The sequence below is a fragment of the Akkermansia sp. UBA7090 genome (assembly GCF_002493465.1).
GTDB lineage: Bacteria > Verrucomicrobiota > Verrucomicrobiia > Verrucomicrobiales > Akkermansiaceae > Akkermansia > Akkermansia muciniphila_A.
The window spans coordinates 1-57671 of sequence record NZ_DKYW01000022.1 but is presented as its reverse complement, the minus strand read 5'-3'; the positions used below and the strand labels follow the sequence as shown (position 1 = coordinate 57671).

Here is a 57671-nt window from a genome sequence, read left to right as displayed (position 1 = left end):
CTGACCATGTGTATTCCGTTTCGGAATCTGCGTAAAAAAGGACGCGCTTTTCTGCGCGATTTCCTGTCCGACTACGACCGGAACGCCCGCCGAAGCATGCGCGCATGGCGCAGGCATGCAGTAGCCGGCCGCACAATCCTTATTCTGGAGCCCAACTATTGCCACGGAGAAGTCCTCCCCGGTTTTTGCCGTCATCTGCTTGACATGGGATACCGCGTTGATGTCCTGATGCATCACAGCCTGGCCGGGCAATCGCCTCTGTGTTGTTTCAAGGAAAACGAGATCCAGATCTTCACAGCCATGTGCACTTCATGGAAGCGCCTGGCCAAAGCTCCCGTCCTCAACCGGTACGAAGCCATTTTGGTATCAACATCCGCCTTTTATGACATTCCGGGATGGGCAGGGTTCCTTCACATGACGGGGCTTGACAGACTCACCAATCTTCTGGCCGTCGAACATGAATTAAATGACATCCCCCGGTTCGGGGAAGAAGAACTTGAACGGCAGGGACGTCTGCTGACGCTGAGCTACTTTCCCAAAGGGACGATGGTTAATCCGCACTTTTTCGGGAAAATCCCGCCTGCGCCCCGGAACCGTGAACCCGTATTCATCACCGTAGGTTCCCTTTCCGCACAGAGAAAAAACCACAAACTCCTGATTGAAGCGCTGCAAACCATCTACAATGAAGGATACAGGAACTTTTCCGTCATCATCGTAGGGGAAGGAGAGCTGGGAGAAATTCCCGGCCACCTGCGCCCTTTCCTGCATGTGACCGGAAGGCTTGATTTTCCTTCCATGTACGCGGCCATGGAGCGGGCGGACTATTTCCTGCCTCTCCTTGATCCCGGCAATCCGGCGCACGACCGCTACATTACCACCGGCATCACCGGCTCCGCCCTGCTTATTTACGGATTCGCGAAGATTCCGGTCATCCATGAAAAATTCGCTTCCTTCTACGGCTTCAATGACCGGAACGCACTTCTTTACGGGGAAGAAACGCTTGGCGGCGCCATGCTCCGCGCCATCAGGCAAACGGAGGAGGAATACGCGGAAATGCAGCAGGCGCTTCTCCAATTGGGCAGGGATATTGACAGGGAATCCCGCTCCAACCTGAAGCGGGCTCTTGCCGCATGCTCCCCCTCCAAACCTCAACAGTCCCGCCAATGACCCGATCCTGCCCGCCACAGCCCCAGGTTTCCGTCATTGTTCCCGTTTACAACCAGGAACGATATCTTGAAGAGTGCATCAACAGCATACGCCGGCAAACCCTTGCGGAGTGGGAATGCCTCATCATTAACGACGGGTCCTCCGACTCGTCGGGGGAAATCGCCCGGCGTTTTTCAGAGGCGGACTCAAGAATCCGTTATTTCGAACAGGAAAACGGAGGCGTTTCCTCCGCCCGCAATCTGGGCATGCGGCACGCTTCCGGGCGCTATTTGTGTTTCGTTGACGGCGACGATTTTATTGACGAAGCCTTTCTCAAACATCTTCTGGACGCCTCAGACCGCGGAGCAAGCGATTTGACCGTAGCGGGAAAACTGTTCTGCGACAGGTTTCCGCCGGATAAAATCCCCGCCCTGCCCACCTGCGGCATATTTCTGCGCCGGGAGTTCCCCTTAAAAAACAATCTGGAATTCCCGGAAGGCATTCACCCCTGTGAAGACGGCCTCTTCTCGCATTTCGCGCTCGCGCTGGCAGAAAAAATCTCCTTCTGCCCGGAGGCCGTTTACCATTACCGCCAGCATGAACAGGGCAACCACCACCAGATAAGAAAAAGAACCGCCGATATTTTGGACATGATCCCCCGGTGGCTTTCCCTGATTGAAGAGTTTTATGAACAACGCCGGCTCTGGACAAGAAAAGCCGGCCATCTTGTCCGCTTTGTAGAGCATGAACCATTTGAACTGAGACTGCTTGACATGCCTTTCTCTCCCGGGGAGCAGGAAATGCTTTACGGCATCATCCGGGACTTCCTGAACGCCCATTGCACGAACGCCGAGTGCCGGAGAGAGTCTCTTCATCTTCCTTTCCGCCTGTTGTTGAAATCCACCAGCTTTTCAGACTTCGGAAGAAGGCTCCGGAAGGCCGGCAGGAACACCGGAATCCTCTGGAAGCTTCTTCCTTTCTGCCCTGTTCCTTCATGGAGAAGGAATGGCCGGGTACGGCTGCGGCAAATACGCGGACAACTGGAGGGCATACGCGGGAATATTCCGTTTTAACCCCTTTTCCCTGCTTGAACATGGCAAAGAAAAAAGAATTGGTCATGCGCCTTTTCGGAGGGCTGGGAAACCAGCTGTTCCAATACGCCTTTCTCTTCGCGCTCTCCCGGCAAGGGGAAAAAGCAAGGCTGGAAGCCTCATCATATGAACATGATGACAAGAGGGTCTGCGAACTCCATCACTTCCACATTTCCCTTCCCATTGAAGGGGGCCCTCCCTCCTGGGCTTTCCGCAAGTCCCGCATTCCCGCCTGCCTGCGTTCCCTGTTCTCCGCCCCCAAATATCCTCATTTCCGGGAGGAAAAACGGCACGGGTTCGATCCCGGCCTCACGGCCCCACCCCGCTGCCATACCTATTTCAAGGGATATTTTCAAACGGAACAATACTTCCTCCACTGCCGGGAACAGCTTTGCAGGGAATTCCGTCTAAAAACTCCCCTGACTCCGGAAAACGCCCGCATTCTTGAAGATATCCGTTCCTGCTGCTCCATTTCCCTGCACATCAGGAGAACGGATTACCTCTCCAACCCCTACCTTTCTCCGCCGCCGCTGGAATACTATCTCCGGAGCATGGCTGAAATGGAAGGAAGACTGAGGGCGGCAGGCGTTCCGCAGGAATCCCTGCGTTATTTCATCTTCTCGGACGACACAGCGTGGGCACGGGAACACCTGAGGCCCGCCCTGCCCCATGTCCATGTGGATATCAACGACGGCGGCGCCGGCTACTTCGATCTGGAGCTGATGCGAAACTGCCGCCACCACATCATCGCCAACAGCACGTTCTCCTGGTGGGCGGCCTGGCTCAACGAACACGCGGAGAAAATCGTCATCGCGCCGCGCATCTGGTTCAACAGGAATGAAAACGACCGGTACCATACGGACGACGCGCTCATCCCCGGCTCATGGCTCCGGATATAACCCCGTTTCCTTACGCAGCAGCCCATGTCCTCTCCCCTCATTTCCGTCATCGTCCCCATCTACAACATGGGACCCCTTCTTCCGCGCTGTCTGGACAGCCTGGCGGCACAAACCCTCCGCGACCTGGAAATCATCTGCGTGGACGACGGTTCGACAGACGGGTCCGGAGACATCGTCCGGAAATATGCTTCCGGAGACAGCCGTTTCCGCCTGATTACACAGGAAAATTCCGGCAGGGCGGAAGCCCGCAACGCGGGAATCAGGGCAGCCGCGGCGCCCTATCTGGGTTTTGCGGATCCGGATGACTACGTTGAGCCGGACATGTATGAACGGCTCTACCGGCTGGCGGAAGAAAGCGGGGCGGACATGGTCCAATGTTCCTATTCCCCCTTCCTTCCGGCTGAAAGCGGAGAATCATGCGGAATGGCTGAGGAAAAGCTCCTTCATATAGAACATACCGCCTGCGACGGCGTCTTTGCGGAGAAAGGCGAAATATTCCGGCTCTTTCTGGAAGACAGGATCACCGGCGTGGTCTGGAGCAAATTGTTCAGGAGAATCCTCCCCGGTTGTTCCGCCCCCCTGGAAGTGCGTCTGCCATCTTCCTTCACCAGCGGGGAAGACACCCTGTACGTTTCCCGGGCCATCGCCCGCTGCCGCCGCATCGCCCTTACCTCTGAAAAACTTTATCACTACGGGCTGGGCGGCCCCCAATCCGTTTCTTCGCGCAACCGGAAAGCGGAAACCCGGCCCGCAAGTTATTACGCCGTATTCGAGATGCTCACCAGGGAAAAACTCCGGGAAGGGGTTCTGGAGAGCAACCGCACGGCCTACATGAATTATATCGTCCCCCTGCTTTTTCCGGACAATAAAATGCCGGCCCGGCAGCTCAGGCATTGGGCGGAACTCTGGCGGGAAGCGGACATCACTTCCGAACACGTTCGCGGGATTCCCAGGGAACAGCGGACCTACCTTGAAGCAGCCCTGGCCGGACGGTGGATTTACCTGCGCCTCCTTCAATGCTTCTGGAAGTTCAAAACCGCCAGAAGGCACATGTTCCGGCTGAGGTTTTCCAAAAACGGAATAGACACCCTCCAAATCCTCGGATGCACTCTTTACTCCGCCAAGAGAAACTCCCGCTCATCCCTGTAACCGTTGTTTCTGCCGTGTTCATCTATTCCTATCAGCAACACGACCATCTCCTGCTCGGCAATGACAGAATGCTGGTGATCGGCAATTCCGCCCTGGCAAAAAACCATGTCCATCTGAAATCGTCCAGACTGGTCGCCGACACGCTCATCTTCAATTTCCCGCTCAACCATCCCTGCCTGTGGCGGCAAATGGAGCACTGCCTTTCCGGTGCCCGCTACAGCGTTATTCTTTTCATGTGGCCGCCCCTGCACCTTTCCCTCGCCAACGGCAGGCTCATGGGAAAGCCCCTCCGGGAAGGAGAGCCCATGGAAAGCGCCGAAGATATGCTTTGCAGGCTTTTCGCCTTTCTGCGGAAACGAACGCGCCGCCTGATCCTCCTGTCATCCCCGCCCTCCGACTACGGCAGCGCCCGGCATCCCTACGCAGAAGAACCGGGCGTTCTTGAAGCCTGGAACGCTCTTCTTCGCACGCTGGCAGACAGGCAGAACCTTCCATTCATTGATTTTTGCGTCGGCATGCTGCAATGCCGCCCCCTGCCCGGTTCCGGGGAAGAAGATTTCCCGGAAGCTTACCGGAATCTGGGAAAACAGGTTCTCCGCCGGCTGCCTTTCGGCCGGACATGGGTGAGAAGGCGTTCCGGGAAAATACACCGCCTGCTGGAGAAAAGAAGAAAACGCAAAAAGGAACGCATGCTTGTCTGCTGGAGGGCATTGGCGGCCCCGACCCATTACCGTGAGGAAACCGACTGGATCACGGCCATTCATCCGGAAAAAGGGCAGGCGCGCATACTGCTCATTGGCGGTTCCGTCATGCGGCATTTGTGGCGCCCCCTTTCCTCAGAACTTCAGGAGGACATCGATTTGTTCTCCTCCACGCTGATTCCCGGTGATCCGGACTACCTCCCCGCTCTTGCAGGATATTTTCCCTCCGCCGGGTACGAGGCCATCATCTTTTCCTTCGGTTCCCACGTCACCAATAAAGTCTCCGCCATTTCCGTGGACGACTTCCGCAAAAATTACATGGCATTCGTCTCCCAGCTCAGCAAACGCTGCCGTTTCCTCATCCTGGCGACCAGCACGTCCATCATGGATGGGCCGGACGGCACGCTGAATGAAGAAAAAGAGAAAACCCTCGCCGCCTTTAATGCCATTGTCCGTGAAGCGGCCTCTGCCCTGCCCGGCGCGGTTCTTTCAGACCACCATGACTTCATGCAGGGGGCGAGATATATAGATCCCTTCCATTTCTCCCCTCCGGACCGCGCGTACCAGGCCGGAAAAACAGCCGGACTGCTCCTGCCCCTTCTCGCCGCCCGGCAGGAACCGCCAACAGAACAGGAACGCCCCAAAAACCACCCCGAACCATGAAATTCCCTGACGTCATGACAATCCCTCCCGTTCCTGCACCCCCGGAACAATCATGCATCCCCGTCATGTTTTCCGCCACCGGCGGCTGGGGCCTGCCCCTGAGCGTAGCCATTCACACCCTTTGCCTTCACGCCGGTTCCGGACGCTTTTATGACATTCACATCGTCCACGACGGAATGGACGCGCGAATAATACAGGAGCTGAACCGGGTCGCCGCCCCCTTTCCGCAGGTTTCCCTTTCTTTCCTGCAGCTTCCGGAACAATTCCGCCAGCTCTTCCAAAACGGCAACAAGAACCGCTACTCCCCTCTCGCGTATGCCCGTCTGATGGCCGGCAGTTTGTTCCCGCAGTACGGCAGGATCGTTTATCTGGACGCGGATACCCTGCTGGCCGGAGACGTAGCCGAGCTTTATTTTTCCGATTTGCGGGGAGCTCCCGCGGCGGCGGCCGGAGACGGCCTGGCCCTCTGGAGCATTGAGGAAGGAACGATGCACCCTCATCTGGAATATATGGGCGGCTATCTTTCCTCCCCCCTTTCCTACTGCAATTCCGGCGTTCTGGTGCTGGACCTGGACCAGATGCGCCGCCGCAACCTGGAACATCGGCTGCTCCAACAGCTCCGAAGCCGCCCGGAACCCTTCCCCTATCCGGACCAGGACATCCTGAATATCGCCCTGCATGGAGACATAACGCCGCTGCCTCCGGAATGGAACTTCCAGTTCCTGTCCTGGACGTGGGATGAAGAAAGAATACAGCGCCTGCGCGGAACCGAATTTGAAAACGTTCCGTCCATATCCTGCGGGCATGCATGGAAACTGCTGCATATGGTCGGCCCGGAAAAACCATGGCGGCTTCCTGACGCCCCCGGAACCATAGGGCAATTCCACTGGATCCTGTACGCCTTTTTCTGGTGGCAGGAAGCAAAGAAGCTTCCCGCGTTCCGGAAAGAACTGGATGCGATTTCCCGGGGGCTGGCTCCGCTTATCCGGCGCCATATCCGCAGCCAGCAATGGAAACTGTTCTTCTCCCGGGGCCATATTTTCCGGAGACGCCGGGACAGGATCAGATGGCTGAAGAAAGTGCTGTCCATTCTTGACGGCAGAAAACCGTAAGCAGCTTTCCTACTCTCCGGAAAACCGGGTACTCCGGAGACTGTTCCTTGCGAACCTCCAAACGCCCGTAACGAACGTCTTTAATGCGGCGTGTGCGGTTCCAGCATCTGCTGACGTTCCCGTTCCTTGTCCTTGGCCAGGCGACGCGCCTCCTTGGTCAGGTACTGTTGCAAACGGAAGGCTTTCTGGCCTTTTTTCCGGACGACATGTTCGGAAGTGCCGTCCGGCAGAATATTACACGCCTGAACATTGTCCCTGAAACAGGCGTCCAGAATGGATTTCAGGCGACGCGCCAGCTTCCCGTTGGTGACGGGCACCATGAGTTCCACCCTTTTATCCAGATTCCGGGTCATCCAGTCCGCGCTGGCGATGAAAAGCTGGTGGTTGCCGCCGTGGTGGAAGAAGAAAATGCGCGCGTGCTCCAGATACCTGTCCACAATGCTGACTACGCGGATTACCTTGCCGTTGGGCCGGGGGCCCGTTTTCAGGCAGCAAATGCCGCGCACGTTCAGTTCAATGTCCACCCCGGCGTCCGCGGCCCTGTACAGGGCGTCAATAATTTCCACGTCCTGAAGGCTGTTCATCTTGGCGGAGATGCGGGCGGGTTCCCCCTGCCGCGCGCGTTCCGCCTCCCCTTCAATAAGTTCAATAAGGCGCGCCTTCATCAACACCGGGGAGGGATACAGCTTGCGGAAGCGCATGAGCTTGGTGCGCCCCGTCACGGAATTGAAGAATTGGGAAGCGTCCGCTCCCAGCTGGTCGTCGCAGGTAAGGTAGGAAATATCCGTGTAAATCTTGGCGGTGGTTTCATTGTAATTGCCCGTGCCGAAATGGCAGTAACGCCGCAGCATGCCCTGTTCCCGGCGCACCACCAGGCAAATCTTGGCATGGGTCTTCAACCCCTTGACGCCGTAAACAACCTGCACGCCAGAACGCTGAAGCTCTTCCGCCTTCTCCAGATTGCGGGCTTCGTCAAAACGGGCTTTCAGCTCCACCAGCGCCGTCACCTGCTTGCCGCTCTCCGCCGCCTTTTTCAGGGCGGCCACGATGCGGGAGTTCCTGGCGGTGCGGTACAGCACCTGCTTGATGGCGATGACATCCGGATCTTCCGCGGCCTCCTCCACCAGGCGCAGGACGGGTTCAAAACTTTCATAAGGATGGTTGAGCAGAATATCCCCGCCGGCAATATTTTCAAAAATGCTGACGGCCGGATTCACGGAAGGGGACGGCTGCGGAGACCACTGCTCCACCTTCAACTGGTCATTGCCGGGTGCAAAGGCCATTTCCATGAAGTCGGAAAGCATCAGGGGCCCCTTGAGGTCATAAGTCTCTTCCTTCCCGGCGCCTACAATCCGCATGATCTTGTCATGCAGGGGGGCGGGCGCGGAGGACTCTACTTCCAGCCTCACGCATTCGGAAAATTTCCGGGCTACGAGCACTTCCTCCATCTCATCCGCCAAATCCAGGGCGTCTTCCTCCTGCACGGCAATATCCCCATTGCGCGTGACGCGGAACACCGCTGCGGAAAGAACGGTTTCACCGGGAAAAACGGTGCCGATGCACTCCCGGACCAGGTCCTCCAGCATCACGTAGCGTTCCGCCTCCGCGGAAGGGACGGGAACGCGCCGCGGCAGGCCGTCCGGAAGGGCCACCACGGCGGAGCGCACCTCCCCGGTCTCATTGTCGCGCAGTTCCACGCCCATCAGCAGTTTAAGGGACGGCAGCGCGGGAGCCTCCGGAGCATCCATGTCCAGCGGCGTCAGAAGCGGGAATATCTGGTTGTTGAAATACTGCTCCAGCGTCAGTTTCTGGGAGGTGCTGAGATCCTCCACTGCCAGAGGATTAATCCCGTTGATTTCCATCCACGGCAGGATTTCCTCATGGAACAGGCGGTATTGGTCCTCAATCATGCGGCCCACGCGGGAGCGGATGGCTTTCAGCTGGCGGGTGGGAGTCAGCCCGGAAATGTCCTTCACGCGGGAACCGGAATGCCGCAGCATCTGAAGGCCGCCCACGCGCACCATGAAAAACTCATCCAGGTTGGAGGCGGTAATAGCCAGAAATTTCAGGCGTTCCAGGAGGGGAAGATCCGTTCTTACGGCCTGGTCAAGCACACGCTGGTTGAATTCCAGCCAGGAAAGTTCTCTGTTGATATATTCATCAGACATGGGAAAAATGGAAAATGGAAGTTTTTTAAATCAGCCTACCGCTGGGGCGCCAACACGACGTCATAACCGAAAATATCCGCAAACAGGTCTCCCTTCAGCCGCAGGGCCAGGTCTTCCACGGCGGTTTCTCGCACGCCCTGAAGCTCCAGCTCCAGCATACGCCCGCGGATGTGCGCCCGGACGCCGTTCACGCGCTGGGCATGGCCGCGTTCCAGGGCATCCGCCACGCGCAGGATGGCGGCCATCTTGGCTACGCGCATGCGGTCCCTCAGCTCCAGCTCCCCGTACATGGGATCGGAATTGGCGGGAACCTCATGCCGGTGGTAGCGGGCCAGCAGGGCGATCGTTTCCACATCATCCCGGGAAAGGCCGAAGATTTCACTGTTGAGAATGATATACTGGGAATGGAGCTGGTGGTTCTGCTGGTTGATGAAAGACCCAACCTCATGCAGGATGGAGGCCACTTCCAGCAGCAGCCGGTCATGCTCGGAAAGGCGGTGCAGGTCCTGAAGCTGGTCAAACATTTCCATGCACAGGCGCGCCACATGCTCGCGGTGCCCTTTGTCTGCCTTGTACCTGTCCGCCAGAATCCCGGCGAAATGGAGGACCTCCGCCTCCAGGTCCCCCGGATGCTGTTCCGCGCGTATCAGGCTGCTTGAAAACTCCTCGTCATAACCGCTCGCGGGAATGATGACGTCATTCAGGTTCAGGCTGCGGGCAATCATTTCCGTCATCAAAACGGCGGGCAGCAGGGAGTCCACCCCGGCGAAATCCGCCCCGTAAACGTTCATGCGCTGTTCCAGAGTGGTGCGGGACATCCGCTCCGCCTCCGCCGCCAGGGAGGAGCACGCCACCTTGCCTTCCGGCGTGGGGGCCAGGCGGTCCCGGAGCTGCTGCATTTCCTGACCGATGACGATCAGGCCCGCCAGGCCCTTCACGCCCCCGTAATCCAGGCAAATCTGGTCCACCTGCCCGCGCATGTGCTCCCGCAGAATGGAAAGCTCCGCCACATCGTCTCCGTACTCGATTTCCCCGACGGCCTCCCCCGTACGATGCGTTCCCAGCCTGTAGCAGGAATAACGCACGATGCGCCCCTTCTGGAACAGGAGCACGCGGGTATTGCCCGGCCCCGTATGGACCACAAGCACCTTTTTCTTGCTGAATCCCGGATACTGGGCCAGAGCCTCCTGCACCTTCACGTAAATGAGGCGCGTCATCTTGCCGTCGTCAATGCGGCGTCCACGCAGGCCGTGGGCCACGTGCATGCGGTTCACGAACACATCCACATTATCCGCCTCGGAAATGATGTTGGAAATCATGAACCGGACGGAAAGCTTGCTGCCGGCTCCGTATTCCTTGAGAATTTCCAGATAGTCGCCGATGATTTGCACGCAGCGGTCCATGGTATGCCGGGAAATGCGGTGGAACCGGAAAATGTCACGCGCCATCGGGACGGGCTGCTGAAGGAAATCCAGCAGGCGAATCCTGTCCCGGACTGCCTCAGCCACCATCAGGCTCATGGAGCTCGGGCCCAGATAGATCACCGCCTGAGTTGATAATTCCGAATCCTGAACCAGCTCGCCTTGAATCATTGCCATACCATGTATTGTTTCCCGGCCGTGGAGCAAGAACGGCAACGTGACAAAAAAGCCGTTTCCACCCCTTTCAGCAAAGGAAAGAATAAGGGATTTGCCTTTTGACGGCAAGAGATAAGCGCGGCTCCCTTCCCGTCCCGGCGGAAGGGTTCTTCAAGACGGCTATTTCCCATAGGCCCCCAGCAGGGGAACCAGCCGCGGGGCAAATCTTTTCATGAAGAAAAAAAACCCCGCCAGCACGGCGAAAATGACCGGGACCAGACAGAGCCAGAGCATGTCCCACGCTTCCCCCTTCCATGTAATCCAGCCGCTTCCACGCAGCAGGATGATGACGATGTAATGCGTCCCGAAAATGAAAAAACACGCCGGAGCCAGCCCCGCCACCCATCTGGCCGCGCGCGGAAACCATTCCGTGAACAGAATGGCCAGGGACATCAGCCCCAGCATGCCCAGGGCGATGAGCATGGAGTTGTGCTGGTCCCGGTGGCCTGCCAGCCACCAGGTAAGCGCAAGCGTGGCAGCCAGAAAAGGCACTGCGTACCGGCGCACGGCTTCCGTCAGGAACGGCAGAGAATACCGGGAAACATACATTCCCAGCAGGAAAAATCCCAGGCTGTTGGCGATGGGATAATCATGATCCGCCAGATCCAGCGCAAAATAGTTCAGGGACAGCATGATAATCCCCACCCAAAGCAGATAGTCCCCCAAGCGGTAAAGAAGGGGAGCCGCAGCGGTATAAATAATAATATCGCGCAGGAACCACATAGGCGCGTCCACGGGATGCCCGGCAATGCCCAGGCAGCGTCCGAACGCCGCGAGAGCGGGCCAGAACCCGGCGCCCTCCCCCCCTTCCAGCCATTCATACATAGGCCGGTAGGACGCATAATATTCATGCAGGGGAGACCAGCCGATCAGGACGGCCGCAACCAGCCCCCACACCAGATACGGACGGAGAAGAAACCAGCTCCGCCTCCAGAGAAAAAGGCTTCCTCCATCCAGAGGGCCGAACGAACCTCTCCCCACAAAGTAGCCCGCCGCCAGCAGAAAAAAGGGCGTGCGCGCCGCCAGGAACTCCGCCCATATCCACCGGTACAGCTCCGCCGAATAGAAGGCCATGTGATTCGCAATAATCAGGATGCAGGCGACCACGCGGGCCACATCCACCCACACCATGCGGCGGGCGGCGGTCTTCTCCAGAATCACGGGAATGGAGGCTTCCGGCGGCGTCATTCCCAGGAAGTGCTGAAGTTACAAAGGAGCAATGCCGAGCTGCTCCGGCAACGCGATGCGGGGGCGGTCCGTCACAATCAGGGGCGCACCGTCCGTTACGATAACCGTGTGCTCAAAGTGGGCGGAAGGCTTGCCGTCCGCCGTGACGACCGTCCAGCCGTCATCCAGAATTTTAACGGAAGGCCTGCCCGCGTTCACCATCGGCTCAATGGCCAGGGCCATTCCCTTTTTCAGGCGCGGAAGCTTGTAATGAGGGCGGTAGTTGGGAATCTGGGGTTCTTCATGCAGGTGGCGGCCTATGCCGTGCCCCACAAAATCCCGAACCACGGTAAAACCGCGGGGACGCACGAAGCCCTCCACCGCCGCGCAGACGTCCGCCAGCAAGGCGCCCGGCCTTACCAGTTCAATGGCGCGGAACAGGGATTCCTCCGTCACGGCCAGCAGCCGCAGTTTTTCCGGATCCACCATGCCCACCGGCACGGTCATGGCGTTGTCTCCATGCCAGCCGTCCACAACGGCGCCCACGTCCAAGCTCACAATGTCCCCGTTCTGGATGCGGCGGGGACCAGCGCTGCCGTGCACCACCTCCTCATTAATGGAAATGCAGAGCTGGCCGGGAAACCCGCGGTATTGGTAAAAGGAATTGCCTACCTTGTGCTTTTTAAAGATTTCACGCGCAATATCATCTATTTCCCGCGTGGTGCGTCCCACCTGGACTTCGGCCCCGATCTCCATCAAGATTTCCGCCGTTACAGCCCCGGCCTTCTGCATCTTGGCCACCTCGCCGGGAGACTTGATATGGATTCGTTCTGCCATGGGATTATTCTTTTTATTGCCGGTACTCTTCCAGCTTGCGGGCCAGATCCCGGGAAACCTCGGCAGGTTCCCGTTCTTCGGACACCGTCATTTTAACGACCAGGCCGCGGGCTTCGTAGTACCTGGCTACGGGCAGCGTCATGGCTTCAAAATCTTTCCAGCGGCGGGCGAAAGCTTCCATGTTGTCATCCTTGCGGGAAACCATTTTCCCTCCGCACTTGGAACATTCCTCTTCCGGAGTCTGCACCACGTAACCGCATGTGGAACATTCCCGGCGGCGCATGATGCGCTGTTCAATGAGTTCTCTGGACACATCCATCCAGACGACCACGTCCACGGACGTTCCCCGCTGATTCAGAAAATGATCCAGCGCTTCCGCCTGCGCAACCGTGCGGGGATAGCCGTCCAGCAGCCACGCGCCATGATCCATCTCCGACAGCCAGCCGCGCACCATGTCGTTGACAATCTCGTCCGGAACCAGCATGGCCCTGTCCATATAGCTCAAGGCTTTCCGGCCCAGTTCCGTGCAGGATTCCACTTCCCTCCGCAACAGGGAGCCGGTGCTCAGGGAATGGAGGCCGAAGGTATCAGCCAGAAACCGGCCCTGGGTCCCTTTGCCGGATGCGGGAGCCCCAACCAGAATGAAATGCTTGAGTTCCTTCATATCTTTACTTTCAGTAAAAAAGGGGGGGAGGGCTTACTGCATGGCGTTGTAGGCGATGGCTCCGGCCAGCACAAGCAGGGCGATCACAATCCACATGACGGTAACGGTGCGGCTGCCCGCGGCGGCGCCGGTACCCTGGATGTGCCCGTATTTGCCCTTGAGCTTGCCTTTCTTCAGGAAGCCGTCGTAATTGCGGGAAAGAAGAGTCGTTTCCACCTGGCGCATCATGTCAAGCAGTACGCCCACCAGAATGAGAAGGCTGGTGCCTCCGAAGAACTGGGTGACCAGGTAGGGGATATTGCCCCCAATATTCAGCAGGGAAGGCAGGAAGTAAATGAGGGTCAGGAATGCGGAACCGGCAAAGGTCAGCCTTTGCATGGTCTGGTCCAGAAAAAGGGCAGTGGGGGGGCCGGGACGGATGCCGGGAATATAGCCGCCGTTGCGCTTCAGGTCTTCCGCGATCTGGGAGGGCTGGAACATTGTCGCCACCCAGAAGTAGGAGAAGAAGAAGATCATGAGTCCGGAAATAATGTAATAACCGGAAGAAGCGGGATTCAGCCAGTCATTCATCTTGGTCGCGATCCACTGCAGCGTAGTGTTGTAGTGGGCGATCTGGGAGAAGAGAACCTGCGGAAGGGAAAGGATGGCCGTAGCGAAAATGACGGGCATCACGCCGGAGTAGTTAAGCTTGAGAGGCAGGTACTGCGTGGCGCCGTTGAACATTTTGTTGCCCATGACCCGTTTGGCGTACTGCACGGGAATGCGCCGCTGGGCCTGCGTCACCGTCACGACGAGCGCCACCACGACAATCAGGAAGGCAATCAGGGCCACGAGCAGCATGGCTCCCATGGGAACAACCGCGCCGTCCTTGTACACCAGGGTTTTCCAGGCCAGGGTGACTGCCCCCGGAAGGGCGTGAATAATGTTGACGGAAATGATGAGGGAAACGCCGTTGCCGACGCCGCGTTCCGTAATCTGGTCGCCTATCCACATCAGGAACATGGTGCCCGCCACCATAATGAGCACCGTCATGAGGGCGAACTGGATGCCGGGGTCAATGACAAGCTGGCAGTCCGCAGGAATGTTGAGGCCCACGGCCTGCAGGCGTTCCGGATGTTCCAGCGTGCCGACCAGGAACCAGCCCTGCACAAGGGCAATGACGATGGCGATGGCGCGCGTCCACTTGGTCATTTTCTGGCGGCCGCCTTCTTCCCGCACCATCTTGGCCCACTGGGGAACCACCGCGGAAAGGAGCTGGGTCATAATGGAAGCGGAAATGTAGGGCATGATGCCCAGAGCAAAAATGCCGCACTGCTGGAGGCCGCCGCCGGAGAAAATGGTCAGCACGGTAGCCAGACCCGCTCCGGGGCCGCTGGCGTTCGTGGAGGCTTCAATCACTTTCTGCAGCTCCATGACATCAATGCCCGGCAGGGGAATCTGTACCCCCAGGCGGACGACGACAATCATCGCCAGTGTGAACAAAATCCGGCGCCTGAGCTCCGGTACTTTCATGGAGTTTGCAAATGCGGATATCATGGTCCTGTAATATAAAAGTTGGCGCGCAGCTTGGCTTGCATGTCGCGGCGGTTTGCACCCGGGGCATCCATGGGAACCGCAACAGTAAACACAATGATGCGAACCGGGTCAAGCTGCATGACCCGGTTCGCCAAATGTGATTAGGCTTCGCTAAGCACGGTGACGGTGCCACCGGCCTGGGTCACCTTCTCGCGGGCGCTGGCGCTCACGAAGTCCACGACTACGTTCAGGTTCTTGGTCAGGGTGCCGTTGCCGAGAAGCTTCACGGCGTCGCAGGGACCTTGGACGAGCTTGGCTGCACGCAGGGTGTTTTCATCAACCGTAGCGCCGGCTTCAAACACGCGTTCAAGCTGGGAGAGGTTGACGATGAGGATTTTATCCTGGAAGCGGGTGTTGTTGAACCCCTTCTTGGGCAGACGGCGGTGAAGGGGCATCTGGCCGCCTTCAAAGCCCGGCCGGATCGTGCCGCCGGAACGGGCCTTCTGGCCTTTGTTGCCTTTGCCGCAGGTCTTGCCGAGACCGGAGCTTTCCCCGTTGCCGAGGCGCTTCTTGCGGTGCTTGGCTCCGGGATTGGGCTTAATCGTATGAAGCTGTAACATGTTATTTACAATGGTTGGATTTCGTGGAGGCGGCGGCGCCGGGCCGCCGCCTCCTGATCAGATTAGATGGCCTTTTCCTTCTTCTTGCCGCGGTCGGCAAGAACCTGGTCGCTCGTGCGCAGGGAAGCGAGAGCCTGCAGGGTTGCCTTCACCACGTTGGCGTGGTTGGAAGAACCGAGGGATTTGGCAACAATGTCACGCACGCCCGCTGCTTCCAGCACGGCACGGATGGTGTTGCCGGCAATCAGGCCGGTACCGGGGGAGGCGGGCTTCAGAAGCACCTTGCCGCCGCCGAATTCGGAGTAGACTTCATGCGGAATCGTGCCGTTGGCGATGGAGACCGGGCGAAGCTGGCGCTTGGCGGCTTCCGTAGCCTTGCGGATGGCGTCTGCCACTTCATTGGCCTTGCCGAAGCCGAAGCCTACGCGACCTTCCATGTCTCCGCTCACGACGAGGGCGGAGAAGGAGAAGCGGCGGCCGCCCTTGACGACCTTGGCGCAACGGTTGATGAACACAACCTTTTCAGCGAGCTGGGGGCCTTCTTCCACGGGAGCTTCAGCCTGAGGGCCACGGCGTCCGTCACGACGGGGTCCGCGGGGTCCGCGGCCATTCTGGCCATCACGGCGGGGTCCGCGGGGTCCGCGGCCGCCCGTTGCGGGTTGCTGCGCTTGAGCGGGAGCGGCGGCTTCCGTAGCAGGAGCAGTGTTTTCCGTTTCGTTATTCATTTAGGGAATCTTTCAATTAGAATTTCAAACCGGTTTCGCGGGCGGCATCGGCCAGGGCCTTCACCTTACCGCAGAACTTGAATCCACCGCGGTCGAAAACGACTTCAGTGACATTGGCAGCCTTCGCGCGTTCGCCGATCAGATTGCCCACCTTGGTAGCGGTAGCGCAGTTGGCGAGTTTGGAAGGATCGGCGATGGAAGCATCGGCCGTGGAAGCGGAGCAGATAGTCTTGCCCACCGTATCGTCGATGATCTGGGCATAGACGTGGCGGTTGGAGAAATAGACAGCCAGGCGGGGGCGGGAAGCCGTTCCGGAAACCTTTCTGCGGATGCGGCGGCGAACCTTGGCGCGGATGGCTTTGCGATTGATAGTACTCATCGTGTGTAAATATGTTGTAATAGTTATTACCTGAATTACTTACCGACGCTCTTGCCTTCCTTGCGGCGGATAACTTCACCGACGAAACGCACACCCTTGCCCTTGTAGGGTTCCGGGGGATAGTACGCACGGACTTCAGCGGCAAACTGGCCCACGACCTGCTTGTCGATGCCTTCGACCGTCACTTTCGTGTTTTCGGTCACGGTTACCTTGAGGCCTTCCGGGATTACCTGGTTGATCGGATGGGATTTGCCCAGGTTCAGATCCAGGATGTTGCCCTTGACGGCGGCGCGGAAACCGACGCCGACGATTTCAAGGTTCTTGACGAAGCCTTCGGACACGCCGATGACCATGTTGTTCAACAGGGAACGGTTCGTACCGTGCAGGGCGCGAAGCTGACGGCTTTCGCCGGCGCGGTCAACGGAGAGCTGATTGCCTTCAACGGTAGCGGTGATGCCTTCCGGAAGCGTCCAGGAAAGCTTTCCTTTGGGGCCTTCCACCTGAACGGAAGAGCCGTTAACCTTTACCGTTACCTTGTCCGGCAATGTGATGGATTTTTTACCAACTCGGGACATATGTTTAGGAAATGTTAATGGTTACCATACAAGGGCGAGAAGTTCGCCGCCAATGCTCTGCTTGCGCGCCTGCGCACCGGTCATCACACCGCGGGAGGTGGAGACGATGGCAATGCCAAGCCCGCTGAGAACGCGGGGAATGTCCTCGGAAGAAACGTACTGGCGGCGGCCCGGCTTGGAGCTGCGCTTCACATCGGTAACGACCGGCTTGCCCTGCGGGGTAAACTTGATCTTCACCTTGATTTGCTTCTTGGAGCCTTCTCCGGTCACTTCATAGTTCCAGATGTAGCCTTCTTCCTGCAGAATCCGGGCGATTTCCACCTTGATGTTGGAGCAGGGAGCGGTAAATTCCTCGTTGCCGGCCAGGCTGGCGTTTTTCAGGCGGGTGAGGAAGTCGGAAATGGGATCACTTAATACGGCCATGGTAAGAAATAGTTAGGCGTTGGCGGTTTGGGTTTCTTCGGCCTTCTTCGGTTCGCGCATGGGGACGCCCAGGGCGCGAAGCAGGTCGCGGCCTTCATCGTCCGTAGGAGCGGAAGTCACGAAAATGATATCGAAGCCGATCTGACGCTTGATCTGGTCAAGTTCGATTTCGGGGAAGATGGACTGGTCGGAGATGCCGACGGCATAGTTCCCGTTGCCGTCAAAGGACTTGTAGGGAAGACCGCGGAAGTCGCGAATGTTCGGAGCCGTAATATTGATGAAGCGGTCCAGGAATTCCCACATGCGGGCGCCGCGCAGCGTTACGCGGGCTCCCAGAGGTTCGCCTTCACGCACCTTGAAATTGGCCACGCTCTTGCGGGCATAGGTGACGGAGGGTTTTTGTCCGGTGATTTTGGCGATTTCATTAACGGCATCTTCCACGGCCTGCTTGCGGTCCGGGTGCTTGCCCATGCAGGAGGTGACAACAATCTTCTCCAGGCGGGGAATCTGATGCACGTTCTTGTATGCATGCTTCGCTTGAAGGCCGGGAACGACCTTTTCACGGTAGTATGTTTGCAGTGTTGGTGTACTCATTGTTTTAGCGGGTCAGCTCTTTATTAATGATTGATATGGCTTAAGCGCAGGGTCAGACCGGATGGCCTAGCCTACTTTTTTCACGTTGGAGATGTGAATCGGGCCGTTGATTTCCTGAATGCCGCCTTCCGGGTTCTGTTCGGTCGGGCGCACAGCCTTTTTCAGGGTGCGGGCGCCTTCTACGATGACAGTACCTTTGGAAGCATTCACGGCGAGAACGGTGCCGCGCTTGCCCTTGTGGTTACGTCCGGCGATGATTTCCACTTCATCACCTTTTTTCACGTGGGTCTTCATATATGACTATTTCTTACGCGTTTATGCGATTAAGATCTGCCACCCCCTTGGTGGCAGGGCAGGAAGAGTATGATAGGATAGGCCTTTTCGTCAAGCCCGCATCCTAAAAAAATCGTTTTACCGCCCCTGCGCCAATGCGGAACGATGAACGAAGGACTGTTCCCGGATGCGGGAATTCCGCAGGGGGGAACAGCCCGCCGGGAGCCGGGCTTCCGCGACGGTCTATTCATCATCGGAAGGGATCTCCGCCCCCTGCCAGCGCAGCTTGGCCCTCAGCAGGGCGCCGAAATTCTGCTTCCGGAGATGAACCAGGGAAAGCGTTTCCGGCGCCTTCCGGATTACCAGGCTTTCTCCCACTTCAATGGGATAGGCGGAACGGCCGTCCAGGGAATAGACCATGGAGTCAAAGCGGCCGCGGCGCTCGCGGGGCCGCAGGCGTATGGTCATGGTGTCAGGAAGCACCACGGAACGATTGGTCAGGCTGTGCGGGCAGATGGGGGTGACGCATACGACACGGGACATGGGCCAGACCAGAGGCCCCCCGGCGGAAAGGGAGTATGCCGTGGAGCCGGTGGGAGTGGAAACCAGAACGCCGTCCGCATGGTAGCGGTTCAGCAATTCCCCGTCTATCTCCGCATCCAGGTCCACCATCTTGCCGGACTGGGCGCGGATCAGGGAAACTTCATTCAAGGCCAGCTTGCGGGGAGGAGCCGCAACGCCGTCTTCCCCTGCCCGTACTACTTCAAGCATGGAACGTTCATCCGTCAGGTAGGAACCTTCCTGAAGGGCATACGCCAGAAGCGGCAGTTCCTGCACGGAACAGGTGGTCATGAATCCCAGCCGGCCCAGGTTCACTCCCGCCAGGGGAACGCGGTGCATGGCCGCTAGGGAAGAGACGGTCAGCATGGTGCCGTCCCCTCCGAAGGTCACCAGCATGCCGCACCGCCCGATAGCCCGTTCCAGGGCATCCGGCGTTTCAATGACGCAGGAGCCCAGCCCGTGGCGGGAAAGTTCCCGGCGCATGATGCGCAACGCTTCCCCCAGTCCCGGTTTTTCCGCCAGCGCGACCAGGCCGATTACCTTGGAAGAATTCATGCGGGAGATCATACTGCATTTTTCCGGGCCGCTCAACTGGTAAACCGCGGCCGGGAAAAGATTGTTCCGCCCTTATTCTATTCCTTAAATTTCAATTCCTGTTCCTTTTTTGTTATACAGGATTATAAATATGTGTTAAATGTAGAAAGCGTGAAATGGCTCCTCTTCGTTCCGCTGCTTTTTCTGATGCCGGGCTGCTCCACCATGGAGAAGCGCCCTCAGAAAACGGAGCCGTCCGTTCAGGCGGCAGAGGCGCATGTTAAAAATGCGCCCTATCGGGTGCGGGGAAAAAGATATATTCCCATGAGCGTGGCGGATGCCCTGCAATATCATGAAACCGGCTATGCCTCCTGGTACGGCGGCAAAGCGCGCCGCCTGAAGACATCTTCCGGAGAGTACATCAATCCCCGGCGTTCCATGACGGCAGCCCATAAAACCCTGCCCATGCCGTGCAAGGTAAAAGTCACCTGCCTGGAAACCGGCAAGTCAATCGTCGTCAGGATCAACAACCGCGGGCCCTTTCACAGCAATCGCCTGATAGACCTCACCACCTCTGCTGCAAGCCGCATCGGCCTGCATAAACGCGGCGTGTCCAGGGTTCGTCTGGAAGTCATCTCCGTGGGCGACGGCCCGTATGAGGTTTTCGCCCGTTAATCCCATTTCATTACCTTCCCCTGCATGATTCCGCCCCGCATTGTTCTTGCCGTCCTGGCATGCCTGTGCCCGTTCTCTCTGGCCCAGGAGTTTGAATCGGATCCCAATAAAACGCTGATTATCATTTCTACCAGTGATATTCACGGCAATCTGGACAATTTCCCAAAACTGGCCACGCTGGTAAAACAATACCGCGCCAAGTATCCGCACGTGCTGCTGGTGGATTCAGGAGATTATTTCGTGGGTAATCCCTATGTGGACGACTGCGAAAAACGGGGCAAGCCCCTTACCATCCTGATGAATAAACTGGGGTATGACGTAGTGACCATCGGAAACCATGACCTGGACTACGGGCAGGAGGCCCTGCGCGACCATATTGAGGGAATGCCTTCCACCAAATTTGTCATTACCAACGCCAATCTTTCCCCTACTCTGGAAAACTGTTTCTCTCCGTATGTCAGCATCCCGATTGAAGGCACGTCCGTTTCCGTAGGGTTCATAGGTCTGGCGGACCTTCAAACCACGGATGTGAGGAAGATGGCCGGCATCTCATGGACGCTGCCGGATGAAGAAGATTACAAGGGCATCACGGACAGGTTCCGGCTTCACCACAACACCATTAACGTCATCCTCAGCCATCTGGGATACGGTAAGGATCTGAAAATGATGAAATATTCTCCGAATATCGACGTCATTCTCGGAGGCCATACCCATGTCATGCTTCCCAGCGGTCATCTCAGAACAGGCACGCTGCTCAGCCACACGGGACATAGTTTGAGCCACGTAGGAGTTACGGAAATCATCTTCTCCACGGAAAAACCCGTTTCCGTCCTTTCCAAATCAACCAGGGCCGTTTCTTTGGACGCAGACATTCCCAACGATCCGGAAGCAGAGAAAATCGTCCGGGAATTTACCGTTAATCCGTCTTTCAACCATCAGGTAGGCGTCGCCGAAGAAGATATCACGCACGTCACCATAGGCACCCTTTTCTGCAAAGCCATTCAACAGGCTTCCCGTTCGGACATCGCCATTTATAACCGTAACGGCGTACGAACCAAAAACCATCTCGCCAAGGGACCCATTACCATCAGGAACGTTTACGAACTGGAACCCTTCCGGGAAAAGATCGTCACCTGCTCCATGAGCAAGGCGGACGTTGAACAACTGATCCTGTCCAAATTCATATCTCCGACCGATGACGAAGGAGGCATTCTGGAAGTTTACTGCTCCGGATTTTCCTACCAGATCATGGACGGTGTTACGCCCAGCATTACCAGCACGCTGAAAAACGGGGTCATTTACACTGTCGCCATGGGAGACTACCTGTGCAGCAATTTCATCTTTCCCCAACGGGGAAACGGCAAACCGACGGGGATAGATGTCCGTAAAGCCCTGATTGATTACCTGAAACAAACCAAAAAGCTGCTCAATCCGCCGCCGTCCAAGCTGCCTATCATCAGAGATAAAACGTTCGCCCTTTGAACTACGGCCGCAAGCTCACGCTACATTCCCGCCAGCCATGCAGCCGGATCCCTATGATGCAGTACCGGAAGAGAAACGGAATATCAATGGTTTCCGCATCCTTCCCTCCGGCGCTCCGGTGACGGACACGCCGCCCTTCGACCGCCTGTTTGAAGAAGGAACCGGAAACGGACTGTATGCACTGGCCGTATCCAACTGGGAAACCGCCCCGGATCCGGGCGCGTTCTTTATCAAGAACATGGCGCGCCAGGCGCTTACCCGCATGGCGCACGCTGCCGCAGAAAGGCCGGATGAGGTAGATGCTGTTCTGGACCATCTTCTGGCCTCCGCCGCGGAAAAAGCCTCTTTGGCGGAACAATTCCCCCCCATACCGGGCGCGGAATATGCCACGCCAGCTATCATTGCCGGATGGCTTGAAGACTTGCGAAAGGCAATAGCAAAGGAAATCCGCGCCCGAGGCATCACCCCCGCCGAATGGCTGAACGGCCTGGGCGCTCCCTGGAATCAGATAGGCAAGGTATTTTTCCACCTTGCGGAAAATCGGGATGACGCCACAGGAGCCCGCCCCTTTGCTTTCATGGCCACCTTTGCGCATCAAAGCGCTGCGGACAACCAGGTGCGCCACCTTCCCCTCTCCACCGCCCTGAAACTCCATGAAGGAAATCACACCGCCCTGCTGGCTGTGCTCCAGCCCTTAAAAGAAGCGGCACGGGAAAGTTCCCTGCTGAGGCGGCTGCTGGATAACGGGAAAATTTATACGCCGATGGCCTGGAGCGCTCCGGAAGCCCGGGACTTTCTGCAGGATACGCCGACCTATGAACGCGCAGGCATCATTGTGCGCATGGTGAATCTATGGAAAAAGAACCCTCCCAAACTGCAGGTAAAAGTCACGGCGGATGCATCCGGAAGCGAAAAGACAGCCCATTCCTCCGGGCTTTCCGTCCGCAGTTTGCTGAATTTCTCCGTATCCGCCATTCTGGGAGGCAAAGACCTGACCCCGGAGGAACTGGGGGAACTGCTCAGCAACGGAGACGGCCTGATCCGCTTCAAGGGGGAATGGGTTCGCGTAGACGCCCGGAAAGTCCGGGATTTAATGGACCGGTGGACTAAAGCGGCACGCATGATGAGCTCCCTCGGCATCCCTCTGGTCCAGGGCCTGAGAATGCTGGTTAATGGCCCTTCCAGCCAACTTGTACAGATTCCGGAACCGGATGAAGACTGCGTCATGGAACCGGGACAAAACCTCCGGCAGGCCCTGGACATCCTGACGGGGGAAACCCCTGCCCCCGTACCGGAGCTTCCTCCCCGGCTGGACGCACTGATGCGCCCTTACCAGAAAGAAGGGTTTTCTTTCCTTTACCGGATTACGGAACGGGGTTTCGGCGCATGCCTGGCGGATGATATGGGACTGGGGAAAACCCTTCAGGCTATCGCGTGGCTGGACGTCCTGCGGAGAAAAGGCCGGCTGGAGAACCTGCCGGCTCTGATTGTAGTTCCGGCCTCCCTCCTGTCCAACTGGAAGGAAGAAGCGCAACGCTTCGCTCCGGAACTTATGCTGCGCATCATGCACCCTTCCTCCCCGGACCCGTGGCAGCCGGAAAATACCCCGCGCCGGAAAGACTGCCACGCCGTCATCACCACGTATGGCATGGCCGCGCGCACGTCCGCGCTGGCCGACCTGCATTTTCCGGCCATCATTCTGGATGAAGCACAGGCTATTAAAAACGCAGGCTCCGCCCGTTCCCGCGCCATCCGTTCCCTGCATGGGGAGCGACGCATAGCCCTGTCCGGCACACCGGTGGAAAACAACCTGAATGAACTCTGGAGCCTGATGGAATTTCTGAATCCGGGGCTGCTGGGCAGCAGAAAAAGCTTTGAATCCTTCACCCGTTCCCTGGAACACGGCTATGCCCCGTTGCGGCGCCTGGTACGCCCCTTCATCCTGCGCAGAATGAAAACGGACCCGGCGCTGGTTCCCGATCTGCCGGACAAAACGGAAATACCGGCCTATTGTTCCCTCACGCCGGAACAGGCCGCCCTTTACCAAACACAGATAGACATGCTGCATGCCGTACTGGACGAACCGGACCCGGCTGCCCGCCTGATGCTGATTTTACCCATTCTGGCACGCCTCAAGCAGATATGCAACCACCCCGCCCAGTTCCAGGGCACGGACGACTACGCGCCGGAACGTTCCGGAAAGTTCCGGCGTCTTCAGGAACTGTGCGCTTCCATTGCCGCCCGGCAGGAAAAAACCATTCTCTTTACCCAGTTCCGCTCCATCATTCCTCACCTGCACGATCTCTTGTCCGGAGTCTTCGGCCGTTCCGGGCTTACCCTGCACGGGGGGACGCCCATTCCGGAACGCCAGAACATCGTCACCGCCTTTCAAAAGGAATCCGGGCCTCCCTTCTGCATCCTGTCTCTGAAAGCCGCCGGCACCGGCCTGACGCTGACCCAGGCCTCCCACGTCATCCACGTGGACCGCTGGTGGAACCCCGCTGTGGAAAACCAGGCCACGGACCGGGCCTACCGCATCGGGCAGCACCGGAACGTACTTGTGCACCGCCTGATCTGCCGGGGCACTATTGAGGAACGCATTGACGCCATGCTGAAGAACAAGAGCCGCATGGCGGACGACCTGTTCTCCGGAGGCCCCGAACAATGGCTCCTGAAGATGAGCGCGGAAGAATTAAACGATTTGTTTTCCGGCAGTCCTTGTTGAGCTCTCTGCGGAAGAACGGATTCCTTCCCGAACTTCCCGGAAGAGGACAATGCCCCTTCATCCCCGGCGCTATTCATGAAACCACGGACAGAGGCGCGGTGGTTTTCCAGTCTCCGCGGGTGAAATCCGGAAATTCCACGGGGAGGCCGCCCTGGGCGATAGAACGGGCTGTCAACGGCAGCAGGGAAGACCAGGCGGCTCCTTCGTAAACGTTCTGATCCATCGGCTTTCCATTCCGGAGGCATTCCACGATGCGGAAAAGCATCACGAAGTCCATGCCTCCGTGGCCGCCCATTTTCGTGGCCAGCTCCCCGATGCGTTTCCAGAGGGGATGGTCGTATTTTTCGTAAATAGCGGCCAGTTTTTCCCTGCCTTCAATCCATTCATGATAATTGCCGTTGTCCAGCTTTTCGCCCGCTACGCGGGTTGGGAAGCCGGCCAGCGTGCCCTCCGTTCCCTGAATCAGATTGGCGCGGGAGTAAGGCCGGGGAGACGTCTCATCCAGCTGGACAAGAATGGTCCGCCCCAGCTGCGTCTTGACGACGGCCGTATTCATGTCGCCGCAGATGAATGGGGTATTGTTCCAGCGGTGATCGGCGGGAAGATGCTTTTTAGCGTAGGCATTGCGCCCGAGAGCAGGAGAAGCGAACGCCGCCACACGGCAGAAACGGTCCTCTCTACGCTCCAAATTCATATATTGAGCCACCGGCCCCAACCCGTGGGTGGGGTACAGGTTGCCATTGATTCTGGTATGATATTCCGGCCGCCAGGCCCCTTCCCCGCGCGTGTCCCCCAGCTGCGTCACCAGGCAATGGATATACGCGGCCTCCCCGTGGAGCAGGTCGCCGATGACGCCCTGCCGGACCATGTTCAGGAACATGAGTTCATCACGCCCATAGTTGACGTTTTCCATCATCATGCAATGCTTCCTGGTGGCCTCGCTGGTATCCACCAGATTCCAGAGTTCCTCCAGAGAGACGGCCAGCGGAACTTCCACAAAGGCGTGGGCGCCGTGCTTCATGCTGTCGCAGGCGATTCTGGCGTGCGAGCTCCAATCCGTACTGATAATGACGGCATCCGGTTGCAGCTCCTTCAGCATGGTCAGGTATTCCTTGTCGCCGCCGGAATAACCCAGAGGGCTTTTCCCCATTCTGGAAAGCACGCGGTCCATTCCGCGTCTCGTCAACTCTTCCTTCAAATCGCATATGCCCACGATTTCCACTCCATCCATCACGCACATTTGCGTCAGATGGGAGAACCCGCGCCCGCCCACGCCGATGAAAGCCAGCCTGATGCGATCCAGCCGGGGAGCCTTGAATCCACCCATGTATGTGGAACCGGAAGGCCTCGGGACCGCCGGAAAAGCCGATTTCCAGAGATGGTCTCCGGCAGGGATTTCCACAGCCTGCCCGGGGAGGGCATTTCCGGCGGCAGCCGCTCCGGCCGCAAGCCCCAGGGATTTGAGAAACTGTCTGCGTGATGGGAAAATAGACATGGCTTGAAAGTATGGCTTCAAGGAAAACTACGCCCCCTCCGGAGTGGATTTATCATCATTCTCCCTATTGAGGGAAAAAGCTCCGGATGGCTGATTTTAGGATTTGCAAAATCCGGCGGAACTCTCACTATGAGATTTGCTTCTGACTCTACCCTCCTTTCATTTATGCGTTACCTCCTTCTCATCCTGTTGCTCGCCGGGGGATACTACGGCTGGAATTATTATCAAAACGGCATCGCACCCAAGCATGAAGCTCTCAAAGCCATGGAGCAGGAACCGTGCCCGGAGCTGGATGCGGCCCAAGCCCGTTTTGATGAAGCCGCGGAACTTCACGAACAGCAGGCGGCGCGCCTCCAAAAAGCCATTCAACGGAAGGAAGAAGCCGTACGCAAGTACTGGGATTCCCGAACCAAGCAGACCGACCAGGGAAAAGACGGGAAAAAGGCGCCCTCCCCCGTGAACGGGAGGCCCAATGCCCGAAGCGCGGAAGCCCGAATAGCCTATCTGCTGGAACAATATGACCGCCGCGTTGCGGAAGTGGAAGAACTCAAAAGCAGGCGGAACGCCACCAGACAACAATTGGACAACGCCCGAAACCGGATTCAGGAACAAATACGTCAGGTGGAAACCCGTCTGGACATCAACCGCATCCAGCGCGCGGAGGCATCCAACAAGAAAAGCGGGGATTTTAAAGTGACGGAGAACCGGGCGGATCTGCTCCAACTTCAGGCCAGCCTTCCGCAGGAACTGGAGCGCATTACCAACCAGGGGGAAGCCGCTCTGCGAGACCAGACGGAAGCCTACGAAAAGGCCAAAAGGGAGCTGGGCCTGTTCCAAAACAACGTGGACAGACAAATCGCCAGCCTTCGGGACTCCATGAATTCCCCCCTGGCGGAAGATTATGATGAAACGGAAATACTTTCGGAAGACCCCGAATTCCGCGCGATGATCGCTCCTTACGACCAGGCCGTCAACCATGAGGAAACGATTGTCATGCGAACGGAGGCGGATGTAGAGGAACAGACCAAAGCCCTGCACGGGCTGCAACGCGTCAGAGACGCGAAAATCGAAGAAGAGCGCAGCCGGCTCAGACAGGAAGAAGAGATTTTTTTCACGGCGGCGGCCGTCATCGGCGTAATGTTGCTGATCTCCATTCTGCTCTCTTTCGCCAGAAGGAGATGATGTCTTTGAAGGTTGACACTGCACTGCAAACCTAGTTTACTGGGTGGGCCGTCGGGAACCCCGTGGAGGCACGACTGGCAAACCCCGCCAGGACCGAGAGGTAGCAACGGTAGCTTGTTCGTGTTTGCCGCGTCTGTTCCCGGCGGTATTTTATGGCTCTCCCCGCCATACCGGAGTTGAACGGGAGTTTTCCCGTGGTAAAATACCGCCCATGAACGTATCCGCCGCCCTTGACTGGCTCTTCTCCACCCAATTTTTCGGGATCAAGCTGGGGCTTGACAACACAGAAAAACTGTTGGCGGCAGCCGGGGCGGACCATATCAACGCCACCGTGGTCCATGTGGCCGGCACCAATGGCAAAGGCTCCACCTGCGCCATGATTGAGGCCCTGGCCAGGGCGCAGGGTTATGTAACGGGCCTGTTCACATCCCCCCATCTGGTAGATTTTTCTGAACGCATCCGCGTCAATGGGAACATGATTGCTCCGGACGCTCTGGCGGAGGAAATTTCCTTCCTGAAACAACTGGCGGAAGGCTGGGAACAGCCGCCCACCTTTTTTGAGCTGGCTCTGGCCGTCGCCCTGCGCCACTTCCGTAAAAACAGCGTGAACTTCATCATTCTGGAAACAGGGCTGGGCGGAAGGCTGGACGCTACTAACGCCGTGCCCAAGGACATTGCCGTACTGGCCCCCATCGGTCTGGACCACCAGCAGTATCTGGGAGACACCCTGGAAGAGATTGCCGCGGAAAAAGCGGCCATCATCGCCCCCGGCAAACCGTCCGTAACCGCCGTGCAGCACCCGGACGTCATGGCCGTCATTGAACGGACGGCGCGGAACCGCCGTTCTCCCCTCACGATTGCCCGGGCGAACCGGAACACGCCCCGCCCATCCCTGCCCGGAACCCATCAGCGGGAAAACGCAGCCTTGGCGCTGGAAACCATGAGGCAACTCCATGCTCTTCCCTCCCCTGCCGCAGCCGCCGCTGCCCTGGCCAAGGTACAGTGGCCCGGACGGTTCGAACGCCTTGAGACGCCCCCTCTGGTACTGGACGGCGCTCATAACGAACATGCGGCGCGCGTGCTAGCAGCCACGTGGAAAAAGGAATTCCCGGGACGGAAGGCGGCTCTGGTTTTTGCCGCATCCGCAGACAAGCATATCCGGGAAATGATTCCGGTTTTGCGGGAAATTGCCGGAGAATGGCACCTGGTTCCCTGCACTTCCCCCCGCATCATGCCGGCGGAAGAAATGGCTGCCCTGCTGGCCGGGCAGGAAACCGGCCCCGTTTTCATTCATTCCACGCTTCCGGACGGGCTGCAGGCGGCGCTGGCTTCCCCGTTCCCCGCTCTGGCGGCAGGTTCCCTGTTCCTTCTGGGAGATTTGAAAGCATTGCTCCGCCATGCGGAAAAACGCAGCACCGCCCAATAACCCCGACAGCCTCTTTGCCTTTCCCCGTGACTTCCGACGACATGACCCTTTCCGCCCTCCGGCCCGGAGACCTGCGTCCCGAACTGCTTGCCCCCGCCGGGGACATGGACTGCGCCCGCGCCGCCGTAGCCAATGGCGCAGACGCCATTTATTTCGGTCTGGACCGTTTCAACGCCCGTCTGCGCGCAAACAACTTCACGCTGGATTCCCTTCCGGAACTGATGCGTTTCCTTCACGCGCACGGCGTGAGGGGGTACGTGACCATGAATACGCTCATTTTCACCTCCGAGCTGGCGGACGCCCTCTCCTACCTGGGCCACCTGAATGCCGCCGGCGCGGACGGAGTCATCGTACAGGACATTGGACTTGCCCGCTGCCTGACGGAATGGGGAAGGCAGGTTCCCGACATGAAGCTGGAACTGCACGCCTCCACCCAGATGACGCTTTCCTCTCCGGACGGGCTGGAATTCGCCTCCGGATTCCTGGACCTGAAGCAGGCCGTCCTGGCCCGGGAACTGAGCCTGAAGGAAATCGGGCAATGCGTACGGCATACGGACATACCCCTGGAAGTATTTGTTCACGGGGCGCTCTGCGTGGCCTACTCCGGCCAGTGCCTTACATCGGAAAGCCTGGGCCAGCGCAGCGCCAACAGGGGGGAATGCGCGCAGGCCTGCCGCCTGCCCTATTCCCTGGTTGTAGACGGCAAAGCCGTTCCCCTGGGAGAACGGCGCTACCTGCTCAGCCCCCAGGACCTGTGCGCCATTGACCGCATCCCGGACCTGGTCCGCATGGGCGTAAAAAGCTATAAGATAGAGGGTCGCCTGAAAAGCCCGGAATACGTTGCGGCGGTGACGGCGGCCTATAGAAAAGCCCTGGACGCCGCCTGCGCTGGAATACCTGTGGATGAAATGGTGACCATACGCGACCGCTACGCACTGCAAATGGTATTTTCACGCGGCTTCTCCACAGGCTGGCTGGACGGAACGGACCACCCGCGTCTGACCCACGGCCGCTACGGTAAAAAGAGGGGCGCTTATGCAGGCGTCATCATGAACAGCGGTCAGGGCTGGCTGGATATCAGACCGGAAGGAGGCATTCCGCTCGCGCCCGGTGACGGCTTCGTCATTGATGCAGGGGAAGACCGCAATGAAGAACAGGGCGGTCGTATCTGGAAAGTGCAGAGAAACCGCCTTTTCTTCCATGGAAAAGCATCCCGCATTGACTGGAGCAGGGTCAGGCCGGGGCAGAAGCTCTGGAAAACGGATGATCCGGCTCTGAACGCGGAGTTGAAAAAAATGCGGGAACACCTGCCGGAAGCCTCCGTACCCCTCCATTTGACATGTACCGGATCCGCCGGGGAGCCTCTAACGGTTTCCTGCCCGGAATACGGGTGTTCCGTGCAGTCCGCACAGCCCCTGCAAACGGCGGAAAAACGCCCGCTGACTCCTGAAGCGCTGAAACAGCAGCTCGGCAGACTGGGAGGAACGGGGTTCCGCCTGGCTTCCTGCGAATGCCGGCTGCCGAACGGGTTGATGCTCCCGCTCAGCATCCTCAACCAGGCAAGGCGCGCCCTCGTGGAACAAATTCAAACGGTCCGGCAGGAGAGGGAAGCCCCCGTTCCCTCCCGTCTTTCCGCGGCTTTCACCCCTGCCGCGCTTCCGGCGGGGGCGGCAGCTCCGGACGCGCCGCCGTACCTGTCTGTGCTGTGCCGCAGACCGGAACAGATACCTTCCGTTCTGGATGCCGGGGCGGATGCCGTTTATCTGGACTTTGAAGACCTCCGGGACTATGCGGCGGGAGTGAAAGCGGTTCGGCAGCACGCGGACAGCATCCCCGTCTTTCTGGCGACGCCCCGCATCCAGAAGCCGTCTGAAACCGGTTACTTTAAGCTCATGGAACGGGCGGAGCCGGACGGCATCCTCATCCGCAACCTGGGCGCGGCGCAATACTTCCGCCATTCCCCCCTGCGCCGCATTGGGGATTTTTCCCTGAATGTCGCCAATCCGTATAGCGCGGCTATCCTGAAAGAACGGGGGAGGCTGGAATATCTCACCCTCTCTTACGACCTGAACGCGAAACAGGTGGCGGACCTGCTCCGCGCCGCGCCGCCGGAATGGTTTGAACTGACTCTGCATCAGCATATGCCCATGTTTCACATGGAGCATTGCGTGTTCTGCACCTTCCTGTCGGACGGCACCAGTTATAAGAATTGCGGACGCCCCTGCGAACGGCATCATGTGCAGCTGCGTGACCGCGTAGGCCAGCTTCATCCCCTGCTGGCGGACGCCGGGTGCCGGAACACGCTGTTCAACGGACGCGCTCAGACGGGAGCCGGCTTCCTCCGGGGCTTCCGCCGCCTGGGTCTTTCCCGCCTCCGTCTGGAACTGCTGGATGATCCCCCGGAAAAAATACGCCTTCTGGTGTCCCGCTACCGGGAATTGCTGGACGGCTCCTGCACGGCGGCCCGGCTCATCCGGGAACTGGATGTCGCGGAACAGCTCGGCACCACGGAAGGCACGCTCCGGCCCAGATAATGTCCCTTTGAACAATGGTCAATCCCTATTCGGATTCCCGGTTTTGACCATACATGTTCAATATTTTATCATTCTTTAAAAGGATACCCATTTTTCTACCCATGCCGGCCATCTCCTTTTTCACCTGGTCGCTGGTAATGCCTTTTAAATGGTCCTGCACAAATTCATGCGCCTGCATCATATATTTCTCATCATTCCACATGATGAGAAACCGGCGGTAGCTTTTCATCATTTTAATGAAAGTTTTTTCCTTGCCGGTCAAAGCCAGCAACGCCTGTTGAAAAGCCCTGCTGGTTTTGCTCTTCATTTTGGAATTCCATTTGACATTTTTTGATTTCTCCAGCCACAAATTTAAGAAATTACCGGTAGTCCCTTCCTTGTAAATAGCATGGAGTTTAACCTCAGGGCAGTCGGCAATCAGCTTTTTCCAAAATTGCCGGATGAAAAGTTCTTCTGCTTCGGGCGTACTGTCCGGGCTGACCCCGCAGGCGTACAATTCATAGGGATTCACCTTTTCAGGGTTAATCTTCAAAACATGACCCGCCACGTAATCAATCAGGTTATGTTCACGGGGCATCGCCTTGCTGAACTGAATGAGGTACTCCAGCTTCTTCTTATCGGCCGCACCTCCCGCCTTGATGCCCAAATAACGCACCCAGGCCGGATAATTGTAAGGATTGGCCCGGCACGCCTCCTGAAGCAGCAGTTCCACATGCTGCGGATTCCGGGAATAAAAAGATAAATCGTACATCAAGGAAGATTCACGGGCCTGGGGGCCCTGCCAGAAAGCGCAGAGGGCGGCGATAATCTGCACGGGGCCTTTCCACGGCAGTCTATTTCCACCGTTGGCCCAGTTCCATCCTCCAATGTTGTTGCCGATCAGCCATTGCCCTTTGGGGTGTTTCCAAATAAAAGCGCAATGCCCCGGCTGCCCGATGGGGTACGCCGGGACGCCTTTGGCTCTTAAAAAACCCGCGGCCCCCTTGGAAACAGCTCCGCACACGCCTCCATATTCCGTATAAAGCTGAAGAGTGATGGGCTTGTTATCGTAAAACGCGGCCCCGGCATGGACGCTGATTCCTCTGTGATTCTTTTTACGGTAGGGAATAAATCCGGTAAATTTACCCCCTGCCTGCTCGGGTTTGATGTTTTTCCCTTCAATAAATTGCTGGGCCCATGCCAGATCTTCCAGACTCTCTTTTCCTCTCAGAACTACGGCCCACTCCCACGGTTCAAGGCTGTCGGCCTGCGGATAACACCTGCCATGATGATGGGAATCATGGTAAAATCCATACTTGGCTATACATTCCTCTGCCGTGAAAACATCGGCGATGAGACAGGCCCCCAGGGCGATGTTAAGGTCAACTCCGCACAAGTCCCTGTCTGCGCTATTCCACAGACGGTAAAGAATAGCCAGACTGTTCTGCTGAGCATACCCAGCATGGGCCAGTTTCCGGAAAACTTCCGGATGGGAGACAAGCCACCTGGTAAACGTCCGGTCCCGGAGCTCTTTTGTTGGAAACGTCTTTTCCTGGCTGGCATAACGGAAAAATTGTCCGATATGGCACAGTTGCTCCAATTCCGGATGATGTACTATCCGCCGGATTTTTTCCGGTGAAAGAGTACCAGAATCAAGCTGTTTCCGGAGTTGATTCCGTACGCCGTCAATGATGACTGAAGAATAATCCGCTCTCAGCAAACTCTCCACGGCGGCGACATCCCGGGCCCGGGAAACACCAGATACCAGTAACAGGGCGCAGCACAACAGCGTTCTCAGCAGGGCGTTCGCGGTCATGGCTGGTTAATCCTCTTTCCCGAGTTTTCTGTGTTCCCGGAGCATCCCGGGAGAGTACAGGAATTGAACTCTCTTTCTCATGCCGCCGGTCCTCTCCAGAAACTCCACCAGCTCCCGGTCCGTCTTGTAGCCGCATTCCCTCAGCCTTTCCAGCGCACGGCTCCGGTTCCCGGGGTGAAGCTTCAGAACGATATTCAACAGGACACCCTCCCTGTGTTTAATATACCAGCGGAAGGACTGCCGGAGGCGGACCAGTCCGTCCACATTCCGCTCGTACAGGGCCTTCCTGCGCCGTTCCTCTTCCGCACCGCAGGCGGCGAGGTTTTTCGTCTCCCGGTAACGCCAGTAGGGCAGCGTGTCGACCGGCCTCACGGGATGGAACTTCCCGTGCTCCGCCTCCAGCCCGGCGATGTAGCGGTAAACGGCGGCGCCCTGAAGCATCATCCGCCTGATATATTCGAACTCCGCCTCCAGGCAGAACCTCGCGAGATCCTTCCCTTGCCTGAGCCTCTTGTTCTCCCGTACATATTTTTTAATTTTGGAAAGATTTCCATACGCTTTAAACTTAGCACGCAAATCACCTTCGTTAATACAGGTGGAAAAGTTGTCCAACCGGTAGTCCTGATAGGGGGCCTTGACGACCATGTTGTTGATGAACAGGGCGTTTCCCAGCTCTTCCGGGGTCATTCCGCCGTCCTCGTCAAACAGCTCCCTGTTGAGCACGGGCAGCGCCTGCTGGTAAAAATCGCCCAGCTTCCCCTGGTCCAGCAGGTCCTTCAGATGCCGCGCGTCCCCGCTCAGCCTTTCGGGCCGGATGTTCATGAAGGAAGGAAGGTCGCCGTACGCGGCTTCATCCGCGCGGCTCCCGACGGAAAAGAAAAGAAACACGGAAAGACAGAGGGAAAGGTAATAGTTCATAAAGAAAATCAGTTGCTTGTTGCGGTGACGATGCCCGGGTCATTTTTGTTCAATCCCTTGAACTTCTGGATCCGGTAGTGCACCGTTCCCGTATCGGGATCGCGCCTGATGGAGAAAACCTGATCCGTGTTGAAATCCCAGAGCACTTTTTCTTTCGTGTACCTGCCTCCTTGGGGGTCATCCGTACATCCGAATATCTGCCAGCGGCACTTCTACGTCCAGCCGATGGACCCCGAGAACGCGTCAATGAGCGCCGGCGGATACAGGCAGTTGGTGCTGTCATAGACTTCATTGGTGACGGAAACCCGTGCGGGATCCGGCGAAGGCGCATGCTCGCTGACCAGGGGATGGTTCGGAAGAGAGTCGGGCTCATAACCGACATGCTGCTCCAGGGAGTAAAGATTGGTGAAGCTGACGCTCAAGGGGTACACGCGCAGGATGCGGAGGGCGCTCAGCCCCGCGGTGCATCCCACCTTGGCCGCTTCTTCCTCCGCCTGCCGGAAAGGACTCTCCGCCCCCGCGTACATCAGCCCCTGGGGCGGGATGAGGGTGAATTCCACCACCTGCTCCCCCCCGTCCACCTCCGCCTTCACCTTGAGCGTCTGCCGCGTTTTGGCCAGGGTATTGATGTTGACAGTTACTTGCCCCGGTTTTTCATCTACATCGTCAACTTCGATTTTAAAATATTCCCCTCCTTCCACGGCGGACCAGTCGCACCGGGTGCCTTCGGGGAGCTCTTTGCCGTCCAGCGTGGCGGTCAGGGTGATGTATTCCCGGAGGGTGACGGTCGTTCTTTCCCTGTTGCTTTTGTCTATCTCCTCCTGGGGAGGGTTGCGATCGGGATACCTGAAATATACTTCCGCCGCGCAGAACTGGGTTTCATGCCGTATTTCAACGCCCTTGGACGCCAGCGCGTTGAACGCCAGGAAACAGCAGGCCAAAAACGGAAAAATAAATGTTTTCATAAAAAACGACCAAACATCGTTAAATCCAAAAAACAGATCATTGTCAATCCATACGCCACATAATTAAAAAAATCCCTAGACGGACTGCGGTCCCGCACAACGGCATGCCCGGCAGCAGGCCAAAAACCGCTGACGAACGCGGCATGCACCGCCCGCGCCTTGAAGCGGCGCGCAAACCGCCCTATGATGGTTTCCATGGGAATGGGAGACACCTTTTCCCGGAACTTCCGCAAAATGAATCATTCCCTTAAAGACCGCCTGATCCGTCACATGGAAGACGGACGTTACGAACCCCAGAGCAAATCCGAACTGGCCCGCGCCCTGAACGTGGATTCCCGGCAGAAGCTGGATTTCCGCGCCCTGGTGGACCAGATGGAGGAGGAAGGAAAACTCGTGCGGCTACAAAAGGGCAGATACGCTTTAAAGCGGGAACGCCGGAACCTGGTGCATGGCATGATCCGCATCCTGCGCTCCGGCAAGATTCTTTTTCTCCCCAGAAAAGGGGACCCCGCCGCTGCGGCCCTGGGATGGGACACGGAAGCCATTCCGGAGCTGGAACTTAAACCCAACCGTCTGGGCACTGCCCTGGACGGGGACCGGGTGGCCGTGCGCGTGGAACGCAAGACGGCCAAGGGCCGGAGGAATATCTGCAGGGACCGCTTTTCTTCCCCGGATGCCGGCATGAAAGCCCGCGTGGAGGAAGTGACGGAACGCGCGCGCTCCCGCTGGCTTGGCGTCTTCCGCACCGGAAAGAACAAGCCGGGCCGCGTGCTGGGGGACGGCGTAAGCTCTCCGTCATCCATTGAACTGGCGGAAAAACCCGCCATGGAGGTGCTTCCCGGCCAACTGGTTTCCGTGGAGCCCGTACCCTGCGGTGAGGAAAAGAAAGCCCCGCGCGGGAAAATCGTGGAGGTGCTCGGCTATCCGGACGAACCCCACGTGGACATGGAAGCCGTTATCAGAAAATATGGCCTTTCCGCGGAATTCCCCGCCTCCGTGCTCCGGGAGCTGGAAACGCTGCCTCAAAACCCTTCCCCCGGGGAACTCGCCCGCCGGGAAGACTGGACGGACCGTACCGTCATCACCATTGACCCGGCAAGCGCCAGGGATTTTGACGACGCCATTTCCATCACGGCCACTCCGTCCGGCTGGACGCTGGCCGTTCACATTGCGGACGTCTCCCATTTCGTCAGGCCCGGCGGCGCGTTGGATGGGGAAGCCCTGCGCCGCGGCAATTCCACGTACCTGCCGGACCGCGTCCTTCCAATGCTCCCGCCCCGCCTTTCCGACGATTTGTGCAGCCTGCGGCCGGATGTCGTGCGCCTGACAAAAGTATGCGAAATGAAATTTGATCAAAAGGGGAAGATGCTCCGTGCACGCTTTGCGGACGCTTTCATCCGCAGCAAGGCGCGCCTGACCTACCAGGAGGCTTTCGCCATGCTGAAAGGAAACGACAAGGGGGAAGTTCCCTCCACGGTGCGGGAAGCCTGGAATCTGGCCTCCATCCTGCGCCGCAACCGCTACGCCAAGGGAGCCCTGGATCTGGACTTTCCGGAAGTGAGAGCCGTTATGGACAAGGACGGCCGTGTGACGGGCATCATCACGGAAGAATACGATGAAAGCCATCAGCTTATTGAGGAGTGCATGCTGGCCGCCAACGAGGCCGTGGCCCTGGCTCTGAAAAACGGGAACCGTCCCACCATCTACCGTGTTCACGAAGAACCGGATTCCTCCAAACTGTTTGAATTCGGCCAGCTGTGCAAACTGTACGGGCATCCCATCCACGATATCGGACAACGCCAGTACCTGAATGAACTAATGAAGTCCATCAAGGATTCCCCAGACGAGCAATTGCTTAAACTGGCGCTCCTGAAAAGCCTGATGAGGGCCAGGTACGACACGGAACCCCTGGGCCACTACGGCCTGGCCACTCCCAATTACTGCCATTTTACCAGCCCCATCCGCCGTTACGCGGACCTGGTGGTTCACCGCTCCCTGAATCCCCTGCTGTCCAATCCTCCCAAAGGAGCCAAAGGAGCAGGCAGTGCAGGCAGGCTGGAGGAAGACGCGGAACACATTTCAGAGACGGAACGAATTTCCGCCAGCGCGGAAAAGGACGCGAACCGGATGAAACTCTTCGAATGGCTGGAAGGTCAGTGCTACACGGATCATCCGGAAGTGCACGAAGCTCTGGTTACGGAAACGCGCCACTTCGGCGTGCTGCTGGAAATCCCGCGCCTCCAGATTAAGGGGCTGGTCAAGCCGGACAAACTTCCCGGCGGCCGCTGGGTGTATGAGGCGTTTGCCAGCCGCTGGAAAAACGACCATGGTTCCGTGCTGTGCGCGGGGCTGCGCGTTCCCGTCATTCCCGTGAAAGTGGACAGGGAGCAGCAGTGGGCGGATTTCGCCATCGTCTCACGGGAGAAACCGCGGCAAACGGAAAAAACGGCCTTCCCCGCCAAACAGGAGAAGCGCACATCCGGCCGCGGGCGGCGGAACCGCTGACGGCAGATGCCCGCATTTGGAAACAACCTCATACGGATGCTGAATCCGAACTTTCCTGCAGAAATTCTCTTGAAGTAAATTGTATTTTTCATATATAGAAAAATTGTTGTTTACTTGTGAACTCGACCTCACGCCTATGAATTCAGGACGCTGACTCCGTAAGTAAGCACCATATGAATGCTGAATGCCAAGGTCCGCTCCCGGGTCTGGAGCGGACCTTTTTCCCGGAAGCCTGTCATGGAGAAACGGGAAGAGCCAACAAGGATGTCCAATTTGTATGACATCCATTCAGCGCCTCCCCGAACGCACGCCCTTCAATTACGCCGATCTGACCGATTACCGCGAAGGGCAAATCACCAGTCTGGCCCTTGTACGCTCCAAAGGGGTCAACATGACTATTCTGGCCTTTGACAGCGAACAGCTCCTTCCCACTCACCAGACGCCCGGTCCTGCGCTGATACAGATTCTGGACGGGACGGCGTACTTCACCGTGGGCAATGAAGAAGTTATTCTGCCCCAGGGAAAAAGCCTCCTGATTCCCGCCGGAGTGCCTCACTCCGTCATTGCCCGGGAACGGTTCAAAATGCTGGTTACTTCCATCCTGCCGCTGGATTGACCGGGAAGCTCCCCCCCGGAGATAACGAAGAACAATTCCGGGGGCTTTACCCTCCGGACATGGAGCTGCGGCAAAACCATTCTTTCCGGGCTTCTCCCGACACGGGAATCACGCAGATACGCAACATGCCGGAACAGGAGGACGGGCGGAAACGGCCTGCTCAGGCCTGGGCCTTTTCTCCTGCGGCCAGCGCCTCAAAACGGGCCAGCACCCAGCAAAGATCGGAAAGGCGATTCAGGAACAGGGCCGTGTTCACGTTGCTCAGGGCATGATCCAGCCTCAACGCCACCACACGGCGTTCCGCACGGCGGCAGATGGAACGGGCCAGGTCCAAATACGCGGAGCCCAGCGATCCTTCCTTGCCCGGGCGGGCCCAGCCTTTGAAACGGATGTCGCATTCCTTTTCCAGCAAATGGGCCTGTTCCTCCAGCCATGCCACATCTTCCGCCGTAATGCGGGCGTACCCCTTGGCGTCATATTTGGGCAAATCTTCCTCCATCGTGGCCAGTTCCCCCATGGCTCCCACCAGGCGCGCCTGGACGCCGTCCAGCATCTCCACCGTCCGGGAGCTTACCCCGGAATGGCGCACCACGCCAATCAGGGAATTTAATTCATCCACCGTTCCGTAAGCTTCAATGCGCGGCGCTGTCTTGGGACTCCGCCTGCCGAACATCAGGTCCGTTTCGCCGCTGTCTCCACGTTTGGTGATTACGCTCATACCATGTACCCTACCATGCCCGCGCCGTCCTGCACGCAAAAAAGAAGGCATATTCCGGAGCGGGAGCCAGCGTCATCTTTCCCGGTGCATACCGCACTCTCTATTCTTTTGACATGCAATAGAAATTATATAAGAAGAATGAATAAATGCTTCTGTTTCGTCTTCTTGCCGTTTTCCTCCCTCTCTTCATCAGCTTCCTTTTTGAGGCATGCTCTAAAAAGGAAAGCGACCTGCTGCCCGGAGAAATAATCGTGAACGCATCGGAACTGCCCGGCCCCATACAGGAATGGAAGACGGATTCAGCCTGCGAAAGATGCCTGACCATCAATCTGGACAATCCGTCCCTTCCCTGGTTCCGCGTCGCTGAAGGCATATCGGAGGCTTATGCGCATGGCGTAAATAATCTCCGTTTGAAAAGAGGGGATGCCATCGCGTCCGCCTTTGGAAATGGAATTTGCTGGGATCTTCCCGTCTCCACGGATATGGCCCCGGAATCTGATCCGGAATCTGAAAAAGATATGAACCCGGACACTCCCTGCCTTTCCGACGATGCCGTTCTGGAACATCCTTTCCGTGAAAATGACTTTCTTGTTTTCAACAAAACACTTTCCCGGGAACCCGTTTATCCCGTCGTGAAATTCATCCGGTCCCCTTACCCGGAAAGAGGGAACTACCAGCTTGTTTACTGGCGTATCCAGAAAAAACCATCCGGTCAATCCCGGAAAAACGACCTTCAGGCTTTCTCCAATATGGCAAATGAACATATCAACCAGCGCAGAGCATTCATTTTCCTCATTGAGAACGAAACACCCTGCGGAGAAGTATTCGACTATCTGAATGCCATTGACGGGAGAAACACGCTGGTGGGCGTAACCTTTTCCCGTGAAAATGAATAACGTCTCCCAACAAGGATTCATCAGGGCTTTCCTTCCCCGCTCCTCATCATCATGACACGTCAGGCCGTTTGAAACTTTTCCCAACGGCTGTACAACCCCTGCATGACCCGGACCAGAGATGAATTGGCGGCGGGAACCGCACCATCCGTCAAAGCGCCTCTCTGGACGCGGGACTACATCCTGGCCTGTTGCGCCAACTTAATGACGGGTCTGGCCTTCTATGAACTGGTACCCGTTCTCCCGCTGTATCTGACGGGGCAATTGCAGGTCTCCTCCGGCTGGCTGGGCTGGATCATGTCCATTTATGTTCTGGCCGCCATTATCTCCCGCCCCTGGTTCGCACACCGGGTGGATACCGGAGACCGCAAGAAGATTTACATCACGGTTTACATTATGCTGGCCCTGTCCTTTTCAGGGTATGCTGCGGCCGCCACCGCCCTGGCGTTTTTCCTGACGCGCTTCATACAGGGCCTGATCTGGGGAGGCATGACCACCTCCGGCCCGACAATGGCGGTAGATATCATCCCCCCTGCCCGCCGCGGGGAAGGCCTGGGTTTCTTCGGCATGACAATGACGCTGGGCATGTGCCTGGGTCCCGTCATCGGCCTTCAGGTATACCAGCAGTACGGCTTTTACGTGATTACCTGGAGCTCCCTGCTCCTGTGCCTGGCCGGAGCGGGCATTGCATCTCTCATCCGCGTTCCCGGGAGCCCTGTTCAGGAGCCCGTGTATGAAACGCCTAAAAAGGTACTGGACCGTCTGGTGCTGCGCGTGGGCATTCCGCTGGCGGTGAACGTAATGATCGCCACCTTCTCCTATGGCGTGGTGGCCGTGTATTCCGCCCTGTACGGGGAAATGCACGGATTCAGATACGCCGGGCTGTTTTACGCGCTGATGGGGCTGGGCATGCTGGTCTCCAGATTCATGGTAGGCAGGCAAATCGACCGCGGACGCGTGGCGGAGCTTTCCGTCATCTCCCTGGGCATTCTGACCGTCAGCTTCGGCGCGCTGGCGCTGGCGCCGCTGGAATGGATTTACTACGCTTCCGCCATCCTCATCGGCTTCGGTTTCGGCATTTTCATCCCCACGTTCCAGACTATGAAACTGAACATGGCGGATCGCGGCCACCGGGGAGCCGTCAACTCCACATTTTTCACCGCTTTTGACATCGGAGTGGGAACAGGCATGTTCCTGGGAGGCAAAATTTACGCGTACCTGAACCTGAACTGGGCCTTCGGAGCAGGAGCCCTGCTGAATCTGCTGGCAATCGTGTATTTTTACCGCATTTCCCTGGACCACTACCGGAAAAATAAATTGGGCGTGGATTCGGATTGATTTTCCTTTCATCACTCCCGTTCCGGGATGGAAAAAACATCAATTACCCGTTTGGCTGAAGGCCTCACGCGCAGCAACCGCGGATTCCAGGCCAGGGAAATACTGCGGGACAACCCGTCCAACACCGGATGAGCAACCTTGACGAATCCCTCCCCCAGTTCTTTTTCCGCCATACAGGGCAGAATCGCCATAAACGCCCCGCTCTTCAACATGCGGGCCGCAAAAGGAAAAGACTGCGTTTCACACTGCACCCGCAGCCTGATGCCGAACTCAGCGCAGTTCCTTTTCAGCAACGCATGAAACCCGGAACCGCTCCCCAGCGTCGCCAGGGGGAACATTTCCAGCAGACGGAGAAAATCCTCCTTCCTCCCCCGCGCCTTTTTCCCGGCCAGGGCTACAGGAACGTACAGCGCATAATCCATGGAGCAAATGACCCGGCTTTCCAACCCTTCCGCCTCCAGCGCGCTGGTACGCACGATGCCGAAGTCTATATCCATATTCTGGAGCTTAAAGGGAATCTCACTGTTGCGGAGGTTCTCCAGCGCGAAAAGCCACGGCAGCCCCCGTTTCTGGATATTCGCCAGCACGGGAGCCGCCACCCAAGCATGCAGGCTGTCCCCGGCTCCGATGGTGAACCGGTAGGGCAGGTTCCGGCTCCGGCTTTTGAAATCATCCAGCAGGCACAGGCTTTCACTGGCCAGCCTCACCAGCTCCCACCCGGCTCCGGTAAGAGCCAGCACTTTCCCGCGGCGGCTCGCCAGCTCCACACCGAAGAATTCCTCCAATTCCTTGATCTGCCGGGAATACAGGCTCTGCCGCGCACTGTCCCCCCGGGCGGCAGCGGCAATGCTCCCGGCCTTGGCCACTTCTATCAAGGTTTTCAATCGGTCCAGGGACAGCCCCCGTTCTGCGAAAAGATGCTCAAACATAACTTTATAGTTATATAATATGAATACTTATATAATGCAAGAGTCAACAAATACGTTATGGTAACAAGGTCACAGGGCGCGAAGGCGCTTTCCGAATATCTCTGCGCCCCTCAACCAAAAGAATAAAACCATGATCACCATTGACGGAAAATACACGGAAGCCCGCGTGTTCACGGATGAACTGGAAGACCTGGCCCGCACCCAGATCAGGGACGTCTGCAACCACCCCGCCTTTGAAGGAAGCCGGGTGCGCATCATGCCGGACGTGCACGCCGGAGCCGGCTGCGTCATCGGGTTCACGGCGGAATTGAAAACGGATAAGGTAATTCCCAATCTGATCGGCGTGGACATCGGTTGCGGAGTGCTTACCGCCAGACTGTCCGGACTGCCGGATTTTTCCAGCTTTGACGCACGCCTGCGCGAGCGTGTCCCGTCCGGGATGCACGCCCGTTCCTCCGTTCATCAAGCCCTGCTGGACGACCCGGAACTGGATGAAGAAATCTCCCGCATCTGCATGGATGTGCTGAGAACGGACAAAGACAGGCACCGCCGCTCCGTGGGGTCTCTGGGAGGAGGCAACCACTTTATTGAAATAGCGCAAGGGAAGGAACACGCTTTCCTGTGCATCCACTCCGGTTCCCGCAATTTCGGCCTGAAGATTGCGGAACGCTATCAGAAAATCGCCGTGGACACTTGTCCGGACGCCTATCTCAAAGAACGCAAGAAAGGACTCTGCTACCTTCAGGGAGAAGATACGCTGAACTACATGCGGGACATGAAGGTGGCCCAGCGCTTCGCAGCCCTGAACCGCCGCGTGATACTGCATGAACTGCTGGACGATGCAGCTGATCTGGAAAGTTTCGACACCGTGCACAACTACATTGCGGAAGACCAAATCATCCGCAAGGGAGCTGTCCGGGCCGGACGCGGAGAAAAACTCATCGTTCCCCTGAATATGCGTGACGGCTCCGTCATCTGCATCGGCAAAGGAAATGAAGAATTCAATTCCTCATCCCCGCACGGCGCAGGCCGCAGCATGTCCCGCAAAAAGGCTAAAGCCAATCTCTCCCTGGAGGAATTCGAGGCTTCCATGCAGGGTATCTTCTCCACCTGCGTTTCCCGCGCCACGCTGGATGAAGCGCCGATGGCCTACAAGGATGGCGAGAGCGTGCTGGACAACATCCATGAAACAGCGGAAATCGTGGAACGCATCAGGCCCGTATATAACTTCAAGGCGCCCGAATAGCAGGCGCCCCAATACCCGCCCCACCCGGAACATGGCTTTCCGGGTGGGACCTGTTGCCATAAAACGCCCGGGAGCAGGAAGAATATCTCCCGTTCTCTCTCAGCTTCATGCAAAAGAATCCCGCAAGGGTATCCAGCCCGGCAACGCTTCATCACCCTGCATTTACTGATGGACACTGCCGGGAACCCATGCCATGCTTCAGATTCTTCCATGGCTGGGGGAAAAGACAACGGCAAAAAACGGAATAAACACAGGCTGCGCCTATGGGCCTCCATTCTGGCGATTCCCGTTTTTCTGGCGGGAACGGCTCTGTTTTCTTTCCTGTGGAACGTTCCCATGGACAAGCTCGCGGCTCCCCGCGCAGCGGATGCTCCCGTTGCCGTTCTTTTTAGAGAGCCTTGCTCGCCCGCCGCGCGGACCATGTCCAGAGGTTCTTCCCTTCAGCCGGCAATTCTTTCCCTGATTAAAAATTATGTGGGAACTGTCACCAATGCCGGGCGCCTCAACTTTTCCAGCCATGTCCCGCAAGAGGTGGAAATACGGATGGATGGGCTTTCCATCGGCCTGAGCCCTTCCCTGGCCGTCTTCAACTTCCGAACTAAATACGGATTCAGCATGCAGACAAGCAGAAAACCGGACGCCTCCGACCGTGTTATTTACCAGTGGCTGAAAAACAGGATGCAGACGGAAAAACGGGAGAAATAAGGGCATACTGACCCAGGTATCGAACGGAATGAACCTGCTGATGTCTAATTCTTTACCTTTCCGGAAGAGATGGGGAATAACAGATCCCCAGCCCACGGGGCTACTGCGCCCGCACCGGAATACGACTCCATACAGCGTTGATGAAGCATATTTACCACGGACCATGGACACTGGCCGGACTGGCATGCGCCATTCTGGCCGCAGTCGCCATGCTCTCCTTTTTTTCCTGCGGGGAAAAAGGCCAGGCGAGCAGCAATGACAAATCTCATATGGACAACAAGAATTTAAAAACGATTTACCTGGCGGGAGGCTGTTTCTGGGGAGTGGAAAAGTACTTCTCCCTGATACCCGGCGTTCAGGAAACGGAAGCGGGATACGCCAACGGCTCCACGCCCTCCCCCACATATGAAGAAGTATGCAGCGGGAAAACGGGCCATGCGGAAACGGTAAAAATAGTATTTGACCCGGAAGAACTCAGTCTCCCCTTTCTGCTGGAACGGTATTACTCCATTATTGATCCCGTTTCCGTCAACAAACAGGGAAACGACAGGGGAATTCAATACCGCACGGGCATTTATTACGCGGATGAAAAGGATAAACCTGTTATAGAAACGTCCCTGAAAAGGCTCCAGCAGCACTTCAGGCAGCCTCTGGCAATTGAAGTTCAGCCCCTCCGCCAATTTTCACGGGCGGAAAAATACCATCAGCGCTATCTGGATAAAAACCCCGGCGGATACTGCCATATTCCACCCGCCAAATTCCGGGAAGCGGCCCAGGCCCGTGAAAACGAACCTGTTTATCGGAAAAAACCGGACGAAGAGCTGCGCCGCATCCTGACAAACGAACAATTTGCCGTCACGCGGAATAACGCTACGGAACCTCCCTTCCACAACGAATATTTCAATAACGACAGACCAGGCATTTATGTGGACGTCACAACAGGAGAACCTTTATTCCTGTCCACGGACAAGTTTGATTCAGGCTGCGGCTGGCCCAGTTTCTCCCGCCCCATCAAAGAAGAACTGATTCAGGAAAAACAGGATTTCTCCCACGGCATGCGGCGTACGGAAGTCCGCAGCAAAACGGGAGACGCCCACCTGGGCCATGTTTTCGCGGACGGCCCGAAGGAGCTGGGCGGCCTGCGCTACTGCATCAACAGCGCCTCCCTGAAATTCATCCCGGAACAGGAGATGGAAGCGCAGGGTTATGGAAAATACCTGCCCCTGCTTCGCCAGACGGGAACAGACAGAAACGCTGCGGAAAAATAATCCGGAAGGAAAACAGGGAATGCCATCCCTCCTTCTCCATTAATCCTTCACAACCCGGAGGAACACACGGGCAGTCCTGTTCATCCCGCAGGTTCCGCGGCTAAGCGGACGGCCTCCATGCCGCTGCCGATGAAGTGAAGACAATGAGCCGGCAGCGGCATGGAAGTTCGGGTTGCTGAGGCAATGCGACTTGCGGCAAGTACCGTTTATTAAAATAGCGGCGGGCGGCGTTTTTTTGTTTAAAAAAATGAGTTTTTTTAAAGCGGGAAACTTTTCTTCCGGAAAAGCGTCCAGAGATTTTCCGGGCATTACTGTACAATCGTAACGGGCGTGCCTACCTTAACGGTTTTGAAAAGCGGCACGCAGGAAGAGCGGGTCATGCGGATGCACCCATGGGATTGGGGCGTCTGGAAAACAGGGCCTACGTGCATCCCGATGCCGCTGTCCGTCAGCCGCATGAAGTAAGGCATGGAGGCATCATACAAATTGGAAACATGATGCACCGCCTTTTCCGTAATGCGGAAATGGCCCACGGGCGTACGGTGGGAAGCCTTACCCACGCAAACGGGAAAATCCATGGCGACCTCATCCCCCACCATCAACTGGCCCCTTTGACGCCCGCGGCTGATCACCACGCGCGTATTGCCCGGGGTGGCCTTTTTCATAGTATCCGTATCCATCCATTCGTCGTGCACCTCCGTATAATCAATTCCTGCCACGACCACCCTCGCGTTCGGTCCGTAGGAGGTCATGGGTACGGTTGCAGGCACGGTCAGGGGCACCATGCGCAAATTCTCTTCCTGCGGTCCGGAGCAGGAAGCCAGCGCCAACGCTCCCGCTCCGGCAGTGATTAATAAGATATTTTTCGCGTTCATCATCTTGAAACCTTTCACAGGGTTGTGACAATACTGAGAACTTATTTTCAATGTTCCATGACGCACTCTGTTATTCCTGCAGCATGCATGGAGAAAAAATGCCGGAAAAACGGAAACCCCGGCGCAAAGAAAAATTACCCCGGCTTCGGAAGGGGGGAAAAATCCGCTCTCCGTCACACAGATTCCTTGCCTTATCACATTTGGCCTGTATAGTACCCGCGACTGCCAGGAGGGCAGCCGCCTGTTTACAGTTAACCCTCTATTCCGCATCATGACCAAGATTGCCAAGAGCACGTTCACCACGGGAGCCGGAACCCCGGGACAGTTTTATTCACTGCCAGCCTTGGCGGAAAACGGCTATCCCCGCCTGAACCGCCTGCCCGTTTCCATCAGGATCGTTCTGGAATCCCTGCTCCGCAACTGCGACGGCCTGAAGGTGACTGAAAAGGATGTGGACAACCTGGCTTCCTGGGATGCGGACAATCCCGGTTCCTACGAAATTCCGTTCACGGTAGCCCGCATTGTCCTGCAGGATCTGACGGGCGTCCCTCTTCTGGTGGACCTGGCGGCCATGCGCTCCGCCGTAGCCGGCCTGGGGAAAGACGCCTCCGTCATTGAACCTCTGGTCCCTGTGGACCTGGTGGTGGACCACTCCGTCCAGGTGGACTGGGCAGGCTGCACGGATGCCCTGGAAAAGAATCTGGACATTGAATTCCAGCGCAATGCGGAACGCTACGAATTCCTCAAATGGGGCCAGCAGGCCTTTCAGACTTTTTCCGTAGTGCCTCCGTCCGTGGGCATCGTCCACCAGGTCAATCTGGAATACCTGGCGCAGGGCGTGATGGAAAAGGACGGCGTTTACTTCCCGGATACCCTGGTGGGGACGGACTCCCATACCACGATGATTAACGGCATGGGCGTTGTAGGCTGGGGCGTGGGCGGCATTGAGGCGGAAGCCGGGATGCTCGGCCAGCCCGTCACTTTCCTGGTTCCGGAAGTAGTGGGTGTCCATATGACAGGAGAACTCCGCGAAGGAGTGACCGCTACGGATCTGGCGCTGCATGTCACCCAGATGCTGCGCAGCCACGGCGTCGTAGGCAAATTTGTGGAATTCTTCGGAGACGGGGCGGCGGCCCTGCCTCTGGCAGACCGGGCTACCGTAGCCAACATGGCCCCGGAATACGGCGCCACCATGGGCTTCTTCCCCATGGACGAACGCTGCTCCGACTATCTGCGCCAGACAGGCAGGAGCGAAGAAGCCATCACCACGTACGAGAACTACTTCAAGGCGCAGAACCTGTGGGGAATGCCGCGCAACGGAGATCTGGACTACACGGACCAGCTGGAACTGGACCTGTCCGCCGTGGAACCGGCCGTCTCCGGCCCCAGGCGCCCGCAGGACCACATCCGCCTGAACTCCATCAGGGACAGCTTCCGCAAGCTTGTCAGCATGCCCGTGGCGGAAGGAGGCTACGGCAAAAAGGAATCTCCGGAAGTCACAGTCTCCATGCATTCCCCGGCGGGCGTCCCCGTCCCGGTGGACGGCTTCAGCCAGGAAGCGAAGCTGAAAGACGGCAGCATCCTCATCGCCGCCATCACCTCTTGCACCAACACGTCCAACCCGGGCCTGATGCTTGCCGCCGGGCTGCTTGCCAAAAAGGCGGTTGAACGGGGCCTGAAAGTTCCTCCGCATGTAAAAACGTCCATTGCTCCGGGTTCCCGTATCGCCTCCGACTACTTTGCGGCCAACCGCCTTCAGGAATCCCTGGACGCCTTGGGCTTTGAAACCGTCGGCTATGGCTGCACCACCTGCATCGGCAACTCCGGCCCGTTAAATCCGGAACTGGAACAGGCCGTCCGGGACAATGACATCGTCGCGGCCTCCGTCCTGTCCGGCAACCGCAACTTTGAAGCGCGCATCCATGCTTCCATCAAAACCAACTTCCTGATGTCCCCCCCGCTGGTCGTCGCCTTCGCTCTGGCCGGCCGCGTGGATATTGACTTCCAGACGGAACCGCTGGGCACGGACCGCAGCGGGAACCCCGTATTTTTGAAAGACCTCTGGCCCAGCTCCGGGGAAATTGCGGAAGCTGTTGCCAGATCCCGCAACCCGGAAGCCTACCGGGAGCTTTACACCATCACGCCGGACAAGAATCCCCGCTGGGCAGCCGTGTACGCGCCGGAAGGCTCTGTCTTCCAGTGGAATGAACACTCCACCTACATTCAGGACCCTCCCTTCTTCAGCGGCTTCAACGGACAGCCCCGCACACTGGCGGATATCACGGACGCCCGCCCGCTGGGCATTTTCGGCGATTCCGTAACCACGGACCACATCTCCCCTGCCGGAGCCATCCGGGAAACAGGCCCCGCAGGGCTGTACCTGCAGGGCATGGGCGTGGACAGAAAAGACTTCAACTCCTTCGGCTCCCGCCGCGGAAACGACCGCGTGATGACCCGCGGCACCTTCGCCAATGTCCGCATTAAAAACCTGATGGTGGACGGCACGGAAGGCGGCTACACGCTGTATTTCGGCAACCGCGCCGTTCCCGCCCCGGACAAGGCAATAACCCCGGCCGCGGGAACGCCCGCCTTCATCTATGATGCGGCCATGGCCTATGCTCAGGACGGAGTGCCGCTCATTGTCATCGGCGGAGAAGATTACGGCATGGGCTCTTCCCGCGACTGGGCGGCCAAGGGAACTAACCTGCTGGGCGTCAAGGCCGTCATCACCAAGAGCTTTGAGCGCATCCACCGCTCCAACCTGATCGGCATGGGCATCCTGCCCCTCAACTTCGCCGACAAGGCGGACTATGACCGCATCGCTCCGTTGAAGGACGCCACCTTCTCCATTCTGGGCCTGAACGACGGCATCGCTCCGCGCCAGCAGGTTACCCTGCGCGTACAGCCCGCAGACGCGGAAGCATTTGACGTGCCTGTCATCGTCCGCATTGATACGCCTATTGAAAAAGAATACTATCTGGCGGGCGGCATCCTGCAATATGTCCTTACCCAAATTCTCAAATAACGGGGTATGTGCCGGGCGTTCCCGGCACGGCTTCCCCTCGCGGACGGGCCCCTCCTGATGGCGCGGCCCGTCCGTTTTATCTGCACAGGGCACATCTGCAGCTTCATGGCGCAGCTCAATTAGTTCAGGTGAACTAATTCCAAATTCTTCTTGCAATCCTTCTAGGCTGTTTCTAGAACAAACGCATGGAATATAGATTTGTCTGGACGGGCTTTCTTGCCGTATTCGCCGCCCTGACGTTCTGCAGCTGTTCGCAGAACGATAAAATGAGGCCTCCGGCCGTCTCCTTTAAAATTCAAAAGGCGTCGGTAGTCCCCCGCACACCCGGCCAGATGAGCCGTGAAGTAGGCATTAAAGTTTCCTACATGCCTAAAAATACGTATGCCCGCAAGCGCGCGTCCTCCATGCGTCCCCGCTTCATCACCATCCACAGCACCGCCAACCCCAAGGGAGACGCCAACGCCCACTCCCGCTATCTGAACAGCGGCAAATCCCGCAGCCTGAACTGGCACTTTACTGTGGACCAATTCGGCGCCTACCAGCACCTCCCCACTACGGAAACAGGCCACCATGCGGACCATTCCGGACCGGGAGACCAATACTCCGTAGCCATTGAAATGTGTGAATGCACCACGCACAACCCTGTCGTCATCTACAACAAAACGGCCAAACTGGCGGCTCTGCTGATGATGCGCTACAACGTCCCCCTGCGCAACGTAGTGCCCCACAACTACTGGTCCGGCAAGAATTGCCCCGCCCCGCTGATGACTAACGGGCGCCCCGGGTATAAATGGAGCTGGTTCATTTCCCGCGTGGATTATTATTACCGCTGCCTCCAGGCGGGAAAATAACATTTTCCCCCCGCCGTATTGCCGCATATGCAGCGCTCTCCTTTGCCGCTTCCGGCATCAAGGGGGCAGGGAATGTTTCAGGTATTCCGCTTCCTGGCGGATTCCACCAGGCGCCGCCGGGCCTCCCACTTGGCCCGGCATGCCTGTTCACGTTTTCTTTCCTCCGCCAGCGCCGCTTTTTTCTCGGAATCGCGTAGTTTCCCGTAAAGCAGCGGGTTCATGGCGGCCTCATCTTCCGGGCCTTCATGATGGTACACGGGCAGGCCGTCCGCGGCCAGCGCCACATGATAGTAACGGCCTTTCTCCTTCAAGCTCCTGCCTTTTTTCTCCAGCCGGGAAAGAATCACGGCATATCCCAGCCCAGGGGCATTCATCAGCTTCCGCCTGCCGTCAAATAACGCGGCCACGCGCATGTTGTCATAGTCCAGCTTCATGGCGCCGCAAACCATTTCACCCTCCGTATTCCAGTACATGACCAGTTTTTTTCTTCCCAGGGAATTGGGCTTGCATGTTTCATAGGCTCCCCTGACGGGGCGGTTTTCCACAAGCAGGGAGTAGTCCGCATTCCTGTAGTTCCTTGCTTCCCTTGCGGCAAGCTGTTCCCCCTGAGGAAGCAGAAAGGAAACGGGAGCACGCATTTCCGTGCGTTCCTCAGACAGGCATTTGGAAGGAATAAGAACGCCCTTACCCATATCATAATAAGCGCAACGGTTCCCCTGCTCCAGAACCACATCGAAATTCTTCTGCCCCCTGCCGCTTTCCGGACGCGCCTGCGGACGGAAGTATTCCCGGATACGGACCGGAAGCCCCTGAATGATGGAAAGCGATGTGGCGCAAACCAGCCCATCCACTTTTCTGGTTCCCGTCAAAGCTCCGGCATTTTTTCTCCGGGCCATTTCCTGATACCGGAACGGGATATCTTTTTCCGCCGGCGTCCACGTTACCTTCTCCAGTTCCCTCATCAGGAACGGCCAAAGCATCGCTGCCAGTTTCAGGTCCCGGCGCGCCTCCGCTCCCGTCAGAGAAGCCGCAAGCGCGGCGTCTTCCTCATCCAGACGGGTTAACGGAATTTCCACGCGCCTGCGCCCCATTTTCAGAACTGCCCCGGCCCCTGTGCAGGACTGGAAACTGCCCTTCACCACATCTCCAAATTTGGAAATCCATTCCCGTTCCCCCGGAAAGGCGCATTCCTCCGCCGGCGCACAAACCGCGCCGCACCACGCCAGCACAGCTAAGAAAAGGAATTTCATCGTCAGGAATCCAGGGGGTGCGCTTTCAAGCTAACATACGGGAACGGCCGGAAAGAAGCTTTTTCCCGGCTCTTCCCTCAATCTCCGTTCCCGGCGGCATTTTTCCGCCGGCGTTATTGCTTGCGCCCCTTTTTGGCCGCAGCCCCGGATTTGGAGTCTTTCCCGGCTGTTTTGGCGGCGTTCCGGCTCGTCTTCTCCGCTTTGCCTTCCGTTTTTCCGGCAGCGTTTTTAGCGGGATATTTCCTTTCCCGCGGCGGGAATTCAAAACCGATTTTTCCCGTCTTCGCGTTGAAAACCAGATAAGCGTCAAACGGGCGCTTGGTACGCTGTGAAATGAACCCCTTCATCAGATCGGATTTCCCTTCCGCCAGAATCTTCAATACCTGGTCCAGCGGGATTTCACGCCCCAGAATAGTCCGGGAGACGGAAACGGCGGCATGTTCCTTTCCAAGGGTCAGGGAAGGAATTTTCCAGGCCTTGGCCGTTTCCATCACATCATGCTCTCCCATGTCCGGGATGGTGACGGAAGCCACTTTCACGGCTTCCTCCGCCCCTGCGGCCTCATCTTCTTCCCGCGCCGGGAAATAAAGCGTGGCCCGGAATTTGTCGTTGAGTTCCAGCCCCGCCTCAAAAGGCTTGCCGAACCGGGAGGTAAATCCGTGGAGGATTCCCGTCCTGCCGTCCACAATAAGAGTTTTCAATTCTTCGTCCGTCATGTCGCGGCCGGAGATAACCTTGCGGATGCTGAACTTGCAGGAACGGCAGGAAACGGCGTCCAGCGTGTTCTTCAGGCCGTGGGCATGGCAGGAAGGGCAGTCCAGTTCCATCTCCGGCAGTTCCACCTGCTGCTGGGCTTCCCGGAAATCCTTCACCCTCTTCACGATTTCCCCGGTCAGGGTCTTAATGCCATCCATGAAGGAATCCCTCGGCAGGGCGGCCTGTTCCATCTGCTTGAGCTTGTATTCCCATTCCCCGGTCAGGCTGGGGGAGGTAAGCGTTTTCAGGCCGATGCGTTCCAGCAGGGCAATCAGCTCAATACCGCGGCGCGTCGCCAGAAGTTCGCGGCCGTCCCGGACAATGTATTCCTGGGAAATCAGTCCCTCAATGATGGAGGCGCGTGTGGCGGGAGTGCCCAGGCCGCGTTCGCTCATGGCGGCGGCCAGTTCTTCGTCATGCACCAGCTTCCCGGCTCCCTCCATGGCGGCCAGCAGCGTGGCTTCATTGTACCGGGCGGGCGGCTTGGTCATGGCGTTGCGGATTTCAATTTCACGCAAGGCGGCCTGCTCTCCGTCCCGGACGGGCACCAGTTCTTCCTTGGAGGAAGCGCCGGCTTTCCGTCCGTAAACAGCCTGCCAGCCCGGCTCCACAAGCACCCGGCCCGTGGTCAGGAAAGCGTCCGCCACGCCGTCCTGGTGGGTAATGAGCGTGGTTCTCCGCGTGTCTTCAAACACGGCGGCGGGGAAAAAGACGGCCAGGAAGCGGGCCATGACCATTTCAAAGAGCTTCTGCGCGTCCCCGGTAAGCTTCTCCATCTTCCCGGTCGGGATAATGGCAAAGTGGTCGCTCACCTTTTTCGTATCAAACACGCGCCGGTTGGGCTTGATGCGCTTGTTGTCCAAAATGTCCCTAGCAAAGGGGGCGAATTCCGGATTCTGCTCCGCCACCGTGCCTACGATGCCGTAAACCTTGCCCAGATAATCTTCCGGCAGGTAGCGGGAGTCCGTACGCGGATAAGTGAGCACCTTGTGCTTTTCATAGCATTCCTGCGCCAGCTGCAGCGTGCGCTTGGCGGAAAAGCCGTAGCGGTTGGCGGCTTCCCGCTGAAGGGAAGTCAGGTCATACAACAGCGGAGCAATCGTCGTGACCGGTTTTTTTTCTTCCGTCACCGTGCCGGACTTGCCGCGGCAGCGGTCGCGGATAACGGCTGCCTGTTCCGGATCCCAGATGCGTTCCGCGCGGGAATGGGGATGATCGTTTTTCTTCCAGTCACGGTCAATCCAGCGGCCGGAGTAAGAGCCGGACTGCACGTCGAATTCAGCCCATACTTCCGAATAAGGAACCGGTTCAAACGCCTGGATTTCCAATTCCCTCTGCGTCAGAATAGCCAGCGTGGGCGTCTGCACGCGCCCGGCGGGGGTGACGTTGAAGCCGCCGCGGGATTGCAGGATAGTCAGGGCGCGGGTGCTGTTCAGCCCTACCAGCCAGTCTGATTCGGAACGGCACACGGCGGCATTCGTCAGGGGCTTCATGTCAGCTTCGCTGCGCATGCCGTGCCATGCGTTGAGAATGGCCTCATCCGTCATGGACTGCATCCACAGGCGCCGCGTAGGCTTGGTCCATTTTCCGTAACGCACCAGATTGTGAAAAATCAGTTCCCCTTCACGCCCGGCGTCGCATGCGTTGACAATTTCCGTGACGTCCTTGCTTCTGGCAAGCTGAAGAACCTTTTTCAAACGGTCTTCCGACTGCTTGATGGGTTCCAGTTCAAACTTCCGGGGGATGACGGGCAGATAGTCGAATTTCCACGGCAGGGATTTTCCCTCTTCCGTCATGGGTTTTTTCTGTTCCAGCAGATGCCCCACGGCAGAGGTGATGATGGCCCGGTCATTCTGGTAAAATGCCCCGGACTTGTCCCGGGTGAATTTTCCAAGCTCTTTGCCCAGCACTCTCGCCAAATCAGTGGCGACGCTCGGCTTTTCTGCTATAATTAACGTTTTGGACATATCGGCGGCTCGGAAAAAAGTGCTGAACAATAAAGGCGGCGCCCGCTTCGGGAAAGGGGGCGTTGCAGTTGGAGGTGAATTCCTACTCCCCTACCCCCCATGCTTGTCAATAACCAATTATGTACTTACGGGAAAAGCGCGCTTTTATGTCAAAATAACGAATCCTTTCATCTCCATTTTCCCGGGAAGCCGCTCCGCCACCTTGCCAGGCATCCGCCGCCGTGCTATTTACGGGATGATGAAAACCGGCCTTTCTTTCGTTCTTCTTCCCTCCTGCCTCGTGCTGCTGGCAGGCTGCACCCCCACGCCGTCCGACCGCATTGCGAAGAATATGCCGGCTTACGAGCAGCTCCCGAAGGAGCATCAGGCCAAAGTGGCGCGCGGGGAGCTGGAAAAAGGAATGTCCCCCACGGCGGTTCTGCTGGCATGGGGAGAACCCGAACAGAAAATGGCGGGCAGCATGAACGGGAAAAACACGGAACGGTGGATTTACACGCGGAACGGCACGGGCTGGTCCGTGGGTTTGGGCGGAGGAGGATTCCGGGGCTGGGATTCCGGCACAGGCGCCGGGATAGGCGTCACGATGCCCCTGGGCAGCCGTCCGCCCGTTTCCTGCAATGTCCTGTTTGAAAACGGGAAGGTCATCGGCTGGGAAGCCGTCAACGGCTTTTAGACGGCCTCCCCGCGCCTCGTGTCTTCCATCTGCCCGGCCCGGCATTTCACGCCGGCCGCGCCGTTTTCCCTAGTTGCCGGCGGCCTTGACGATGGCTTCCACCAGACCGTTGATATCGTGTGTTTTCGCCGTAATTGAAGGGGCATGCCCCAGTTCCTTGAGGGTTGCCGTGGTTACCGGGCCGATGCTGGCGGCCCGGCATCCCTCCGGCCACGGAAGTCCCAGCTTGAAGAAGTTCTCCGCCGTGGAGGAACTGGTGAACGTCACGATGTCCGCCCCACGTTCGCGGAAAGCCGCCTGGGCTCCCGCCGCATCCTCCGTTTCCGCTTCCGTTTTGTAGGCGATGCATTCGTCCACGATGGCGCCCAGAGCATTCAACCCGTCATAAATCACGCGGCGGGCTTCTTCTCCGCGCACCCACAGGAAAGTGCTGTGCTCAATGCTTCCGATTTCTTCGCGCGCGTCCCTGAACGCTTTAACGAGGCCTTCCGCCACAAACTTCTTAGGCATGATATCCACGGCCAGCCCGTATTCCCGGAGCTTCGCCTCCGTCCCCGGCCCGATGGCCGCAATCCTGGCTCCGCCAATGCTCCGGATGTCCCTGTACACGGCAAAAAACGCCTGGAAGAAGCGCTCCACCCCGTTGGGGCTGGAAAACACCAGCCAGTCATACGTGTGGGCGTGCACCACGCTTTCCGCAAATTCCCTCCTGTTGGAGGGCGGGGCAATGCGTATGACAGGCATCTCCAGCACTTCCGCCCCCAGACGGCGCAGGCGCGCGCTCAATTCCCCTGCCTGGGCGCGGGTGCGCGTCACCACGATGCGCTTGCCGAACAGAGGCAGCTGTTCAAACCAGTTCAGGGACTCGCGTTCTTTCACCACATCCCCGATGACCACTACTGCGGGAGCGCCCAAACCGGCCTTTTGCACCTTGGCGGGCAGTGTTTTCACCGTGCCCGTAACCGTACGCTGAACGCCCGTGGTGGCCCACTGGACGGCGGCGGCAGGCGCAGACGGCTCCTGCCCGTACCCAATCAGGGCTTCGCACACATCCGCCAGTTTCTGCATTCCCATCAGCATGATTTTCGTGCCCTGCGCTCCCGCTATTCCCTTCAGATCCAGGGAAGACGCCTTCTTGTTCACGTCTTCATGTCCTGTAAATACGGTGAACTGCGTGCAATACCTGCGGTGCGTCACCGGAATGCCCGCGTAGGCCGGCCCCGCAATGGCGGAAGTAACGCCCGGAATCACTTCAAACGGGATGCCCGCTTCATGCAGGGCGTCCGCTTCCTCCCCCCCGCGCCCGAAGACGTAGGGGTCGCCCCCCTTCAGGCGCACCACTTTTTTCCCCGCACGGCCCAGCCTGACCAGCAGGGCGTTGATTTCCTCCTGCGGCAGGGCGTGGCGGGAAGCCCGCTTCCCCACAAAAATCCTTTCACATGCAGCAGGGGCCCAGTTCAGCATTTCCGCCGAACTCAGCGCATCATATACCAGCACTTCCGCCATTCCCAGCAGTTCCCGCCCGCGGACGGTGATCAGCCCGGGGTCGCCGGGACCCGCTCCAAGCAAATAAACAATACCCTGTTGCATGCCGCCATTCAACTCCACCATCCGCTTTTTGGCGACAAGAAACCCCGCCATGCCCGGATTCATTTCATGGATGGCCCACCTGTCGCGAAACATCCGCAAAAGGATTCCCGTTTCTTAATAAATGCCATTATTCCGTATGACAGAAGCCGGGAGACTCCCCCCGGAGGCTGACACGGCGCCCTCTGGATTCAACAAAGCCTGATGATATAAGGTCAAATTTGCAATGATTGAGTTATTCAATATCGATCTCCTTTCCTATACGGTGCAGACGGCGGAAACCGCGCCAACGCATTCCTATACCATTTACTGGCTGATTCTGCTGGGTTCCATGCTTCTGAGCTGGCTGGTCAGCGCGCGCATGAAGAGCCGCTTCAGCGAATATTCCCAGATTCCCATTCCCGTCACAGGTCGGGAGGTGGCGGAGCAGATGCTGAAGGACAACCATATTACGGACGTGAAGGTAATTTCCACGCCCGGCCATCTGACAGACCATTACAATCCGGCAAATAAAACCGTCAACCTGAGCGAGTCCGTTTACAATTCCAACAGCATCGCCGCCGCGGCCGTCGCCGCCCATGAAGTGGGGCATGCCGTGCAGCACGCCCAGGCTTACCACTGGCTGGGCCTGCGGTCCGCGCTGGTTCCCATCGTCCAGCTCTCCTCCAACCTGGTGGGCATGGTGCTGATGATCGGCATTGTGCTGCTGGCCATGGGCGGCTCTCCGTGGGTGCTGGGGCTGGGCATCGGTCTGTTTGCCGTGACCACGGTCTTCGCGTTCATCACGCTTCCCGTGGAATTTGACGCCTCCGCCAGGGCTTTGAAATGGCTGGACCGCTCCCGCCTGATGAATTACTTCGACCATGGGAAGGCCAAAAGCGCCCTGTTCTGGGCCGCCATGACTTACGTGGTAGGCGCGCTTTCCTCCCTGGCCATGCTGCTGTATTACGTGTTCATTTTCCTGAACGCCCGCGGCAGGGAATAATCCCGCGCCGCGCTGCGGAGGAAAAATCATCCTCTGGAAACCTGTCCGGACTGCCTGCCCCGGCCGCCGGCCCACAGCCTCCACCCGGGCGCATGCTGCGCCGCGCACAGGGGAAATGGAAAAAACAAACGCCATCCGGGGCCGGCAAAACATCGTCATCGTGCCGACGATCGCCCGTCAATCAGAGGGGGCGCCTCCCGCGGCCTGCGCGGAAAACGCCCCCTCCTTACTTCCTTGATGACTTCAGGTATTACTGAAGAATTGTTCCCGGAAGCTCCGGGCCACGCCGGCATTCACCCGGCAGGACACGGAGTTCCCTTATGGGCAGAGCCGTTTAATGGTCAACGTAAAGGATCGTGCCGTCCGGAGTCAGCAGAACATCGTAATCGTCCAGATTGTCCACTACCTCCACCTTGTAACGGATGAGTTCTCCTTCCGTCACTTTGTCCGCCTCTCTGATTCTGCCGCCGGGGTACGGCTTCAGGGCGGCCGCGCGAACCGGCTCAGGAAGGGAAGATACCGCTATCTCTTCCTTCACCCGGATGATCTTTCCTTCAGGAGTCACTTTGACGTCAAATTCAAAACCGTTGATTTTGAACTCGGCTTCATAAAGTTTTCCTGACCCGCTGGCGTCCCATTCAATGAAGCCGGCCCTGGGCCAGGCGCCTTTAACGGCGGAGACGGCCGCGGCGGGTACGGAGGATTCCGGAATATCCGCCCATGATGAAGGAATGGCCAGCGCCATGACGGCAAATATCACTTTTTTGCGTATATTCATGCTGAAATAACAGGATGATGTTTATAGTTAAGTTCCTCGAAGAGCCTTCTAAAAACTCCTGGCCACGCCGGCGTTG

The 57671-nt window shown here is 57.7% G+C and carries 50 protein-coding genes and 1 other RNA gene (1 of these 51 running past the window's edge); 24 read left to right on the top strand and 27 right to left on the bottom strand.

Translation table 11 applies throughout. The features are described 5' to 3' along the window. From B3075_RS07975 to B3075_RS07950, 6 genes are all read left to right on the top strand, one after another. A protein-coding gene (locus tag B3075_RS07975) for a glycosyltransferase (RefSeq protein WP_290489708.1) crosses the window boundary here: on the top strand, positions 1-1167 show its 3' portion. Its footprint begins 42 nt before the window's first position; only the last 1167 of its 1209 coding nucleotides appear in the window; the start codon falls outside the window, past its left edge; it ends in the stop codon at positions 1165-1167. After that, positions 1164-2219 (top strand): glycosyltransferase family 2 protein, encoded by a 1056-nt coding sequence (locus tag B3075_RS07970; protein ID WP_290489707.1) that lies wholly within the window; start codon positions 1164-1166, stop codon positions 2217-2219. Before B3075_RS07975 ends, B3075_RS07970 begins: the two co-directional genes overlap by 4 nt. Before the next feature lie 20 nt (positions 2220-2239). After that, positions 2240-3136: an alpha-1,2-fucosyltransferase gene (locus B3075_RS07965; protein ID WP_290489706.1), complete on the top strand. Its 897-nt coding sequence runs from the start codon at positions 2240-2242 to the stop codon at positions 3134-3136. Between the two features lie 24 nt (positions 3137-3160). Beyond that, the gene (locus B3075_RS07960; protein ID WP_290489705.1) at positions 3161-4285 is read left to right on the top strand and encodes a glycosyltransferase; all 1125 of its coding nucleotides are present in this window, start codon (positions 3161-3163) and stop codon (positions 4283-4285) included. A gap of 14 nt (positions 4286-4299) precedes the next feature. Next, the gene (locus B3075_RS07955; RefSeq protein WP_290489704.1) at positions 4300-5649 is read left to right on the top strand and encodes a hypothetical protein; all 1350 of its coding nucleotides are present in this window, start codon (positions 4300-4302) and stop codon (positions 5647-5649) included. A 65-nt stretch (positions 5650-5714) separates the two neighbouring features. Continuing rightward, a complete protein-coding gene (locus B3075_RS07950; RefSeq protein WP_290489703.1) occupies positions 5715-6761 on the top strand; it encodes a glycosyltransferase family 8 protein in 1047 nt (348 codons plus the stop codon). 80 nt (positions 6762-6841) lie between these two features. On the opposite strand, the gene ppk1 is transcribed toward B3075_RS07950, so the two are convergent. The 14 genes from ppk1 to B3075_RS07880 form a co-directional block, all read right to left on the bottom strand. Beyond that, complete coding sequence (gene ppk1, locus B3075_RS07945; protein WP_290489702.1) at positions 6842-8929, bottom strand: polyphosphate kinase 1; 2088 nt, start codon at positions 8927-8929, stop codon at positions 6842-6844. A 35-nt stretch (positions 8930-8964) separates the two neighbouring features. After that, on the bottom strand, positions 8965-10527 hold the full coding sequence (locus tag B3075_RS07940; protein ID WP_128154755.1) for an HD domain-containing protein: 1563 nt from the start codon (positions 10525-10527) through the stop codon (positions 8965-8967). Positions 10528-10686: 159 nt separating this feature from the next. After that, entirely contained in the window at positions 10687-11754 is a 1068-nt protein-coding gene (locus B3075_RS07935; protein WP_290489701.1) for an acyltransferase family protein, read from the bottom strand. Positions 11755-11772: 18 nt separating this feature from the next. Then, positions 11773-12570: a type I methionyl aminopeptidase gene (map, locus tag B3075_RS07930; RefSeq protein ID WP_094137219.1), complete on the bottom strand. Its 798-nt coding sequence runs from the start codon at positions 12568-12570 to the stop codon at positions 11773-11775. 13 nt (positions 12571-12583) lie between these two features. Then, positions 12584-13234, bottom strand: a complete 651-nt coding sequence (locus tag B3075_RS07925; RefSeq protein WP_290489700.1) for an adenylate kinase family protein — start codon at positions 13232-13234, stop codon at positions 12584-12586. Positions 13235-13267: 33 nt separating this feature from the next. Next, positions 13268-14746, bottom strand: a complete 1479-nt coding sequence (secY, locus tag B3075_RS07920; RefSeq protein WP_022196959.1) for a preprotein translocase subunit SecY — start codon at positions 14744-14746, stop codon at positions 13268-13270. A 164-nt stretch (positions 14747-14910) separates the two neighbouring features. Beyond that, on the bottom strand, positions 14911-15369 hold the full coding sequence (gene rplO, locus B3075_RS07915; protein ID WP_012419978.1) for a 50S ribosomal protein L15: 459 nt from the start codon (positions 15367-15369) through the stop codon (positions 14911-14913). Positions 15370-15431: 62 nt separating this feature from the next. Next, a complete protein-coding gene (gene rpsE, locus B3075_RS07910; RefSeq protein WP_031930630.1) occupies positions 15432-16094 on the bottom strand; it encodes a 30S ribosomal protein S5 in 663 nt (220 codons plus the stop codon). A gap of 16 nt (positions 16095-16110) precedes the next feature. Beyond that, on the bottom strand, positions 16111-16473 hold the full coding sequence (gene rplR / locus B3075_RS07905; protein ID WP_046434433.1) for a 50S ribosomal protein L18: 363 nt from the start codon (positions 16471-16473) through the stop codon (positions 16111-16113). A gap of 35 nt (positions 16474-16508) precedes the next feature. After that, on the bottom strand, positions 16509-17048 hold the full coding sequence (rplF, locus tag B3075_RS07900; protein ID WP_012419975.1) for a 50S ribosomal protein L6: 540 nt from the start codon (positions 17046-17048) through the stop codon (positions 16509-16511). Positions 17049-17069: 21 nt separating this feature from the next. Continuing rightward, complete coding sequence (gene rpsH / locus B3075_RS07895) at positions 17070-17471, bottom strand: 30S ribosomal protein S8 (RefSeq protein WP_012419974.1); 402 nt, start codon at positions 17469-17471, stop codon at positions 17070-17072. 12 nt (positions 17472-17483) lie between these two features. Continuing rightward, complete coding sequence (gene rplE / locus B3075_RS07890; protein ID WP_012419973.1) at positions 17484-18065, bottom strand: 50S ribosomal protein L5; 582 nt, start codon at positions 18063-18065, stop codon at positions 17484-17486. A 66-nt stretch (positions 18066-18131) separates the two neighbouring features. Next, positions 18132-18359, bottom strand: coding sequence for a 50S ribosomal protein L24 (gene rplX / locus B3075_RS07885; protein ID WP_012419972.1), 228 nt, complete (start codon positions 18357-18359; stop codon positions 18132-18134). Positions 18360-18581: 222 nt separating this feature from the next. Continuing rightward, a complete protein-coding gene (locus tag B3075_RS07880; RefSeq protein ID WP_161994145.1) occupies positions 18582-19454 on the bottom strand; it encodes an NAD(+)/NADH kinase in 873 nt (290 codons plus the stop codon). Between the two features lie 150 nt (positions 19455-19604). Between B3075_RS07880 and B3075_RS07875 the strand changes: the two genes are divergently transcribed. Genes B3075_RS07875 through B3075_RS07865 form a run of 3 tightly spaced genes read left to right on the top strand, consistent with a single transcriptional unit; the run spans position 19605 to position 24315 of the window. Beyond that, the gene (locus B3075_RS07875) at positions 19605-20108 is read left to right on the top strand and encodes a septal ring lytic transglycosylase RlpA family protein (RefSeq protein ID WP_143245709.1); all 504 of its coding nucleotides are present in this window, start codon (positions 19605-19607) and stop codon (positions 20106-20108) included. A gap of 24 nt (positions 20109-20132) precedes the next feature. Beyond that, positions 20133-21590, top strand: a complete 1458-nt coding sequence (locus B3075_RS07870) for a bifunctional metallophosphatase/5'-nucleotidase (protein ID WP_290489699.1) — start codon at positions 20133-20135, stop codon at positions 21588-21590. A gap of 37 nt (positions 21591-21627) precedes the next feature. Next, entirely contained in the window at positions 21628-24315 is a 2688-nt protein-coding gene (locus B3075_RS07865; RefSeq protein WP_290489698.1) for a DEAD/DEAH box helicase, read from the top strand. Between the two features lie 73 nt (positions 24316-24388). On the opposite strand, the gene B3075_RS07860 is transcribed toward B3075_RS07865, so the two are convergent. Further along, entirely contained in the window at positions 24389-25810 is a 1422-nt protein-coding gene (locus tag B3075_RS07860; RefSeq protein ID WP_290489697.1) for a Gfo/Idh/MocA family protein, read from the bottom strand. Positions 25811-25975: 165 nt separating this feature from the next. Here B3075_RS07860 and B3075_RS07855 point away from each other — a divergent pair, with 165 nt between their 5' ends. The 4 genes from B3075_RS07855 (at position 25976) to B3075_RS07840 (ending at position 30952) form a co-directional block, all read left to right on the top strand. Further along, positions 25976-26992 carry a hypothetical protein gene (locus B3075_RS07855; protein ID WP_290489696.1) on the top strand — a complete coding sequence of 339 codons (1017 nt, stop codon included), beginning with the start codon at positions 25976-25978 and terminating at the stop codon, positions 26990-26992. 51 nt (positions 26993-27043) lie between these two features. Continuing rightward, positions 27044-27138, top strand: an RNA gene (gene ffs / locus B3075_RS07850) — signal recognition particle sRNA small type. Positions 27139-27203: 65 nt separating this feature from the next. Further along, positions 27204-28418 carry a bifunctional folylpolyglutamate synthase/dihydrofolate synthase gene (locus B3075_RS07845; RefSeq protein ID WP_290489695.1) on the top strand — a complete coding sequence of 405 codons (1215 nt, stop codon included), beginning with the start codon at positions 27204-27206 and terminating at the stop codon, positions 28416-28418. Between the two features lie 26 nt (positions 28419-28444). Further along, entirely contained in the window at positions 28445-30952 is a 2508-nt protein-coding gene (locus tag B3075_RS07840) for a U32 family peptidase (protein WP_290489694.1), read from the top strand. Between the two features lie 25 nt (positions 30953-30977). Here B3075_RS07840 and B3075_RS07835 read toward each other — a convergent pair whose 3' ends face one another. The 5 genes from B3075_RS07835 to B3075_RS07815 form a co-directional block, all read right to left on the bottom strand. Then, positions 30978-32747, bottom strand: a complete 1770-nt coding sequence (locus B3075_RS07835; RefSeq protein WP_290489693.1) for a hypothetical protein — start codon at positions 32745-32747, stop codon at positions 30978-30980. 6 nt (positions 32748-32753) lie between these two features. Next, on the bottom strand, positions 32754-33665 hold the full coding sequence (locus B3075_RS07830; RefSeq protein ID WP_290489692.1) for a hypothetical protein: 912 nt from the start codon (positions 33663-33665) through the stop codon (positions 32754-32756). A gap of 8 nt (positions 33666-33673) precedes the next feature. Next, positions 33674-33811, bottom strand: coding sequence for a hypothetical protein (locus B3075_RS07825; RefSeq protein WP_290492068.1), 138 nt, complete (start codon positions 33809-33811; stop codon positions 33674-33676). Between the two features lie 66 nt (positions 33812-33877). Further along, positions 33878-34630, bottom strand: a complete 753-nt coding sequence (locus B3075_RS07820; protein WP_290489691.1) for a hypothetical protein — start codon at positions 34628-34630, stop codon at positions 33878-33880. Further along, on the bottom strand, positions 34627-34827 hold the full coding sequence (locus B3075_RS07815; RefSeq protein ID WP_290489690.1) for a hypothetical protein: 201 nt from the start codon (positions 34825-34827) through the stop codon (positions 34627-34629). Before B3075_RS07815 ends, B3075_RS07820 begins: the two co-directional genes overlap by 4 nt. A 37-nt stretch (positions 34828-34864) precedes the next feature. Between B3075_RS07815 and B3075_RS07810 the strand changes: the two genes are divergently transcribed. Together B3075_RS07810 and B3075_RS07805 are read left to right on the top strand one after the other, a co-directional pair. Further along, positions 34865-37135, top strand: a complete 2271-nt coding sequence (locus tag B3075_RS07810) for a ribonuclease R family protein (RefSeq protein WP_290489689.1) — start codon at positions 34865-34867, stop codon at positions 37133-37135. Between the two features lie 277 nt (positions 37136-37412). Continuing rightward, positions 37413-37751, top strand: coding sequence for a cupin domain-containing protein (locus tag B3075_RS07805; RefSeq protein WP_179218549.1), 339 nt, complete (start codon positions 37413-37415; stop codon positions 37749-37751). 160 nt (positions 37752-37911) lie between these two features. Here B3075_RS07805 and B3075_RS07800 read toward each other — a convergent pair whose 3' ends face one another. Beyond that, positions 37912-38469: a cob(I)yrinic acid a,c-diamide adenosyltransferase gene (locus B3075_RS07800; protein ID WP_290489688.1), complete on the bottom strand. Its 558-nt coding sequence runs from the start codon at positions 38467-38469 to the stop codon at positions 37912-37914. Positions 38470-38615: 146 nt separating this feature from the next. On the opposite strand from B3075_RS07800, the gene B3075_RS07795 reads away from it, so the two are divergent. Together B3075_RS07795 and B3075_RS07790 are read left to right on the top strand one after the other, a co-directional pair. Then, positions 38616-39365: a hypothetical protein gene (locus B3075_RS07795; RefSeq protein ID WP_290489687.1), complete on the top strand. Its 750-nt coding sequence runs from the start codon at positions 38616-38618 to the stop codon at positions 39363-39365. Positions 39366-39467: 102 nt separating this feature from the next. Then, positions 39468-40700 carry an MFS transporter gene (locus B3075_RS07790; RefSeq protein WP_290489686.1) on the top strand — a complete coding sequence of 411 codons (1233 nt, stop codon included), beginning with the start codon at positions 39468-39470 and terminating at the stop codon, positions 40698-40700. 11 nt (positions 40701-40711) lie between these two features. On the opposite strand, the gene B3075_RS07785 is transcribed toward B3075_RS07790, so the two are convergent. Then, a complete protein-coding gene (locus B3075_RS07785) occupies positions 40712-41629 on the bottom strand; it encodes a LysR family transcriptional regulator (RefSeq protein ID WP_290489685.1) in 918 nt (305 codons plus the stop codon). Between the two features lie 130 nt (positions 41630-41759). On the opposite strand from B3075_RS07785, the gene B3075_RS07780 reads away from it, so the two are divergent. From B3075_RS07780 to msrB, 3 genes are all read left to right on the top strand, one after another. Further along, on the top strand, positions 41760-42875 hold the full coding sequence (locus tag B3075_RS07780) for an RtcB family protein (protein ID WP_290489684.1): 1116 nt from the start codon (positions 41760-41762) through the stop codon (positions 42873-42875). Positions 42876-43085: 210 nt separating this feature from the next. Further along, the gene (locus B3075_RS07775; protein WP_290489683.1) at positions 43086-43580 is read left to right on the top strand and encodes a hypothetical protein; all 495 of its coding nucleotides are present in this window, start codon (positions 43086-43088) and stop codon (positions 43578-43580) included. A gap of 140 nt (positions 43581-43720) precedes the next feature. Then, on the top strand, positions 43721-44848 hold the full coding sequence (gene msrB / locus B3075_RS07770) for a peptide-methionine (R)-S-oxide reductase MsrB (protein ID WP_290489737.1): 1128 nt from the start codon (positions 43721-43723) through the stop codon (positions 44846-44848). 308 nt (positions 44849-45156) lie between these two features. Here the strand turns inward: msrB and B3075_RS07765 are convergent, their stop codons facing one another. Further along, the gene (locus B3075_RS07765) at positions 45157-45726 is read right to left on the bottom strand and encodes a L,D-transpeptidase (protein ID WP_290489682.1); all 570 of its coding nucleotides are present in this window, start codon (positions 45724-45726) and stop codon (positions 45157-45159) included. A gap of 268 nt (positions 45727-45994) precedes the next feature. Here B3075_RS07765 and acnA point away from each other — a divergent pair, with 268 nt between their 5' ends. Continuing rightward, the gene (gene acnA, locus B3075_RS07760; RefSeq protein ID WP_290489681.1) at positions 45995-48748 is read left to right on the top strand and encodes an aconitate hydratase AcnA; all 2754 of its coding nucleotides are present in this window, start codon (positions 45995-45997) and stop codon (positions 48746-48748) included. 185 nt (positions 48749-48933) lie between these two features. Further along, positions 48934-49599, top strand: a complete 666-nt coding sequence (locus tag B3075_RS07755) for a peptidoglycan recognition protein family protein (protein WP_094137196.1) — start codon at positions 48934-48936, stop codon at positions 49597-49599. Positions 49600-49676: 77 nt separating this feature from the next. Here the strand turns inward: B3075_RS07755 and B3075_RS07750 are convergent, their stop codons facing one another. Continuing rightward, positions 49677-50849: a hypothetical protein gene (locus B3075_RS07750; RefSeq protein ID WP_290489680.1), complete on the bottom strand. Its 1173-nt coding sequence runs from the start codon at positions 50847-50849 to the stop codon at positions 49677-49679. A 113-nt stretch (positions 50850-50962) separates the two neighbouring features. Further along, complete coding sequence (locus B3075_RS07745) at positions 50963-53572, bottom strand: DNA topoisomerase (RefSeq protein WP_290489679.1); 2610 nt, start codon at positions 53570-53572, stop codon at positions 50963-50965. Positions 53573-53774: 202 nt separating this feature from the next. Here B3075_RS07745 and B3075_RS07740 point away from each other — a divergent pair, with 202 nt between their 5' ends. Beyond that, a complete protein-coding gene (locus B3075_RS07740) occupies positions 53775-54245 on the top strand; it encodes a hypothetical protein (RefSeq protein ID WP_290489678.1) in 471 nt (156 codons plus the stop codon). Positions 54246-54314: 69 nt separating this feature from the next. On the opposite strand, the gene cobA is transcribed toward B3075_RS07740, so the two are convergent. Beyond that, positions 54315-55886, bottom strand: coding sequence for a uroporphyrinogen-III C-methyltransferase (cobA, locus tag B3075_RS07735; RefSeq protein WP_290489677.1), 1572 nt, complete (start codon positions 55884-55886; stop codon positions 54315-54317). A gap of 172 nt (positions 55887-56058) precedes the next feature. Between cobA and B3075_RS07730 the strand changes: the two genes are divergently transcribed. After that, on the top strand, positions 56059-56817 hold the full coding sequence (locus B3075_RS07730) for a zinc metallopeptidase (RefSeq protein ID WP_218823912.1): 759 nt from the start codon (positions 56059-56061) through the stop codon (positions 56815-56817). 334 nt (positions 56818-57151) lie between these two features. Here the strand turns inward: B3075_RS07730 and B3075_RS07725 are convergent, their stop codons facing one another. Further along, a complete protein-coding gene (locus B3075_RS07725) occupies positions 57152-57595 on the bottom strand; it encodes a hypothetical protein (RefSeq protein ID WP_290489676.1) in 444 nt (147 codons plus the stop codon). Positions 57596-57671: the final 76 nt, after the last annotated feature.

What these genes read in the sequence shown, in the direction of transcription:
- B3075_RS07970 (WP_290489707.1), top strand. Translation starts at nt 1,164, where the DNA reads ATGACCCGATCCTGCCCGCCACAGCCCCAGGTTTCCGTCATTGTTCCC.
- B3075_RS07965 (WP_290489706.1), top strand. Translation starts at nt 2,240, where the DNA reads ATGGCAAAGAAAAAAGAATTGGTCATGCGCCTTTTCGGAGGGCTGGGA.
- B3075_RS07960 (WP_290489705.1), top strand. Translation starts at nt 3,161, where the DNA reads ATGTCCTCTCCCCTCATTTCCGTCATCGTCCCCATCTACAACATGGGA.
- B3075_RS07950 (WP_290489703.1), top strand. Translation starts at nt 5,715, where the DNA reads ATGTTTTCCGCCACCGGCGGCTGGGGCCTGCCCCTGAGCGTAGCCATT.
- ppk1 (WP_290489702.1), bottom strand. Translation starts at nt 8,929, where the DNA reads ATGTCTGATGAATATATCAACAGAGAACTTTCCTGGCTGGAATTCAAC.
- B3075_RS07940 (WP_128154755.1), bottom strand. Translation starts at nt 10,527, where the DNA reads ATGGCAATGATTCAAGGCGAGCTGGTTCAGGATTCGGAATTATCAACT.
- B3075_RS07935 (WP_290489701.1), bottom strand. Translation starts at nt 11,754, where the DNA reads ATGACGCCGCCGGAAGCCTCCATTCCCGTGATTCTGGAGAAGACCGCC.
- map (WP_094137219.1), bottom strand. Translation starts at nt 12,570, where the DNA reads ATGGCAGAACGAATCCATATCAAGTCTCCCGGCGAGGTGGCCAAGATG.
- B3075_RS07925 (WP_290489700.1), bottom strand. Translation starts at nt 13,234, where the DNA reads ATGAAGGAACTCAAGCATTTCATTCTGGTTGGGGCTCCCGCATCCGGC.
- secY (WP_022196959.1), bottom strand. Translation starts at nt 14,746, where the DNA reads ATGAAAGTACCGGAGCTCAGGCGCCGGATTTTGTTCACACTGGCGATG.
- rplO (WP_012419978.1), bottom strand. Translation starts at nt 15,369, where the DNA reads ATGTTACAGCTTCATACGATTAAGCCCAATCCCGGAGCCAAGCACCGC.
- rpsE (WP_031930630.1), bottom strand. Translation starts at nt 16,094, where the DNA reads ATGAATAACGAAACGGAAAACACTGCTCCTGCTACGGAAGCCGCCGCT.
- rplR (WP_046434433.1), bottom strand. Translation starts at nt 16,473, where the DNA reads ATGAGTACTATCAATCGCAAAGCCATCCGCGCCAAGGTTCGCCGCCGC.
- rplF (WP_012419975.1), bottom strand. Translation starts at nt 17,048, where the DNA reads ATGTCCCGAGTTGGTAAAAAATCCATCACATTGCCGGACAAGGTAACG.
- rpsH (WP_012419974.1), bottom strand. Translation starts at nt 17,471, where the DNA reads ATGGCCGTATTAAGTGATCCCATTTCCGACTTCCTCACCCGCCTGAAA.
- rplE (WP_012419973.1), bottom strand. Translation starts at nt 18,065, where the DNA reads ATGAGTACACCAACACTGCAAACATACTACCGTGAAAAGGTCGTTCCC.
- rplX (WP_012419972.1), bottom strand. Translation starts at nt 18,359, where the DNA reads ATGAAGACCCACGTGAAAAAAGGTGATGAAGTGGAAATCATCGCCGGA.
- B3075_RS07880 (WP_161994145.1), bottom strand. Translation starts at nt 19,454, where the DNA reads ATGAATTCTTCCAAGGTAATCGGCCTGGTCGCGCTGGCGGAAAAACCG.
- B3075_RS07870 (WP_290489699.1), top strand. Translation starts at nt 20,133, where the DNA reads ATGATTCCGCCCCGCATTGTTCTTGCCGTCCTGGCATGCCTGTGCCCG.
- B3075_RS07865 (WP_290489698.1), top strand. Translation starts at nt 21,628, where the DNA reads ATGCAGCCGGATCCCTATGATGCAGTACCGGAAGAGAAACGGAATATC.
- B3075_RS07860 (WP_290489697.1), bottom strand. Translation starts at nt 25,810, where the DNA reads ATGTCTATTTTCCCATCACGCAGACAGTTTCTCAAATCCCTGGGGCTT.
- B3075_RS07855 (WP_290489696.1), top strand. Translation starts at nt 25,976, where the DNA reads ATGCGTTACCTCCTTCTCATCCTGTTGCTCGCCGGGGGATACTACGGC.
- B3075_RS07845 (WP_290489695.1), top strand. Translation starts at nt 27,204, where the DNA reads ATGAACGTATCCGCCGCCCTTGACTGGCTCTTCTCCACCCAATTTTTC.
- B3075_RS07835 (WP_290489693.1), bottom strand. Translation starts at nt 32,747, where the DNA reads ATGACCGCGAACGCCCTGCTGAGAACGCTGTTGTGCTGCGCCCTGTTA.
- B3075_RS07830 (WP_290489692.1), bottom strand. Translation starts at nt 33,665, where the DNA reads ATGAACTATTACCTTTCCCTCTGTCTTTCCGTGTTTCTTTTCTTTTCC.
- B3075_RS07820 (WP_290489691.1), bottom strand. Translation starts at nt 34,630, where the DNA reads ATGAAAACATTTATTTTTCCGTTTTTGGCCTGCTGTTTCCTGGCGTTC.
- B3075_RS07815 (WP_290489690.1), bottom strand. Translation starts at nt 34,827, where the DNA reads ATGGAAACCATCATAGGGCGGTTTGCGCGCCGCTTCAAGGCGCGGGCG.
- B3075_RS07810 (WP_290489689.1), top strand. Translation starts at nt 34,865, where the DNA reads ATGAATCATTCCCTTAAAGACCGCCTGATCCGTCACATGGAAGACGGA.
- B3075_RS07805 (WP_179218549.1), top strand. Translation starts at nt 37,413, where the DNA reads ATGACATCCATTCAGCGCCTCCCCGAACGCACGCCCTTCAATTACGCC.
- B3075_RS07800 (WP_290489688.1), bottom strand. Translation starts at nt 38,469, where the DNA reads ATGAGCGTAATCACCAAACGTGGAGACAGCGGCGAAACGGACCTGATG.
- B3075_RS07795 (WP_290489687.1), top strand. Translation starts at nt 38,616, where the DNA reads ATGCTTCTGTTTCGTCTTCTTGCCGTTTTCCTCCCTCTCTTCATCAGC.
- B3075_RS07790 (WP_290489686.1), top strand. Translation starts at nt 39,468, where the DNA reads ATGACCCGGACCAGAGATGAATTGGCGGCGGGAACCGCACCATCCGTC.
- B3075_RS07785 (WP_290489685.1), bottom strand. Translation starts at nt 41,629, where the DNA reads ATGTTTGAGCATCTTTTCGCAGAACGGGGGCTGTCCCTGGACCGATTG.
- B3075_RS07780 (WP_290489684.1), top strand. Translation starts at nt 41,760, where the DNA reads ATGATCACCATTGACGGAAAATACACGGAAGCCCGCGTGTTCACGGAT.
- B3075_RS07775 (WP_290489683.1), top strand. Translation starts at nt 43,086, where the DNA reads ATGGCTGGGGGAAAAGACAACGGCAAAAAACGGAATAAACACAGGCTG.
- msrB (WP_290489737.1), top strand. Translation starts at nt 43,721, where the DNA reads ATGAAGCATATTTACCACGGACCATGGACACTGGCCGGACTGGCATGC.
- B3075_RS07765 (WP_290489682.1), bottom strand. Translation starts at nt 45,726, where the DNA reads ATGATGAACGCGAAAAATATCTTATTAATCACTGCCGGAGCGGGAGCG.
- acnA (WP_290489681.1), top strand. Translation starts at nt 45,995, where the DNA reads ATGACCAAGATTGCCAAGAGCACGTTCACCACGGGAGCCGGAACCCCG.
- B3075_RS07755 (WP_094137196.1), top strand. Translation starts at nt 48,934, where the DNA reads ATGGAATATAGATTTGTCTGGACGGGCTTTCTTGCCGTATTCGCCGCC.
- B3075_RS07750 (WP_290489680.1), bottom strand. Translation starts at nt 50,849, where the DNA reads ATGAAATTCCTTTTCTTAGCTGTGCTGGCGTGGTGCGGCGCGGTTTGT.
- B3075_RS07745 (WP_290489679.1), bottom strand. Translation starts at nt 53,572, where the DNA reads ATGTCCAAAACGTTAATTATAGCAGAAAAGCCGAGCGTCGCCACTGAT.
- cobA (WP_290489677.1), bottom strand. Translation starts at nt 55,886, where the DNA reads ATGGCGGGGTTTCTTGTCGCCAAAAAGCGGATGGTGGAGTTGAATGGC.
- B3075_RS07730 (WP_218823912.1), top strand. Translation starts at nt 56,059, where the DNA reads ATGATTGAGTTATTCAATATCGATCTCCTTTCCTATACGGTGCAGACG.
- B3075_RS07725 (WP_290489676.1), bottom strand. Translation starts at nt 57,595, where the DNA reads ATGAATATACGCAAAAAAGTGATATTTGCCGTCATGGCGCTGGCCATT.